This window comes from Staphylococcus auricularis (assembly GCF_051172115.1).
Taxonomy (GTDB): Bacteria; Bacillota; Bacilli; order Staphylococcales; family Staphylococcaceae; genus Staphylococcus; species Staphylococcus auricularis_A.
In genome coordinates, this window is record NZ_JBPIZN010000004.1 from 1 (window position 1) to 57,671 (window position 57,671).

49 protein-coding genes, 2 tRNA genes and 1 other annotated feature (1 of these 52 running past the window's edge) are annotated in these 57,671 nt (G+C 36.9%); of the genes, 15 read left to right on the plus strand and 36 right to left on the minus strand.

Going from position 1 to position 57,671, the window contains the following annotated elements; all coding sequences use genetic code 11:
• Positions 1-110 precede the first annotated feature (110 nt).
• Complete coding sequence (locus ACSBRB_RS07910; protein WP_107634469.1) at positions 111-365, plus strand: hypothetical protein; 255 nt, start codon at positions 111-113, stop codon at positions 363-365.
• 434 nt (positions 366-799) lie between these two features.
• Here ACSBRB_RS07910 and ACSBRB_RS07915 read toward each other — a convergent pair whose 3' ends face one another.
• Positions 800-1,000: a cold-shock protein gene (locus ACSBRB_RS07915; RefSeq protein ID WP_001059083.1), complete on the minus strand. Its 201-nt coding sequence runs from the start codon at positions 998-1,000 to the stop codon at positions 800-802.
• A gap of 392 nt (positions 1,001-1,392) precedes the next feature.
• Here ACSBRB_RS07915 and cadD point away from each other — a divergent pair, with 392 nt between their 5' ends.
• Positions 1,393-2,010, plus strand: coding sequence for a cadmium resistance transporter CadD (gene cadD, locus ACSBRB_RS07920; protein ID WP_050960617.1), 618 nt, complete (start codon positions 1,393-1,395; stop codon positions 2,008-2,010).
• 18 nt (positions 2,011-2,028) lie between these two features.
• A complete protein-coding gene (locus tag ACSBRB_RS07925; RefSeq protein ID WP_002508637.1) occupies positions 2,029-2,376 on the plus strand; it encodes an ArsR/SmtB family transcription factor in 348 nt (115 codons plus the stop codon).
• A 71-nt stretch (positions 2,377-2,447) separates the two neighbouring features.
• Here ACSBRB_RS07925 and ACSBRB_RS07930 read toward each other — a convergent pair whose 3' ends face one another.
• The 5 genes from ACSBRB_RS07930 to ACSBRB_RS07950 all read right to left on the minus strand — a co-directional run bounded on the left by ACSBRB_RS07930 (position 2,448) and on the right by ACSBRB_RS07950 (position 9,281).
• A complete protein-coding gene (locus ACSBRB_RS07930) occupies positions 2,448-2,999 on the minus strand; it encodes a recombinase family protein (RefSeq protein ID WP_092600172.1) in 552 nt (183 codons plus the stop codon).
• 216 nt (positions 3,000-3,215) lie between these two features.
• Positions 3,216-3,497: a hypothetical protein gene (locus ACSBRB_RS07935; RefSeq protein WP_435032357.1), complete on the minus strand. Its 282-nt coding sequence runs from the start codon at positions 3,495-3,497 to the stop codon at positions 3,216-3,218.
• 90 nt (positions 3,498-3,587) lie between these two features.
• Positions 3,588-4,826, minus strand: coding sequence for a restriction endonuclease subunit S (locus ACSBRB_RS07940; protein WP_435032358.1), 1,239 nt, complete (start codon positions 4,824-4,826; stop codon positions 3,588-3,590).
• A complete protein-coding gene (locus ACSBRB_RS07945; protein ID WP_435032359.1) occupies positions 4,819-6,375 on the minus strand; it encodes a type I restriction-modification system subunit M in 1,557 nt (518 codons plus the stop codon). The genes ACSBRB_RS07940 and ACSBRB_RS07945 overlap by 8 nt, the downstream gene beginning before the upstream one ends.
• Positions 6,376-6,488: 113 nt before the next feature.
• Positions 6,489-9,281, minus strand: coding sequence for a type I restriction endonuclease subunit R (locus ACSBRB_RS07950; RefSeq protein ID WP_002511775.1), 2,793 nt, complete (start codon positions 9,279-9,281; stop codon positions 6,489-6,491).
• Positions 9,282-9,537: 256 nt separating this feature from the next.
• Between ACSBRB_RS07950 and ACSBRB_RS07955 the strand changes: the two genes are divergently transcribed.
• Genes ACSBRB_RS07955 through ACSBRB_RS07965 form a run of 3 tightly spaced genes read left to right on the plus strand, consistent with a single transcriptional unit; the run spans position 9,538 to position 12,414 of the window.
• On the plus strand, positions 9,538-10,611 hold the full coding sequence (locus tag ACSBRB_RS07955) for a hypothetical protein (protein WP_435032360.1): 1,074 nt from the start codon (positions 9,538-9,540) through the stop codon (positions 10,609-10,611).
• A 34-nt stretch (positions 10,612-10,645) separates the two neighbouring features.
• Entirely contained in the window at positions 10,646-11,395 is a 750-nt protein-coding gene (locus tag ACSBRB_RS07960; RefSeq protein ID WP_268222720.1) for a hypothetical protein, read from the plus strand.
• Positions 11,396-11,436: 41 nt separating this feature from the next.
• Positions 11,437-12,414, plus strand: a complete 978-nt coding sequence (locus tag ACSBRB_RS07965; RefSeq protein ID WP_268222719.1) for a DUF1002 domain-containing protein — start codon at positions 11,437-11,439, stop codon at positions 12,412-12,414.
• Between the two features lie 83 nt (positions 12,415-12,497).
• Here ACSBRB_RS07965 and rlmH read toward each other — a convergent pair whose 3' ends face one another.
• From rlmH to hutH, 18 genes are all read right to left on the minus strand, one after another.
• Complete coding sequence (gene rlmH, locus ACSBRB_RS07970) at positions 12,498-12,977, minus strand: 23S rRNA (pseudouridine(1915)-N(3))-methyltransferase RlmH (protein WP_059107021.1); 480 nt, start codon at positions 12,975-12,977, stop codon at positions 12,498-12,500.
• Positions 12,978-13,490: 513 nt separating this feature from the next.
• Positions 13,491-14,273: an MBL fold metallo-hydrolase gene (locus tag ACSBRB_RS07975; protein WP_103170835.1), complete on the minus strand. Its 783-nt coding sequence runs from the start codon at positions 14,271-14,273 to the stop codon at positions 13,491-13,493.
• 190 nt (positions 14,274-14,463) lie between these two features.
• Entirely contained in the window at positions 14,464-15,246 is a 783-nt protein-coding gene (locus tag ACSBRB_RS07980) for a two-component system regulatory protein YycI (protein WP_435032361.1), read from the minus strand.
• A complete protein-coding gene (locus tag ACSBRB_RS07985; RefSeq protein ID WP_059107024.1) occupies positions 15,247-16,590 on the minus strand; it encodes a YycH family regulatory protein in 1,344 nt (447 codons plus the stop codon).
• On the minus strand, positions 16,580-18,412 hold the full coding sequence (walK, locus tag ACSBRB_RS07990) for a cell wall metabolism sensor histidine kinase WalK (protein WP_107398195.1): 1,833 nt from the start codon (positions 18,410-18,412) through the stop codon (positions 16,580-16,582). Before walK ends, ACSBRB_RS07985 begins: the two co-directional genes overlap by 11 nt.
• Positions 18,413-18,425: 13 nt before the next feature.
• A complete protein-coding gene (gene yycF, locus ACSBRB_RS07995; protein WP_435032362.1) occupies positions 18,426-19,127 on the minus strand; it encodes a response regulator YycF in 702 nt (233 codons plus the stop codon).
• 401 nt (positions 19,128-19,528) lie between these two features.
• A tRNA-Asp gene (locus ACSBRB_RS08000) sits at positions 19,529-19,601 on the minus strand.
• 9 nt (positions 19,602-19,610) lie between these two features.
• Positions 19,611-19,685: transfer RNA gene (locus tag ACSBRB_RS08005), tRNA-Glu, on the minus strand.
• A 638-nt stretch (positions 19,686-20,323) separates the two neighbouring features.
• Positions 20,324-21,607, minus strand: coding sequence for an adenylosuccinate synthase (locus tag ACSBRB_RS08010; RefSeq protein WP_059107028.1), 1,284 nt, complete (start codon positions 21,605-21,607; stop codon positions 20,324-20,326).
• 282 nt (positions 21,608-21,889) lie between these two features.
• Positions 21,890-23,293 (minus strand): replicative DNA helicase, encoded by a 1,404-nt coding sequence (dnaB, locus tag ACSBRB_RS08015; RefSeq protein WP_059107029.1) that lies wholly within the window; start codon positions 23,291-23,293, stop codon positions 21,890-21,892.
• A gap of 30 nt (positions 23,294-23,323) precedes the next feature.
• Positions 23,324-23,770: a 50S ribosomal protein L9 gene (rplI, locus tag ACSBRB_RS08020; RefSeq protein ID WP_059107030.1), complete on the minus strand. Its 447-nt coding sequence runs from the start codon at positions 23,768-23,770 to the stop codon at positions 23,324-23,326.
• Positions 23,770-25,734: a DHH family phosphoesterase gene (locus ACSBRB_RS08025; RefSeq protein WP_107392773.1), complete on the minus strand. Its 1,965-nt coding sequence runs from the start codon at positions 25,732-25,734 to the stop codon at positions 23,770-23,772. Before ACSBRB_RS08025 ends, rplI begins: the two co-directional genes overlap by 1 nt.
• A 14-nt stretch (positions 25,735-25,748) precedes the next feature.
• Positions 25,749-26,675, minus strand: coding sequence for a DUF2232 domain-containing protein (locus ACSBRB_RS08030; protein ID WP_180991918.1), 927 nt, complete (start codon positions 26,673-26,675; stop codon positions 25,749-25,751).
• Positions 26,676-26,794: 119 nt separating this feature from the next.
• The gene (metX, locus tag ACSBRB_RS08035; protein ID WP_203071448.1) at positions 26,795-27,760 is read right to left on the minus strand and encodes a homoserine O-acetyltransferase MetX; all 966 of its coding nucleotides are present in this window, start codon (positions 27,758-27,760) and stop codon (positions 26,795-26,797) included.
• Positions 27,761-28,020: 260 nt separating this feature from the next.
• Complete coding sequence (locus ACSBRB_RS08040) at positions 28,021-28,350, minus strand: AzlD domain-containing protein (protein WP_059107034.1); 330 nt, start codon at positions 28,348-28,350, stop codon at positions 28,021-28,023.
• Positions 28,347-29,039, minus strand: a complete 693-nt coding sequence (locus ACSBRB_RS08045) for an AzlC family ABC transporter permease (RefSeq protein ID WP_435032363.1) — start codon at positions 29,037-29,039, stop codon at positions 28,347-28,349. Before ACSBRB_RS08045 ends, ACSBRB_RS08040 begins: the two co-directional genes overlap by 4 nt.
• Positions 29,040-29,431: 392 nt before the next feature.
• On the minus strand, positions 29,432-30,718 hold the full coding sequence (gene serS / locus ACSBRB_RS08050) for a serine--tRNA ligase (protein ID WP_059107101.1): 1,287 nt from the start codon (positions 30,716-30,718) through the stop codon (positions 29,432-29,434).
• A gap of 68 nt (positions 30,719-30,786) precedes the next feature.
• Positions 30,787-30,992 (minus strand) — a binding site (T-box leader).
• 82 nt (positions 30,993-31,074) lie between these two features.
• Entirely contained in the window at positions 31,075-32,586 is a 1,512-nt protein-coding gene (gene hutH / locus ACSBRB_RS08055; RefSeq protein ID WP_150888363.1) for a histidine ammonia-lyase, read from the minus strand.
• A gap of 294 nt (positions 32,587-32,880) precedes the next feature.
• Here hutH and ACSBRB_RS08060 point away from each other — a divergent pair, with 294 nt between their 5' ends.
• A complete protein-coding gene (locus ACSBRB_RS08060) occupies positions 32,881-33,699 on the plus strand; it encodes an NAD(P)H-hydrate dehydratase (RefSeq protein ID WP_059107037.1) in 819 nt (272 codons plus the stop codon).
• Positions 33,700-33,789: 90 nt separating this feature from the next.
• Here the strand turns inward: ACSBRB_RS08060 and gyrA are convergent, their stop codons facing one another.
• From gyrA to ACSBRB_RS08085, 5 genes are all read right to left on the minus strand, one after another.
• Complete coding sequence (gyrA, locus tag ACSBRB_RS08065; protein WP_435032364.1) at positions 33,790-36,414, minus strand: DNA gyrase subunit A; 2,625 nt, start codon at positions 36,412-36,414, stop codon at positions 33,790-33,792.
• A gap of 39 nt (positions 36,415-36,453) precedes the next feature.
• Positions 36,454-38,412, minus strand: a complete 1,959-nt coding sequence (gene gyrB, locus ACSBRB_RS08070) for a DNA topoisomerase (ATP-hydrolyzing) subunit B (protein WP_435032455.1) — start codon at positions 38,410-38,412, stop codon at positions 36,454-36,456.
• Between the two features lie 12 nt (positions 38,413-38,424).
• Positions 38,425-39,543, minus strand: a complete 1,119-nt coding sequence (recF, locus tag ACSBRB_RS08075; protein WP_435032365.1) for a DNA replication/repair protein RecF — start codon at positions 39,541-39,543, stop codon at positions 38,425-38,427.
• Positions 39,540-39,764 carry a S4 domain-containing protein YaaA gene (yaaA, locus tag ACSBRB_RS08080; protein WP_059107041.1) on the minus strand — a complete coding sequence of 75 codons (225 nt, stop codon included), beginning with the start codon at positions 39,762-39,764 and terminating at the stop codon, positions 39,540-39,542. The genes recF and yaaA overlap by 4 nt, the downstream gene beginning before the upstream one ends.
• Positions 39,765-40,310: 546 nt before the next feature.
• Entirely contained in the window at positions 40,311-40,985 is a 675-nt protein-coding gene (locus ACSBRB_RS08085; RefSeq protein ID WP_435032366.1) for a hypothetical protein, read from the minus strand.
• Positions 40,986-41,085: 100 nt separating this feature from the next.
• Between ACSBRB_RS08085 and ACSBRB_RS08090 the strand changes: the two genes are divergently transcribed.
• Positions 41,086-41,457 carry a hypothetical protein gene (locus ACSBRB_RS08090; RefSeq protein WP_435032367.1) on the plus strand — a complete coding sequence of 124 codons (372 nt, stop codon included), beginning with the start codon at positions 41,086-41,088 and terminating at the stop codon, positions 41,455-41,457.
• Between the two features lie 106 nt (positions 41,458-41,563).
• Here ACSBRB_RS08090 and dnaN read toward each other — a convergent pair whose 3' ends face one another.
• Complete coding sequence (gene dnaN / locus ACSBRB_RS08095) at positions 41,564-42,694, minus strand: DNA polymerase III subunit beta (RefSeq protein WP_435032368.1); 1,131 nt, start codon at positions 42,692-42,694, stop codon at positions 41,564-41,566.
• A gap of 227 nt (positions 42,695-42,921) precedes the next feature.
• Complete coding sequence (dnaA, locus tag ACSBRB_RS08100; RefSeq protein ID WP_203071456.1) at positions 42,922-44,283, minus strand: chromosomal replication initiator protein DnaA; 1,362 nt, start codon at positions 44,281-44,283, stop codon at positions 42,922-42,924.
• Between the two features lie 797 nt (positions 44,284-45,080).
• Between dnaA and rpmH the strand changes: the two genes are divergently transcribed.
• From rpmH to ACSBRB_RS08130, 6 genes are all read left to right on the plus strand, one after another.
• Positions 45,081-45,218, plus strand: coding sequence for a 50S ribosomal protein L34 (gene rpmH / locus ACSBRB_RS08105; RefSeq protein WP_000240855.1), 138 nt, complete (start codon positions 45,081-45,083; stop codon positions 45,216-45,218).
• 195 nt (positions 45,219-45,413) lie between these two features.
• Entirely contained in the window at positions 45,414-45,758 is a 345-nt protein-coding gene (rnpA, locus tag ACSBRB_RS08110) for a ribonuclease P protein component (RefSeq protein WP_435032369.1), read from the plus strand.
• 147 nt (positions 45,759-45,905) lie between these two features.
• Entirely contained in the window at positions 45,906-47,285 is a 1,380-nt protein-coding gene (mnmE, locus tag ACSBRB_RS08115) for a tRNA uridine-5-carboxymethylaminomethyl(34) synthesis GTPase MnmE (RefSeq protein WP_435032370.1), read from the plus strand.
• 16 nt (positions 47,286-47,301) lie between these two features.
• Positions 47,302-49,179 carry a tRNA uridine-5-carboxymethylaminomethyl(34) synthesis enzyme MnmG gene (gene mnmG, locus ACSBRB_RS08120; protein ID WP_435032372.1) on the plus strand — a complete coding sequence of 626 codons (1,878 nt, stop codon included), beginning with the start codon at positions 47,302-47,304 and terminating at the stop codon, positions 49,177-49,179.
• Between the two features lies 1 nt (position 49,180).
• Entirely contained in the window at positions 49,181-49,906 is a 726-nt protein-coding gene (gene rsmG, locus ACSBRB_RS08125) for a 16S rRNA (guanine(527)-N(7))-methyltransferase RsmG (RefSeq protein ID WP_059107048.1), read from the plus strand.
• Positions 49,907-49,940: 34 nt separating this feature from the next.
• Positions 49,941-50,777: a ParB/RepB/Spo0J family partition protein gene (locus ACSBRB_RS08130; protein WP_203071457.1), complete on the plus strand. Its 837-nt coding sequence runs from the start codon at positions 49,941-49,943 to the stop codon at positions 50,775-50,777.
• A 59-nt stretch (positions 50,778-50,836) separates the two neighbouring features.
• Here the strand turns inward: ACSBRB_RS08130 and ACSBRB_RS08135 are convergent, their stop codons facing one another.
• A complete protein-coding gene (locus tag ACSBRB_RS08135) occupies positions 50,837-53,989 on the minus strand; it encodes an NEAT domain-containing protein (protein WP_435032373.1) in 3,153 nt (1,050 codons plus the stop codon).
• Positions 53,989-54,654 (minus strand): heme uptake protein IsdC, encoded by a 666-nt coding sequence (gene isdC / locus ACSBRB_RS08140; RefSeq protein ID WP_435032374.1) that lies wholly within the window; start codon positions 54,652-54,654, stop codon positions 53,989-53,991. The genes ACSBRB_RS08135 and isdC overlap by 1 nt, the downstream gene beginning before the upstream one ends.
• A 447-nt stretch (positions 54,655-55,101) precedes the next feature.
• Here isdC and ACSBRB_RS08145 point away from each other — a divergent pair, with 447 nt between their 5' ends.
• Positions 55,102-56,073 (plus strand): SMP-30/gluconolactonase/LRE family protein, encoded by a 972-nt coding sequence (locus ACSBRB_RS08145; RefSeq protein WP_150888374.1) that lies wholly within the window; start codon positions 55,102-55,104, stop codon positions 56,071-56,073.
• 67 nt (positions 56,074-56,140) lie between these two features.
• Here the strand turns inward: ACSBRB_RS08145 and ACSBRB_RS08150 are convergent, their stop codons facing one another.
• From ACSBRB_RS08150 to ACSBRB_RS08160, 3 genes are all read right to left on the minus strand, one after another.
• On the minus strand, positions 56,141-56,395 hold the full coding sequence (locus ACSBRB_RS08150) for a TM2 domain-containing protein (protein WP_278926663.1): 255 nt from the start codon (positions 56,393-56,395) through the stop codon (positions 56,141-56,143).
• 121 nt (positions 56,396-56,516) lie between these two features.
• The gene (locus ACSBRB_RS08155; protein ID WP_059107103.1) at positions 56,517-57,515 is read right to left on the minus strand and encodes a ThiF family adenylyltransferase; all 999 of its coding nucleotides are present in this window, start codon (positions 57,513-57,515) and stop codon (positions 56,517-56,519) included.
• A protein-coding gene (locus tag ACSBRB_RS08160) for a thiazole synthase (RefSeq protein WP_059107054.1) crosses the window boundary here: on the minus strand, positions 57,515-57,671 show its final stretch. The gene runs 611 nt beyond the window's last position; 157 of the gene's 768 nt are visible here — the last part of the coding sequence; its start codon lies off the right edge, out of view; its stop codon occupies positions 57,515-57,517. Before ACSBRB_RS08160 ends, ACSBRB_RS08155 begins: the two co-directional genes overlap by 1 nt.

The window sequence follows — 57,671 nt, forward strand, 5'->3', positions numbered from 1 at the left end:
CGACCATTCGACAAGTTTTGGGATTGTTAAGGGTTCCGAGGCTCAACGTCAATAAAGCAATTGGAATAAAGCAATATTTAGGTTAGAGAAAAATAAAAAAGGTGGTTTATATGGGTATAAGGGTCATGAATGGAATAAAAGAGGGTCTATCAGTATTTGTTCTATTAGTAATTGTTGCAATAACTTTAAATTTTTTAAAATTGGATATTGGATATAGCAGATTTTGGACTTATTTAGGTAACTTAGGAATCATTAATTTTTTTGATGAAAAACCATTAAATGGATTAGTTGTTTTAGGTTTTTTATTAGGTTTAATTGTTTTTGTTTTAGCTTTATTTTTTCCTGATAAAGAGAAAAATAAATAGTTATGATTTTAGGTTTTGAAACGAGTTGAAAACGAGTTTCTTCTTGTCTTGTTTTAAAATTGTTGAACGTGTCCGATTTCTACAAGCTAAGAGTAAATACAGAAAAGGGTACATTTAAGGTACAAAAAGCTTACAAGTGATTTACGATTTAAATGTAGTTAAGTTGTATCGTTTTGGTTAATAAAAATGTAGCGTTATAACATGCTTTTATTTGGCTCATATTTGCGTTTTAAGAGCTTATGTATGTTTTTAGGTATAAAACTATATGATTTACACTTAAATCTTTAAAATACCCCTTTAAAATGCAAAATAAGTATATTTGATTATCACATGTGTTTTTGAATTTAGCACGATACCATTTTGGTATGTAAGTGTGCCTTTGGATAAATAAAAAAGTCCTGGTCTATTATAGACCAGGACTTTTTTATTTATCGTTAGACCGCAACAACATTAGTTGCTTGTTCGCCACGTTGACCATCAACTATGTCGAAATCTACGCTTTGTCCATCTTCTAAAGATTTATAGCCTTCTCCAACAATGTTAGAAAAGTGAACGAATACGTCGTTACCATTTTCTCTTTCGATGAAACCAAAACCTTTTTCTGAATTAAACCATTTTACTGTACCGTTATTCATATAGAATACCTCCGAGTGCTTTTGCACATAATATTTGTAACAATTTCATTTATAAAAAAGAGGATATTCTAGAAAAATACACTACAATTAAATTCACGAGCTTTTATTACGTTAGATTAAGTATACGCTTATTTATTGGATAAGTACATCTTTATTTTTAAAAGCACGCATTTATGCCGAGAAAATTTGTTGATCGTTGAGAAGAACCCTTAACTAAACTTGAAGACGAATGTCGGCATAGCGTGAGCTATTAAGCCGACCATTCGACAAGTTTTGGGATTGTTAAGGGTTCCGAGGCTCAACGTCAATAAAGCAATTGGAATAAAGCATCTATGATTATTTAAAAATATAAGTTACAATACATTCAAAAATATTTTTGAATGAGGTGTATTATGATTCAAACGGTTATTACTGCTGCTATTCTTTATATTGCGACAGCAGTAGATTTATTAGTGATTTTATTAATATTTTTTGCTAGAGCAAAGACTAGAAAAGAATATAGAGATATTTATGTTGGTCAATATTTAGGGTCTATTATTTTAATATTAGTTAGTTTGTTTTTAGCTTTTGTATTAAATTATGTTCCAGAGAAGTGGATATTAGGTTTATTGGGTTTAATACCAATTTATCTTGGAATTAAAGTGGCTATTTATGATGATTGTGAAGGAGAAAAGAGAGCTAAAAAAGAATTGAATGAAAAAGGATTGTCTAAATTAGTTGGTACGGTTGCAATTGTTACGATAGCAAGTTGTGGTGCTGATAATATTGGTTTATTTGTTCCGTATTTTGTGACATTAAGTGTTACTAATTTATTAATTACTCTGTTTGTCTTTTTAATTTTAATTTTCTTCTTGGTATTTACTGCACAAAAATTAGCTAATATTCCAGGAGTTGGAGAAATTGTTGAGAAATTTAGTCGTTGGATTATGGCTGTTATTTATATAGCTTTAGGTTTATTTATTATTATTGAAAATGACACTATTCAAACAATTTTAGGATTTATATTTTAATTTAGGGTGTGATTTTATATGAGTTATGAAAATGCTTGTGATGTGATCTGTGTACATGAGGATAAAGTTAACAATGCTTTAAGTTTTTTAGAAGATGATAAATCTAAGAAATTACTTAACATTTTAGAAAAAATTTGTGATGAGAAGAAATTGAAAATCATATTATCTTTGATTAAAGAAGATGAGTTGTGTGTTTGTGATATTTCTTTGATATTGAAAATGAGTGTTGCTTCAACTTCACATCATTTAAGGCTTTTATATAAAAATGAGGTACTTGATTTTTATAAAGATGGAAAGATGGCATATTATTTTATTAAAGACGATGAAATAAGAGAGTTTTTCTCTAAAAATCAGGAGGGTTTTTGAAACGAGTGAAACGAGTTTCTTCTTGTCTTGATAAATCAATAATTTTAATGAATAAATTCTCCCTCTATATACTACTCCTCCTTAACAATCCTGTAGACTGTAGAACGACTTACACCTGTTTTTTCAGCAATCTCTTCGCCTGTGAGTTTTTGTTCATCATACAAGAACTTGATTTCTCTTTTTTTGTGGTCAGGTAATGAAGGACGACCGCCCTTTCTTCCTCTTGCTCTTGCAGCTTCTAAACCTTTTTTCGTACGTTCACTTAGTAAGTTAGCTTCTAATTCTGCAAATGCACTCATCATGGTAAAGAACATCTTGCCCATCGCGTCTTTCGTTGACACATTCATATCTATAATATGTAAATCAATGTTATTTTCTTCAAACCATTGAGATAACTCAATTAATTGTTTGGTTGTACGGCCTAATCTATCTAATTTGTAGATAACTAAAATATCGCCTTCTCGTAAATAATCTAAACACTTATCAAGTTCTGTTCTTTTGGTTTTACGACCACTTGCTTTCTCGCTAAAGATACGTTCACAACCATATTTCTCAAGTGTATCAATCTGTCCATCAAGACTTTGATCTTGTGTTGATACACGTGCATAACCAATTTTAGCCATTTTAATTTCTCCTTTTGAATGCTTTTATGACACCTTATCTATATAATATGCTTCTCGAGACAAATGAGAAGACTTATTTAAGTCTATAAACTCATATACTTTAATCTTTATGATACGTTGATTATAACACAAGTTTTGATACTTAAATATACAAGAAAAACCTCTTAAATTTGAATTAAGAGGTTTTGTATCAAAAACGATCGTTTTTAGATTATACTATTGTTTAGTTTTGTATAATCCATCTTGAATTAAGGACTCTAATGAAACACATAAGGGTTTAATACTTACATCATCTAATTTTAACCCTTGTCCATAATCTATATAACCGTCTGCTTTTAAAGTATTAATAATTTCTTTCGTTGTTTCTTCATCGACAAAGTTATCGTTTAATATTTTTATTATTTCTTCATTAGATTCGACATTTTTATTGAATATTAAATCTGTAACTATATTAACTTCTTCTCTTTTGAAACTTGTAATCTCTCTTCTGAAATTCATGTTTTAATCCCCCGTATATTTTTCTTCCTGATAATTCACAATATTATCCTCAATTATTCTAATGGTTTACATAATAGGCCGTTATCAGAACTACACAAACATCTTCTGTAAAAATCCTTGCTTACGTTCTTTCAATAACTCAATTTTACTCGATTGATTTTCAATTAATGAATCATATTCACTTAAAAAATTTACTATTTTAGTTTGTTCTTCTAGATTAGGTACATCAATTTTTAATTTCATAACTTCTTTTTTTGAAATATTAAATCTTGTTGATCCTTGTGAAAGTATAGTAATCTGCTTTCTCATTTTTTCGCTTCTTAAAAATCTCGTTAAGTAAATCGGTTCAATATCATCACAAGTTACGTGGAAACCAAAGCAGAAACTATTTAAATAAACATTATTTTCTTTATAAAGCCATATTGAACTCATTCCTGTTTCCTCAGGTACTTCAGAAGATGTTGTAAATAATATGTCTTTATAATTCACTTTGTTTTGCTTTTCATTTTCTTGAATATTTACTTTTTCGGTCATGTTTGCTTTGGCAATTGTATTTTTAAAGACATTCATATAAGTAATAAAATAAGAATCTCCATATCCAAAATCTTCTTTAGTTTTACTAGAAAGTCCAGAATATGTGTTACCTGTTTCTCCTAATACATATTCTTTCCAACCTGGATAATCATTCCCATTTTCATCTTTAAAACGAAGTTGTTGTGAAAATATTTGTTGCATATATCCCTTTTTCTGTTCTTCTAACAAGGATAACTTTTGTTCCTCTAATTCAATTTGACGGTCAAGTTTGTTAAAGAATCCTCCAATTTTAATGGCTTCCTCCGATGATGGTATATCAATTTTTAAATCTCTTATGCTTCTTAATGAAATAAATTTTTGAGTTCCTCCGACATTTAATTTGTAAAACTGTTTAGTAATAGAATTAGATTTAAGGAAATTTAATATGTACTCTCTTTCTTGTAGACTACTTGTTTTTAACAAGGCAACATTTTTTATAGCAAATCCATCTTTTTCCAATAAAATAGGATTCCCTATTGTTCCAATCATTCCAAACAATATATCGCCAATTTCAACTTTAGATCTTTTATTTATATCTTCATAATCTTCTTTAGAAATACTATAAGATTCGCTAAAGTCTAGTGTACTATTCTTTAAATTTTTTGAAGTTACTAACAAATAACCATCATCAGTAGGTTTAGGGCTTTCATGAGTACCATCTTTAACATCTACTATTTGATGAAGTTTCTTTGTCTCCCAAGTATTTTCAAACCCAGGAAACCTTAAATCAGGTACATTCTTCACTTCCTTAGTCATGTTTTAACACTCCTAATTCTTTTAGGTAATTATTAATTTCTTGTTCTACTTCGATAATTTCATCATCTATTTGATTTAAGTCTTTTTGAACTTGTTCTAAATCAATAGGTTTTTCTTCTTCAAATGTATCGACATATCTTGGGATATTAAGGTTATAATCATTTTCTGCAATTTCTTCTAAACTTGCCGCATAACTATATTTATCTACGGCTTCTCTATTCTTATATGTTGCTATGATTTTTTCTACTTGTTCGTCTGTTAAATGATTTTGGTTTTTACCTTTTTCAAATTCATTTGAAGCATCAATAAATAAGACATCTTGATCTGCTTCACGACATTTCTTAAATACGAGGACACATGTTGGAATGCTTGTGCCATAGAAGATATTAGCTGGCAAACCAATTGCCGCGTCTAAATAGTTTTTCTCTTCAATTAAATATTTACGTATTACTCCTTCAGCTGCACCACGGAATAAGACACCATGCGGTAAGACTACCGCCATCGTACCTTCATCATCTAAATAATGCACCATATGTTGGATAAAGGCAAAGTCTGCTTTAGATTTAGGTGCTAATTTCCCATAATTACTGAAACGCTCGTCATCATTAAATTTACTATCCGCAGACCATTTCGCACTGTATGGTGGGTTGGCTACAACAGCATCAAATTTTTCACCTTCGAATGCTGGATTTTCTAGCGTGTCATCATTTTGAATATCAAAGTTTTCATAACGCACATCATGTAACAACATATTCATTCGAGCCAAGTTATATGTTGTATTGTTACGCTCTTGACCGTTATAGCGATATACTGTTGTTTCTTTACCTACACGTAATAATAATGAACCTGAACCACATGTTGGGTCATAAACATTTCTTAATTTATCTTTACCTAATGTTACTATTTGAGCTAAGATTTTTGACACTTGTTGTGGTGTATAGAATTCTCCTGCTTTTTTACCGGCATTTGCCGCGAAACGCCCAATTAAGAACTCATAGGCATCACCTAACATATCTATTTCCATATCACTATGCACAAATGGTAAATCACCTAGGTTAACCATTACTTTACTGATGAGCGCTGTACGCTCTTTGACTGTGTTACCAAGACGTGTGGAACTTAAATCCATATCACTGAACAAACCGATAAAGTCTTCTTCACTGTTTTGCCCTAACGTAGATGTTTCAACTTTTCTAATCGCTTGCACTAAATGTTCGATGTCGAAACGTTGGTTTTCAATTTCTGTAACCATACTGCTGAATAAATCTTGTGGTTCTATATAGTAACCAACATTCTCAATTAATTCATCTTTCAAATCTTCACGATACTCTTCGTCTTCCCAAGCTTCTTCATATGTTAAATCTTCACCTGATAATGCTTCTGCAACTTCTGTTTCGGCTTTTTCTGATAAAAAGCGATAGAAGATAAGTCCTAAAATATAATTACGGAACTCACTCGCATCCATATTACCTCTTAAATCATTGGCGATGGACCATAAACGTTTATGTAATTCAGCTTGTTGTTGACGTTGTTTCTCTGTAATTGACATGTTATTTCCTCCAGTTATCAAAATGCTTTATGCTATATTTAATTAGCCTCTGTATTAGCAACGCATATCAAAACCTCTGCAATATACATTATCACAAAGGTTTGATATAGTTTCTAGCTACTGTATTTTTCTGACACTTCTTCGACAAATGATGTTACTGCTTTTTTCGTTTGACGTTTTTCTCGTAATTTTTTATCACCCACAAGCTCTTTAAGATGATCTTGGTTAACAATACCGCTATATTCATACTCACCTGTGATATCTTTAAGTACCTGTTCGTCAACCGCCTGTTGTTGCGCAAATTGATTGAATTCTGATTCACGTTTCGCATTTTCAAATAGGATATAAGCTTCATCAATATTGTCTTCTTCAGACAATTCAGGTATAACGTCATCGATAAACTCACGAAGCAAATCACGTTTCAAACGTAAAGTTGGATCATCCGCGTTGTCTAACATACGTCTAATTTGGTCACGATTACGTTGTTGCTCTGCCTTATCTTTTAAATCAATTTGTCTGACGAGATCCATGATATAGGAAACATTAATTCGATCATTACGTAAGATTTCTATTTCAAAATCAATATCGTTCAGAATAGAGACTTTTTCAACTTCACCACGTTTTGGTTTCACTTCGTCATATATTGCAAAGTATTTACTCTTATAGTCTTCAAATTCTTGTTCATTCATACCGATATTTGCTTTTGTAAAGTCAAACTCATCGAAAGCTTTCAATCTCAGCACGAGTTTTGAAACTAAACGGAAAGCCTCCACAAATGCTTTTTTCTCATTTTCATCTTGAACTTGATCCATATCTTGAGGCTTTAATGCGACAGCTTTCAATTCAGCTAAGGCGTCCACGAATTCTGCCTTATATTCATCATAATCTCTCATTAACACACGATCTGTGTCTTCAGTTTGAGAGAACAGTTTTAAGGCGTTATCTGTATTTTGTTTTAAATCACGATAATTCACGATTTTACCAAATGGTTTAGTTTCTTTTTCCACGCGGTTCGTACGTGAATAGGCTTGAATTAAGTCATGATATTTTAAGTTTTTATCGACATATAATGTGTTCAATACCTTACTATCAAAGCCCGTTAAGAACATGTTAACGACAATTAAAACATCAATTTTGTTGTCTTTGACACCTTTTTTGACATTTTTAGAGATATGATTAAAGTATTCTTGGAAGGTATCCGTTGAGAAGTTTGTACCAAAGTTCAAATTATAATCTTGTATAACCTCTTCCAATTTTCCTCTAGAATGTGCCTCATCAACTTCTCCTTCATTACGCTCTTCATTGGCGGCATAAGAGAACACGCCTGCGACTTTTAAAGGATGTTCATAGTCCTTACTGATCTTTTTAAAGGCATCATAATATTTCACAAGTGCTGGAATACTCTGAACAGTAAATATCGCTGAATATTGTCTATTTCTTGTATATTTATCGTGATTTTCTGTAATATGACGCGCAATAAGTTCAACGCGTTGATCAGATAACCAGACCTCATCAGTATTTATACCTTCAACCAATTCGTCTGTCTCTGTATCTATATTCTGAGCTTTAATTGTGTTGATATAGTCCACGGAAAAGCCCAATACATTGCCATCATGAATCGCGTCTTTAATTAAATAAGTGTGTAAACAGCGACCAAAGATGTCCGCAGTACTCCGACCATCCTGGCTTTGGTTTTCTTCAAAACGCGGTGTACCTGTAAAACCAAAATATTGTGCATTATTAAAATGTTGACGGACAATGCGATGCATATCTCCAAACTGACTACGATGACATTCATCAATAATGAATACCACTTTATCTGTCTTATATTGATCTAATGCTTCAGCATTATTCTGAATCGCTTTAGACATTTTTTGAATCGTGGTAACGATTAGTGGTAAGCTCTTATCCTTTAATTGCTTAACGAGCTGTGCCGTATTATTCGTCTTATCCACGGAACCTTTGGAGAATTTATTAAACTCCTCTTCGGTCTGGCTGTCTAAGTCCTTACGGTCGACAAGGAAAATGACTTTTTTAATGTCATCTTGTTCTGACAATACTTGACTCGCTTTAAAGGAAGTTAATGTTTTACCACTGCCTGTGGTATGCCAAATATAACCATTATTACTCGTTTCCGTTGCTTGATGTATCAAGGCTTCAACTGCATGGACTTGATATGGACGCATGGCCATAAGGATATTGTCTGTTTCATTTAAAATCATATAGCGTGAAATCATTTTAGCGATATGACACGGTCTTAAAAATGTCTCAGTAAATTCATTTAATGTATTAATACGATTATTTTCTTTATCACTCCAATAAAACATATGACTTTTATATATTTCACCATCATTATTAGAGATATAACGCGTATCGATACCATTACTAATAATAAATAATTGTATGTAGCGGAAAAGACCTGTGTAGTTTTGTTTACGATAGCGCATCACTTGATTAAATGCTTCATTGATATCAATGCCACGACGTTTAAGTTCAATTTGAACTAAAGGCAACCCGTTAATTAAAATTGTGACATCATATCTCGCTTTATATGTGTCATCTACAGATACTTGGTTGGTAATTTGAAATTTATTTTGACACCAATGTCTCGTATCCAAAAATGATAAATACACTTCAGATTCATCATCTCGTTTCAAAGGCATTTTATCACGTAATATACGCGCACTTTCAAAAATCCCTTTACCATTAATCATAGTTAACAAGCGTTGAAACTCTTTATCTGTTAAAGGGTCCCCATTTAATTTATCGGCGTGACGTTCATTTAAAATCGAACGGAAATTATCTAATAGTTGTTGTTCATTTCTAATCGTTACAGTTTCATAGCCATTAGATTTTAACTGTTCCATCATTTCAGTTTCTAACGCAAATTCACTTTGGTATACCATAACATCCCCCTAGACTTACTTATTCCTATGATAATTAATAATCATATCGTGTGATTTTATTTATATTTCAACAGTTGCCTCATAAACAATTATAACATTTAAATTGTTATGGAAATACAAACAGATGAATCATCTGTTATTGCAATGTTTTTATATTGATATTATTAAGTATAGTATATTTTTGTTTTATTGTATTTGATAACGCTTTATTTTTTGATAGCATGGAAAGTGAGTTTTATATAAGGGAGATGTATTAATGAAATTTAGAAAATTAGGGATGTTAGGTTTGTCTTCTTTTATTATTTTAAGTGCTTGTGGTCAAAATACAGACAATAATAATAAAAAAGACAATGATCAAACACAAGAAAGGGATAAGAAATCAGATGAAACTGAAAAGCAATCAAATGATGAAGTAGCAGAAAACAATCAAAATACAAAGAATCAATCTCAAGGTGAGTCTAATGCTGCAGAAGCAACAAATGAAGCAAATAGCCAAAATAGCAGAACTATAACAATTGATGAAGCAAAATCTATCGCTTTTAACTCCGAAGACATACTCAATTTCACTCAAAATAAAGATGAACTGATTTACAATAAAGATAAAAGTAATAATGATGAAATTTTTATTGAAACACCTTTTGGTGGGATAAACGAATCCGTCAAGCACCACGCAATTATAGATAAAAATACAGGGAAAATTATCAAAACGGGTGGTGCTATTACCTCTCCAGATGGACCTATAAAAGCTGAAAATGGTTATATAGACAAAGATATCTATAATTCAACTACTGATTTTTACAATACTTACGTATACAAAAAAGGAATGCCTGAGTTTGAAACTGCTACTTCTGATGTTCCAGAACAAAAATATAAAGAACTTTCAAACATCGTAGGTAATTATTGGCAAAAAGAACAAGGATATGACAATGAGTCAAATCAATCAACATCAAATAACAACCAGTCTCAAAATGAAAAAGAGAATAATCAAACAAGTGATGATAGTAAACAATCAACGAAAAAAGATGCAAAAGTTGACCAAAACCGAGAGAACATTGAAACAAATAATGATGAATCCAATCAAAAACAAAATAATGAAGAACAGCAAGAAAATAGTAACGAGGAAGCTTCGCAAAATGAGGAACGTGAGGATCCAAATCAACAAATAGAACAACCATCTAGCGAAGATAAGCAAAATCCAGATGCAGCACAAGAAAATGATAACCAAAACAATGATGAAAATACTGATGGTAACAACTATGAAAATGAACAATCTCAAGATGTAGAATCAAAAAGCACAGAAAATGACAAAGAAACTTCAAACGCTTCATAAATATAAAAATATTATTATCAAAAGGAGTCTTTAATTGGTTAGTGTTACACAAAGAATTTCACAAATTAAACAACCCCGTGGTGGGTATTTAAACAGAAAATCATTTGAAGTTAAGCAACTAGAACCAGAAACACTTATAGATACAAAATATGAAAATATAGCACCTCAAACAATTGGTTTAGTCGTAGACTACCTTACTCGTATGGTTATAAATCAAGACAAAGAAAAATCATTTGCCATATCGTTAACTGGCGCAAAATTAGCTGGGGAATTACAAACAGCCGAATCATTGTTAAAAGATATTAATGATAATGATGATCTATCTATTATTAAAGCATGTCAATTGGTAAATTACGATATGGTATATAGAGCAGGAAGCATGCCTAAAGAATTTAAAATTCCAGATCAAGACACAATTAATAATATAAAATCACTTATAAACAGAAGTCTTTCATTTTTTAATCAAATTGGTGAAGTTAAAATGGATGGTTTCACATTTGAGGGTGGTTATACAAGCATTATTGATACTGGAGATGGCGACTTTCTAACTGAAGATACTTTGTGGGATTTTAAAGTTTCAAAACAACTACCACAGAAAAACAGTACGCTTCAATTAGTGATATATTATTTAATGGGTAAGGCATCTCAAAAGCCTACCTTTGAGAATATACGTTACATTGGTATTTATAATCCAAGATTCAACCAAATTTATAAATATGATATGACACAGGCTGATTCAGAAATGATTGAAACAATCCAAAAATGTGTTATTGGATACGATTAATATAAATATATGAAACATTTTAAGGGATGGTGTATTTGAAAATGAAAAAAACAATAACTAGTTTAGCAGTAGCTACATTGTTGTTATCAGCTTCAGGTGTTGTTAAAGCAGCTGAAAATAAAGAAGATTGGGATGAACCTGTTTTTATTAAAGGCGCTGACTTAGAAGGGCAAGATTTACAACAAACTGAGAATGATCTAGGCGTTGATGATAACTATGAAACTTATAATGTTAACGTCAATGATGTGAGTAATTATATGCCAAACAGCAGTAATCTAAGTTATATTTATTCAAGTGCAACAATTGAACATAAAAAATGGGGTAAGGGTGTTGATGTGAAAATTGATACACCAGATAACATTACAAAAGTGACATCTGAACAATATCAAAATGCTGCAATTACGGCAGGAATTAAAAATGCAGAAATACATATAGCTTCTGTAGAACCAGTAACGGGTGAAGGTGCTTTAGCAGGTATTTATAAAACGTATAAAGAAAAAGGTAACGATCTAAATACTGAAGATATTCAAAATTCAAACCAAGAAATGAATGATTTAGGTACAATTTCGGAAGAAAATAAAGGTAAAGATGGGTATTCAGATGAAGCTTTAAATGCTTCTATAGCAGATATTAAAGAACAACTTGCAGATATTAAACAAAATCAAGATAAACAAATTACACAACAACAAGTTGAAGACACTGTTAATAAAGTCCTCGATGAACGTGGTTTATCAGAAATATTATCAAATAATCAAATTCAAATGATTAATAATAATATGGTGAATGTGGCAAACTCTAATGCCTTAACTTCCGATCCTAAAGCATTTAAACAAAATGCTAAAGATGTATTAAAAAATATTGAAAAAAACTCTGATGATTTATTGAATAAAGCGAAGGATAAAGCCAAAGATTTGAATACAGAAGAAAATAGAAATCTCCTTCAACGCATATGGGACGGTATTGTGGAAATTATTCAATCGATCATTCAATTTTTCTCTAATCTGTTAAATAAATTATAAAGTTGTTTAAAAAAGAGAAGACACAATGTGTCTTCTCTTTTTTAGCAATATCACTAATAAGGGGAACCTTATCAAAAACCGCATCATTTATGATATGCTTCTCCCTTCATAATCTTAAATGCACGATAGATTTGTTCTAGCAGAATCACGCGCATCATTTGATGTGGGAAGGTCATCTTACTAAATGAAAGGGCATAGTCACTGCGTGCTAAGACGTCTTGATGGATCCCATTTGAGCCGCCTATGACAAATACGAAATCGCTTTGGCCCTGAGTCATGCGTTGGTCTAAGTTTTGAGCAAGCTTTTCGGATGTCAGCATGTTTCCTTCAATCTCAAGTGTGATCACGGTTTGTTGTGGTTTTATCTTACCGAGTAGACGGTCCCCCTCTTTAGCTTTCACTTGTTCGATTTCTTTGTCACTCATATTTTCTGGCGCTTTTTCATCCGGAACTTCTATCAATTCCACTTTGGTGTATGCACTCAATCTTTTTTCATATTCTGCGATTGCTTGTTTCCAATATTTCTCTTTTAATTTACCTACAGAAAGTATCGTTATCTTCACTTTTGTGCCTCCAATTATGTAAAACAAGTAAGTTATTATAGTTATCCACAAGTTGTACACTTGTTAACAGCTTTCCCTCTTATTATAGCAATAATGTATACAGATTATTAACTTATTTGGGGATTTTTAGGGATAAATAAGCTTTTTTGTTGTTTATTTGTGGATAACTCTGTGTATAATGTGGGTATTTTGCTGTGAATTGTGCACAACACTGAATAACTTTGTGCATAACTTACATGTTTTTGCGGTCTGTCTTACATAGTTATTCACAGGATTTACGTTTTCTATACATTTTTTACAGAAAAACAGCATTGTCTTCACGTTTTTTACTTAGTATGTTTATTCATTACTTATTATTTCAAATTTTCTCACCACCATTTTCGATAAATCACCTCTATACTGCGGTCACAATGACCTCCTTTTGTCCCGAAAAAAAGAGCCAAAAGTTAATTCTTCTGACTCGTCAAAAATGCGATTAGCACTCAATTTTAATAACTGAGTCTACCCGCTGTCTCATAATGTATAAATTGGAGTAGCCTCTGCTTTATCAGTATCACAAAGCAAGACTTCTTTATTTGTATCAATATCATGCTCATTGAGCACTTGACCGACACTCATGCGCGCTAAATCTTTCATATTGTTATCTTGAGATAAATGAGAGAGGTAAATACGTTTCGTATTTCCTGTGATAACATCCGTCATCGCTAGTCCTGCATCTTCATTAGACACATGCCCTGTGTCACTGAGTATACGTTGTTTCGTATTCCAAGGATAACGACACATGCGCAACATATCCACATCATGGTTGCTTTCAAACATAAAGCAATCACTACCCTGAATCATACCTTTCATACGGTCTGAGACATATCCTGTATCCGTTAAGATCGTAAATTTCTTATAGTTATTATGGAAAATATAAAACTGTGGATCTATCGCATCATGAGACACATTAAATGATTCAATATCAAATCCGGCGATATTTTGTGTTTCATATGGGTTAAAGATAAATTTTTGCTCCATAGGAATCTTATTATCTTTTTTCTCAATCGCTGACCATGTCTTTTCATTCGCATAGACAGGTAGGTGATATTTTCGAGCGAGAACGCCTAAACCTTTAATATGATCCACATGCTCGTGTGTCACTAGAATCCCGCTTAAATCTTCTATTTTTTTATCAATTTGCGCAAAGAGGCCTTCCATTTTCTTGCCGGTTAAGCCTGCATCCACAAGCAAGCTTCCTTTTTCACTTTCTACATAAGTGGCATTGCCTGTACTACCACTCGCTAACACACTCATTCGTATCAAGTAATTTCACCCTTTCTAGCCTTAAACAACGACATATATTTGACTTTTATACTACCGGCATACTTCCGGTTCACTTACTTGATTCTTTAACTATTCTATTATACCAGTATGTGTGTGCTATTTCTAAAATCTGCTACGGCGTCTTGTACTATTTTCGAAAAACCCTCACTACTCTTTCTCGTTAATTTTCCTTCACAACGTGGGGATCATTACCCACCGCTTCAACATAATAAGTGGTTGTCTTACCTTTATGTTTCACATCAATCGCCCAATTGGATTGAAGGACTTGTACATTAGGTTCTTTAACGAAGGTGTAATAACCTAAATGGATATTGGATACTTCATCGTGACGTTCTAAATAACGATTAAAGTATAGTGTTTCAATTGCAGAACGTGCAGAGTTCACTTGTTCTGGTTCATTATTTTCACCATTTGAAGGCTTGATATGACTCATCAATGTTTGTTCAAAACGGGTTGCCTTACCATTTTCAATCTTGAACGTTAGACGTGCTTTACTATTATCCATCACTGGAAAGCCTTTGTGCACTTGTTCAAATACAGCTTCATCATCATTGATGCTTCTTAATTCATATGCCTTACCGTCATATATTTTATCGCGCACATACGCTTTAAGGTCATCTGTTTGGTCTTCGCTGACTTCAATCGTGCGATCGATATCGCCTTTGAGTGTAGTTCCGTCATTTTCTGTCGCCACTTTACTATGGCTCTTCGCATATTCTGAAAAATCGTTACTGCGAGCAGTGAGTAATTGGGTTTTTAGATTTTTCGTTGTAGGTAAATCACCCGGAATACTGATTTGTTCTTGTTTAAAATTGACTTTATTTTCTTGTTCACTGTCTTGAATATGAGACTGATTGACTTTATTCGCATAAATCACGATCAACATGATGTTGACTAAAATAAATACAAAGATAAATGCTGTCTTCGCGCGTTTCCAGTTCATTTATTTTAGCCCCCCATTTCCATCGTATTCGTGCCAGTCACCTTTATACTCGATAAACCAGCGTGGGATGAGTTCACTGTTACGTTGAATTTCAATATCGTTTTTATCAGGGTTATCGTTGATCGCATAACCAATCGTCATATTAGATACCGCTTCGAAATTAATATTTGGGTTATTTGCGAGTGATGCACGTACTTTTTCTACCCCATCGAGTGTTTTCTCTTCGTCACCGCTATCGATGGTGATGTTCGTTTTCAACAGGGCACGGCTATAGCTAAAGATACCGTGGTCGCCCCAAGACACACGTAATGATTCTAAATCGTCTTCGTTAAATGTTGGACGGCCATTAAAGAACATTTGATACATCAGCTCACCGCTTTTGTCATCTTTATCAAAGAGACGGAAATCATCGGTAAAGCCGCCGTGATGGTTGATATAATCAAACGTACTTGGAATAACCTCTTTCATATTTTTCGAGCTGTTTCTGTCCTCAGATAAGTTTTTATATTGATATTTTTCACTTCGGTCGTTGTAGTTTGCGACGCCTGTATTATTATTGTACGTCGTCGTACCACTTTTCGCACTGCGCACCACCACAGAATCATTAAAGAGGATAGCGTTCATCGTATCCACACTAAAATGACTGTAAATCGTACGATATGATTTTAATTTTTGTTCTTCACTTGGCGCAAAAATGTGCGTCGCTTTATCTACAGTATCTTTATTCGTAATTATTTCCGCATACGGTTTCATTTTCTTGTCTAGGTTGTCGAGTGTATCGGAAAATTGAGTTGCTGATGCTGAGGATTTCATTTTCACCACATCATGACGGTCCTTACTAATCGCATACATTTGTAGTTTGCCGTTCTGATCCTCATTAATCAACAGACGGTTAAAGTTGAAGTCATTTGGCACTCTCGCCTCGATGTTCATCACTTGTCCGAGATACGTGGAGAGTGGCATGTCATAAGAAAAATCAAACACGACAAAGTCATCGCTCAAATCAGGAATAATCAAGTTATGCTCACTGTGCATATGTTGGGTATGCGTCACTTTCTGATCTTGAATGACTTTATTGATTTTTTTAACACTGTCACGATGTGCTTCCATCCCTTTAACGTCACCTTCATTAGAATGAATCAGTTGGTAAGGGGTGATGACTTCATCCATCGACACATTATTCGGTTTCCCAATCGTTTGAGACTGGTTCTCTGTTTTATCGTCTTCGGTCCGATCTACATCGGAGACATCTGGCGAGAAATTCCATGTCATATAGGTGAGGACGATGCTGAGAAGGACAAGTGCAATAAGTACGGCTGATTTAGCTATCTCTTTACTCGACATCCCAATCACCGTCTTCTATGACTTCACAAGGAAGTGTAATAAAGATTGACGTACCTTGTCCTTCGACACTATTCGCCCAAATACGTCCGTTATGTGCTTCGACAATTTCTTTAGAGATGGCAAGTCCAAGACCTGTACCACCCATTTTACGTGTACGTGCTTTATCTACACGGTAGAAACGATCAAAGATCTTGTTCACTTTGTTGAGTGGTATACCGATACCATTATCTTTGATGCGGATCGTCATACGGTTGTATAACGCATTTTGTTTCACGTGAAACTCAACGCGTTTGTCGCCGCGAGAGTATTTCATCGCGTTGGTGATAACATTATCAAACACTTGGGTCATCTTATCTGGATCGATTTCAGTGAAGATCGTATCATTTGGAATTTCACGTACAAATGTTGTATCTTTCGCTGACATTTCGTGGCGGTTAATAATTTTATTAATGAACATGTTGAAGTCGACAATTTCTTTAGTAATTTGATCTGATTCGTTATCCATTTTAGATAACTGTAAGAGATCGTTAACTAGTCGAATCATACGTTCAGTTTCTTCTCGTGTGACAGATAAGAATTGTGGTGCAATCTCTTCATCTTTCCAAGCACCTTCTTCAAGCGCTTCGATGTAACTATTCATGGATGTTAGTGGCGTACGCAATTCGTGTGAAACGTTCGCAACGAATTCACGACGTTCACGTTCGACTTGTTGTTGTTCGGTTACATCGTGTAACACGGCAATATAACCTGTAACAAAGCCAGTATCTTGCACGATGGTACTGAAGTTAACACGTGCGATAATATTTTCTTCTTCGTTGATATCGAGCAAGAAGCTATCGCTATTTTCTTGGATTTCATCTAGTGAATAATCCGCTTCTAAATCTAAGACTTTCAACAAGTAATCGCCAATGACTTCATCTTTCGTCGTGCCAAGCATTTTCAGTGCCATATCGTTAATAATGCGCACACGGCCGCGGCGATCGGTTGCTAAAATACCATCACTCATATGTCTGATGACAGAGTCGAGTCGCCGTTTTTCACTTTCTGTATTAGCTTGTGCTTCTTGTACACGTTTGGATAGATTGTTGAAGGCGAGTGCGAGTTCACCAATTTCGTCATTACCGTAGATTTTTACACGTTGGGTATAGTTCCCTTTCGCCATTTCTACGGTTTGGTTACGCATATCTGTGATTGGTTTCGTAATCGTACGGGCAATGAAGAACCCGAGAATGATGGTGATAATAAGCGAAATCGCCGTACCTACGATAAAGATTTGGTTAATATTGCTGAGTTGGTTATATACATTGTTGATGTCGGCTTCGATATAAATGACACCCAATGTACCTTCTGCAGTCTTCACTGGTAAGTTATAGACCCACACACGTTGTTTCCCATTACCGTAATCTTTTAGAATCGTTTGGTTATTCGGTTCTCCGAGTGATAGGGTTTTCTGGATGGAGCTGTCGTTTGTTTTTTTGTATAAATAACGACTGCGGTTAGACTGCTTGGAGGTTGCCAGGATGGTTTGTTCTTTATCAATGTAGCGAATTTCTATAATTTCTTGACGGTTGGCATACTCATTAAGTAAGTTTTGGACTTCTTTCGAGACATTGACCTGACTGTCATTTTCATAAATTTTTTCTACGTTAATTTCAATTTGTTTCGCATATTGAGAGATATTATTTTTAAACGTTTGTGTCAGTTCTTTCTCTAAACTATTTGTGAAATACAATCCGATGATTTGCATCCCAATAATAATGAGCAAGACATAAACGATAACGAGTTTGGTGTGTAGAGATTGAAAGTGTTTAAGCCATTTCATTTAACGCAGCCTCTTAATCGTGCTGTTGTAAGAAGTATCCTACACCACGACGCGTTACAATATACTCTGGATGAGAAGGATCATCTTCTATTTTTTCACGTAAACGACGAATCGTTACGTCTACTGTTCGTACATCACCGAAATAATCATATCCCCACACCGTTTGTAATAGATGTTCACGTGTCATTACTTGTCCCATATGTTTAGATAAGTAATGGAATAATTCGAATTCACGATGCGTTAATTCAATGTCTTCACCGCGTTTTTTAATTGAATACGCATCTGGGAAAATTACGATATCTTTGATTGTTATTTCGTTAGATGTATCTTCTGTATCTGTCGCAGGTTGTGAATAATGACGACGTAAGTTTGCTTTCACACGTGCGATGAGTTCACGTGTACTGAATGGTTTTGTTACGTAATCATCTGCACCGAGTTCTAAGCCTAACACTTTATCAATTTCTGAGTCTTTCGCTGTAAGCATAATAATAGGCATTTCATATTTTTTACGAACCTCACGGCAGACTTCCATGCCGTCACGACCTGGAAGCATGATATCTAATAATACGATGTCAGGTTCTACCTCATATATTAAATCAATCGCATCGTTTCCGTCATAAGCACAATGCACTGCATAACCTTCTTTATTCAGATTAAATTCTAAAATATCAGCAATTGGTTTTTCATCATCGACTACAACAATTTTTCTAGCCATTTTTATAAACCTCATTTCTCGATTATGATGACAGTTAATGTTCTTTTTGTATTTTCTTCTACACTGTATAATTTACCATTTATAGTGGGTTAATTCTATGAAACTAAATAAAACATTATATTGCTATATTGTACCATATCATGACTATTTTTTAATTCCCTTAAAACTATGGTGACTACGGTAGGCCCTTCTTAGTTAACGAATATGAATCTATTAAGTGAACCTAGTTTCAAAATGAATGGTTATAGATGTATGCGTTGTTTGGAAAATGTACACAATGTCGCATATCTTGAGTAACACGCATCATTCAAAAATTTGCATACAAAAAGAGGATGACACGCGTCACCCTCGGATGAAAAATGAATGCATAAAAAAATGCCCATCCTATTGGAAGGGCAAGACGGTCCCGATGGGATTCGAACCCACGCTCTCCTGCGTGACAGGCAGGCGTGTTAACCGCTACACTACGGGACCTAAATTGAATGGTGACTCCTACGGGACTCGAACCCGTGTTACCGCCGTGAAAGGGCGGTGTCTTAACCGCTTGACCAAGGAGCCTGTCTCAAGCACAGAATTTATTATAGCAACAGTTCAGTAGGAACACAACCTTTTTTCGCAACTTTTTAAGTGGACTTTTATACATTAGTTGTATATTGAGTTAAATGTTAACGAAGTATCGTATTTGTTTTTATCGGTTTATTAATAAGTGGTTAAGCGCTTACGCTTTTTATTTCATTTTTCATTCATTTTATAAAAATGTATATTCATAAATGTTGATGATGTGAGGAAGTTGAGATATTTAAATTTGTTGTTAGACGGGTATATGTTGTTGTAAACTTATCAACTTTTTGTTTATTTGATAAACTAATACTAAAAGAGAGAGAACAGTTGTCCCTCCTGTATCTTGTAAATCAGAAGCTAATAGAGGTGTATTTACTATGCTAATCACTATTCTCATTATTTTAATATTAACTATACTTATTCCGACTATTTATTTTGGAATACAATACATTAAATTAAAAAAAGCCCATGCCTCAGATCAAAAATTCGAACATTTAACGGCTAATATGATGCGAGCAGACAGCATAATTATTCCTATCATGTTACTCCTCGTTGTATTGCTCTATATTTTCCATTAATATAAAAACCCGCTCCATTCGATCAACAATGAAGCGGGTTTTCTCTATTTATTTCAATTACCAAAGTTCTGTTAAAAGATTGGTTTGATTACGATCTGGACCAACTGAGAAGATTGAAATGTTTACGTCACAAAGTTCTGCAATGCGTTCTAAGTAGTGACGTGCATTGTCAGGTAATTCTTCTAAGCTGCGGCAACCTGTAATATCTTCGTTCCAACCTGGAAGTTCTTCAAAGATTGGTTTGCAGCGTTTTAGATCGTTTAAGTTTGCTGGGTACTCTGTAATTTCTTCCCCATCTAATTCGTATGCGGTACAAATTTTAACTGTATCTAAACCAGTTAACACATCAATAGAGTTAATAGAAAGGTCTGTAATACCGCTCACACGGCGAGAGTGACGTAATACCACAGAGTCGAACCAACCGACACGTCTTGGGCGTCCTGTTGTTGTACCGTATTCATGTCCGACTTCACGGATGTGGTGACCATCATCATCAAATAATTCAGTTGGGAATGGACCATCACCGACACGTGATGTATAGGCTTTACATACACCAATCACTTTAGAGACAAACGTTGGACCTACACCTGCCCCCACTGTCACGTTACCAGCAACAGGGTTACTAGATGTAACAAATGGGTACGTACCATGGTCGATATCTAACATCACACCTTGTGCACCTTCGAAGAGTACTTTTTCATCTGCTTGGTGTGCATCATCTAACACTTTTGCAGTATCTGTAACAAACGGTGCGAGACGTTGACCTGCCGCATAATATTCCTCAAAAATGTCATCGAATGTTGGACAAGATTTACCAAACATACCTTGGAAATAGTCTTCTTTATATGCGAGGTTCGCTTTCAATTGTTCGCTAAATGCATCTTTATCTAGTAAATCTGCCATGCGAATACCCATACGTTGTGCTTTATCTACATAAGCTGGACCAATTCCTTTTTTCGTCGTACCAATTTTATTATCTCCGCGACGTTCTTCTTCATATTCATCTTGTTTTAAGTGATAAGGTAGAATCACTTGTGCGCGGTTTGAAATACGTAGATTATCAGTAGAGATGCCACGTTCGTTTAAACCATCTAATTCTTTTAATAATGCGACTGGATCAACGACCACGCCGTTACCAATCACTGCTAATTTATCTTTATAAAAAATACCTGATGGTACTAAGTGTAATTTATATGTTTCTCCGTCAAATTTAATGGTATGTCCTGCGTTATTACCTCCTGAAAAGCGTGTAATAACATCTGCCTGCTCTGCTAAGAAGTCCGTGATTTTTCCTTTTCCTTCGTCTCCCCATTGTGTCCCAACTACTACGATTGATGACATGTGAGCACCTCCAAGTTTTTGTCAATTTACCATTAAGTATTCTATCAATATCACCTTGATAATGCAAATAAAAATCGAACATTATTTATCGTGTGATTTCTTAATGATTTGTGAAATCTCAAAACCATCAAATTCATAATAAACGCCTTTATATAAAGGGTTTAGCCGTTTAAAGTTTATTTTCAATACACATACTTCTTCAAAAAATTGTACTTAGAATCAAAACGAAACCCACACATTAAATATATTTTAAATAAAAATGTACGGGTTTTAACCTATTGATTAAGATCCCATATCGGCATGCGCATAATCAATATCAGTAAATTTATTATATTGTTTCATGAAGTGTAATTTCACGGTACCAGTAGGGCCGTTACGTTGTTTAGCGATAATGATTTCTATCTCCCCGTTATCGTCATTCGTCTGTGGTTCAAAGCCGCCACCATCATCGTCATCTTCATCATCACCGCGGTTATAATAATCTTCACGGTATAAGAATGCGACGATATCGGCGTCTTGCTCGATCGAACCAGACTCACGAATGTCACTCATCATCGGGCGTTTATCTTGTCGTTGTTCTACGCCACGTGAGAGCTGACTGAGGGCAATGACCGGGCATTCTAATTCACGCGCAATCGCTTTTAATGTTCGAGAGATTTCAGATACTTCTTGTTGTCGGTTATCACTATAACGTGAGCCACTACCTTGGATGAGTTGTAGATAGTCAATGACAATCATATCTAAGCCGTGTTCTTGCTTTAAGCGACGGCATTTCGATCTGATGTCTGTTACACGGATACCCGGAGTGTCATCGATGAAAATTTTCGTCCGGGACAGCTTACCTACTGCGATGGTGAATCGGTTCCAGTCTTCTTCTGTCATTTCACCAGTACGCAAGCGGTTAGAGTCCACATTACCGGAACTACAAATCATCCGCGTTGCCAATTGGTCTGCACCCATTTCAAGTGAGAAAATACCGACCGTGTACTGTGCTTCGTTCGTCGCTACCTTTTGTGCGATATTCAGTGCGAAGGCAGTCTTACCTACTGATGGACGTGCTGCCAAAATAATTAAATCATTGCGATTAAAACCAGCTGTCATTTGATCCAAATCACGGTAGCCTGTCGGTATACCTGGTGTCTGTCCGCTATTTTGATCGAGTAATTCCGCATTTTCATAAACATCACCGAGAATGTCACGAATTTCTTTAAATCCTTCGCTCTGTCTCGTATTCGATAAGTCTAAGATACGTCTTTCTGCGTCACTCAATACAGAGTCTAAATCAAGTTCGTCATTGTAGCCATCTTTCGCGATACTGTCAGCAACTTGAATCAGTCTTCGTTTGGCTGCATGTTTATATACGATATCGATGTAATAATCTATGTTTCGCGTCGTTGGTACAACGGTAGAAAGTTCACCTAAGTATTCAGCGCCACCCGCTTCATTTAAACGTCCTTCTTGGATGAGTTTATCCATCAATGTCACCGCATCAATCTCACGTTCATCCTGGTTCAGTTCCATCATTGCTCTAAAGATATGTTGATGGGCTCCACGATAAAATGACTCAGGAAGCAGCACTTCCTGAGTTGAATTGATGAGTTTTGGATCTATGATAATGGCGCCTAAAACAGACTGCTCTGCCTCATTACTATGTGGCATTTGGTTTTGCTGGTTCATTTCATCCATTTTGATTACACCTCATATCTCCATTTCGTATTATTGTTCTACAGTGTGAACACGGATTGTACCTTCCACTTCTTTATCGAGTTTCACTGGTACGTTTGTATAACCTAATGCATGGATACCATTAGGTAAGTCCATTTTACGTTTATCGATTTTAATATCGTGTTGTTTTTGTAACGCTTGAGCGATTTGTTTAGTGCTCACTGAACCGAATAATTTACCGCCTTCACCTGATTTTGCAGTGACTTCAACTTCGATTTCAGCTAAGCGTTCTTTAAGAGCTTTCGCATCTTCAATTTCTTTTTCACGTTCTTGTTCTGCACGTTTGTTTTGTTGTTCAAGTTGTTTCAAGTTACCTTGGTTCGCTTCGATAGCTAAATTATTTTTGAATAAATAGTTGTTTGCGTAACCTACAGGTACATCTTTGATTTCGCCTTTTTTACCTTTATTTTTAACATCTTGTGTGAAAATTACTTTCATCATTCTTCACTCCTACTCATTTGTTCTGTAATTGCTTGTTGTAATTGTTCAATCGCTTCATCTACAGTTACATCTTTCAACTGGGTAGCTGCATTGGTGAGATGGCCACCGCCGCCTAATGCTTCCATTGTTAGTTGGACGTTCACTGAACCAAGTGAACGTGCTGACATACCTACGAGATTATCCTCTCGACGTGCGATGACATATGAAGCTTCAACACCATCTAAACTTAATAATTCATCGGCTGCTTGTGCGACAGTCACAGGATGGAAGATCTTATCATCTGGACCGTGCGCAATCGCCACACCGTGATCTTGTAATTTAACAGTACGGATTAATTCTGTACGGTTGATGTACGTATCGATATCATCTTTTAAGAAGTGTTGGGTCAAGATGGTATCGGCACCATGTGCACGTAAGTAACTTGCGGCATCAAACGTCCGTGAGCCTGTCCGCAAGGTGAAGTTACGCGTATCGACGATGATACCTGCGAACATCACTGTAGATTCTAAGCGAGTGAGTCGTTGCTCTGTCGCTTGATATTCTAACAGTTCTGTCACTAACTCGGCTGTAGAACTTGCATAAGGTTCCATGTATACGAGCAATGGACTTGAGATAAAGCTTTCGCCACGACGGTGGTGGTCGATAACCACTTTACGGTTTGCTTTATTCAAGATGTTTTCATCCAACACCATTTCAGGCTTATGCGTATCGACAATGACGACCGTTGTTTTAGACGTCATCATATCCCATGCTTCATCGGACGTTACAAATCGTTCTTTTAGTTCTGGTTTTTCATCAACGGCATCCATGACACGACGTAATGTCGGATCAATATCCGAATCATTTAATACGATATAAGCGTCTAAGTGATTCATCATCGCAAAGCGAGAAACACCGATCGCTGCCCCAATCGCATCTAAGTCAGGTCGTGTATGTCCCATCACGATGACTTTGTCACCTTCCATTAAGATGTCTTTCAATGCGTGAGAAATAACACGTGCTCTTACACGCGTACGTTTTTCCATAGGGTCTGTTTTACCACCATAGAAGCGCACATTACCATTGATGTGTTTGATCGCGACTTGGTCACCGCCACGTCCTAAGGCGAGATCAAGACCAGATTGTGATAAGTCCCCGAGATCGATGAGATTTTCTGAGCCTTCACCGACACCGATACTAAGCGTGAGTTGTGCACGATAGCCCACACTTTTTTCACGTAATTGTTGTAAAATGTCGAAATTATTTTCTTCTACTTCATTTAAAATGCGTTGATTTAAATAAGCGACGAATTGGTCTGAACTGTAGCGTTTGAAGAAAATATTATATTCTTGCGCCCAGCGACTAATAATACGCGTCACCATAGAGTTGATTTCAGAACGTTGTGTATCGTTCATATTTTGTGTGATTTCATCGTAGTTATCTAGGAACAACGTCGCAATAATCGGTTTAGAATCTTCATATAAATCTCTTGTTTCGACTTCTTCAGTGATATCGAAGAAATATAAAATGTGATCCGCTTCATCATAACGAACACGATAATGGTATTCGTTGTCCTCAGTTTCGATTTCTTGAGTTTTTTCTAATTGTTTTAAAATATTGGGATACACTTCATTGACCGGATCGGAAATCACATTGCGAGTTAAACGTTCAGACATGAACTGATTCACCCACTCGATATTGTCATTTTCATCTAATACGATCATCCCTATCGGTAAATGTTTGATCGCAGATTGACTTCCTGCCGATATGTGTCCACTTAAATCGTCAACATAATTATCCATTTTGAGCAAAGCTTGTCTTCCCATGATGATCGTTATAATAATCATCACGATCAGTGCGATTGCGGCAATCGTCGCGACAACTGGATTGAATACAAACCATACTGCAACGAGCGCAATACCTGTCAGTACCATTAATATAAATGGCAACATTAAAGCTTTCTTAGTGGATTGACGGTTCATTGTCCCACCTCAAATCATTTTTTAATACTTGATTTTAAATTTAACGCTAAGTCTATGACTCCCAATAATGCGACGAGATGCGTTACTGGATTGATGATAATACCTACTACGAGTATAGCTACTGTCACCGCGAATGGCAGTGATTTTGCCTTTCCAAAATAATGGATTAAACTCAATCCTTGAAGGAACATACAAAGTGATAAAATGTTTTCAAAGTTTAATAGAATACTTTGGAATGTACTTGGTTCTACCGCGAATAATACAAGTAATAATACAATGACATAAAGCACTAATAACACGCGCGGCATACGCCATAAGTACAATGGTTTAAATAATGGCGTTGCGACTTTAAATTTTCTTACGATTGGGAATGTGACAATCAAACTGATTAACACGAATAAGAAAATGCCTATAATGACAAGGCTCGGTAATTGAACTGACATTTGTCGAAAGCTTTCTTCAAGCATGTTCTGGTAATTGTCACCCATACCTGTCACTGTCACAGCTTCTTGCATGCGGTTTTTTAATGGCCGTATGATTGATTCTGAACTTGGCATCATTTTTGCTGCTTGTAAGACCATCATGACAATCACTGCGGCGATACCTGCAATTGTCGTACTGATGTATAAAATACGTTCTTTAGATGTACGTTCAAGTAATAATTGACCAATCACCAAGCTAAGTAGTAACAAAATGATCATGGTACTCAACACGAAAATGTTGCCGAGTAACACGGTTACTACTACAGAAATTACGGCTGCTAACCCAAATGAAGCTTTAGATTTATGCCATAATACTATACCCGGAATGGTTGCAAATAAGCTTAATATAATTCCAACTGGTGGAACGATATGTAAGACTAAAGCCACAACGAGGAGAGAAAGTGTACCTAAGATTGTCGCTTTAGCGTTTATTTTTGAAAACAAATTCGCCACTCCTATACTAATTTTGTCTATAAGGACTATTTTAACCTCTTTAAACGTTTTATACAATTATAGTTATTGCGTTTGGCCCTTGAGACATATGTGAATGCATCTCATGCTGTTGTCGCTATTCTAGATCATCGTTTTGCTTTCGTTACTTTTAGAAAATGATACAAGTTAGGTGCCCAATTATTGAAGTTTAACAAGAAACCGTCGTGACCGACATTGTCCGGCACAAAGAAATGGCGGTGGTATTTAAAGCGTGCGCCTGTCCGGTAAACTTGGTCATCTGGATACAATAAGTCATCGATAAATCCGATTGTTAACACTTTGGTGTCTAGAGAACGAAATACCTGATCGACATCTGTACGACCTCGATCGATGTGATGACTATCTAAGACGTCGAGCAGTGTTAAATAACATGCTAAATCAAAGTTTTCTTTGAATTTATCGCCTTGGTATTTTTGATAGGAAACGACTTCATCTGGTGAAAATCGCTCATCGTAACTTTTAGACGAACGATAGGTTAAGAAACCTAATTGACGTGCGATACTGAGACCCTCTTTACCTCCGAGATAAATCGCCTGTCTCGCAATTTCATTAAACGCGCGACTATAAGAAGATGTATGATCAGTAGCTGCCAGAATCACTGCTTTATCTACAGTAAAACTTCGATTGTATAACAGTTCAAGTGCCTGCATACCGCCGAGAGAACCCCCGATCAAAATATTAATATGTGTAAAACCTAACGCTTCAATACCGAGTTCTATCGCACGTACAATATCCCTGATTGTTAAGTGATCTGGAAAATGGTCGTCAGTCAATTTAGAGCTCGAGCCAAAAGGACTGCCTATCACATTAAAGGTGAGAAACTGATAATCGTTAATCGGTAAGTAACCCCCATCAATGATCTCGCGCCACCATCCCGGTTCCTCGTCTGTCCCATACGTTAAATGGTTACCTGTGAGCGCATGACATATCACGACTAAAGGTTGCCCAGGATAACCGACGTGTTCATAGCGCAGCTGTAAAGGGTCTATGATTTCACCAGATTCCGTTTCAAATCGTCCTAAATTTAATGTACTTACTGTATAGTGCGTCAACGTGATAACCTCCTTATAAAATCATCCACTAAGATTCCAGTTGTTTTGTAACAATTTTCAGTTTAATTCAATTTCATTGTGTCAATGATGTGCTGATGTCGGAGGGTTGAGATAGCCAATATTGCGTCACCGCTTCTCCCGTTTCATTAAGGCTGAGGCTGTCCCAAGATTGCGACGGTTCTCCATGTTCCATCGTTTTCAGTAGTTACCGAGGGGACTTCAAGATTGCAATTTCGCTCTTTTTCATTGCATTAGGTCATCTAGATGAAAAAGCGTAAAATCGCAACAATGCCTAAGCCTCCGAGCACAGTGATGGTCATACTTTTAGTAAAAATGGCTAATAAGATGGTAGGAACAAGTGCAATCAAATACTGCACATCTAGCGTAAAACCAAAGCCATAATCACGCTGTTGAATGACCCCGTCCATAATCAATGCTGTAAACAAAGTAATAGGAATAAACGAGAGCCACTTTACAATAATCTCCGGCAACGAAATATGAGAAATGAGCACAAACGGTATGATGCGTGTGAGCCAGGTCACCAAACCACACACTAAGATCAAACTCACCATGTAAAGATCTGTCGTCATCGATCCATCACCACCCCTAATGCTGCCGTTATCGTAGAAGATAAAATGATTGCGACATAGGATGGCATGATGAGACTTAACAGCAACATCATGACGACGACACAACTCATCAGCACGAGATATTTCATAATTTTCGTCCGTTTCACAGTTTCAAATTGCGCAATCGTTAAAAAGACAAACATTGCCGTAATCGCAAAATCTAATCCGAGTGCTTCAGGATGTTGAATATAATCGCCAAACACTGCCCCTATTATAGTAGAAAAGGTCCAAAATAAATAAGCTGTGATATTAATACCATGCATCCATCGATCTGTGATCAACTCTCCTCTGATGCGTGGTGTAATGGCAACGCCAAACGTTTCATCGGTCACAAGAAAGCCGAGCCCCACCCTATTTAAGAATCCATATGATTTAAATGTAGGGGCGAGCGTCATACTTAATAGGAACATTCTTGAATTCACAATGAAGGTTGTTAACACTATCGCTGAGAACGGCGTACCAGCGAAGAGTAATGTACAGATAATAAATTGTGCTGCACCTGCATAAACCAATAAACTGAGCAGTGTAATTTCTAAAATACTAAAATTAGCAGCTGCTGCGACAATACCAAACGATAAACCAATACCCGCATAACCTAATAAGGTTGGAATACATTCTTTAACCCCTTGCCGAAATGTGCTGTGCTCCATCCCATCGTCCTCCGTCTCAATTAAGCAGCATATGCTTTATACTCTGAAAATATCCGATAAGGTAAGACTTCGGGTTGTCTGTCGTTAGACTAACCGGTGTATTATTTTTCGCTACATTTTCGAATATTGAAACAATTTTAACACACTTCTGAGTTTTCTGATATAGCTATTGAGAGATTCAATTGATAATCTTATGATGTGAAAAGATAACGGTTCCCCTCCCCTATCTTTAATTTCTGAGATGGCGCCCCGTCGGTTGAGAGTCTATAAGTGGGACTTCTTCTGTCATTTTGAATCACCTCATCTCTCCCTTTAAATATAAAAAGTTATTGGAAACTTAGGATAACTTGCTTCCAATAACTCTGATTTAAGTGTATATGAAGTGCTAGTGATTATTTCGTAGCTCTTTCAATTTTAGTTTTACCACCCATGAATGGTACGAGTGCTTCAGGGATTGTCACTGAACCATCTTCGTTTTGATAGTTTTCAACGATAGCTGCAAATGTACGACCTACTGCTAAACCACTACCATTTAATGTGTGGACAAGTTCAGGTTTAGAGTTTTTATCGCGTTTGAATCTCATGTTAGAACGACGTGCTTGGAAGTCTGTAATGTTTGAGCAAGAGCTGATTTCTTTATAATCATCATAACTTGGTAACCAAACTTCTAAGTCATATGTTTTGCTTGAACCAAAGCCGATGTCACCAGTACAGAGGATCACACGACGGTATGGTAAGCCAAGTTCTTCTAAGATTGATTCAGCGTGTTGTGTCATTTCTTCTAAAGCATCCCAAGAATCTTCTGGTTTTTCAATGCGAACCATTTCAACTTTGTCGAATTGGTGTAAGCGAATTAAACCTCTTGTGTCACGACCAGCTGAACCTGCTTCACTTCTGAAACATGCAGATTGCGCTGTGAATTTCGCTGGTAATACGCCAGGTTCGATGACTTCATCTCTATAGTAGTTTGTTAATGGGACTTCAGCAGTTGGAATTGTGTAAAGTCCTTCTTTTTCAACTTTGAAAAGGTCTTCTTCAAATTTAGGTAATTGGCCTGTACCGTACATTGAAGCACTATTTACGAGTTGTGGTACCATCATTTCTTTATAACCGTGTTGTGTTGTATGTTTAGTTAACATGTAGTTCATTAATGCACGTTCTAATTGAGCCCCTTCATTTGTTAAGAATACAAAGCGTGCACCTGATACTTTCGCAGCACGTTCAAAGTTAGCCATTTCTAATTCTTCAACTAAATCCCAGTGTGGTTTTGCTTCAAAATCGAATTGACGTGGTTCTCCCCAACGTTTTAACTCAACGTTTTCTTCGTCAGATTCACCTTCTGGCACATCATCATGGATTAAGTTTGGAATGCGTGATAATTTATCATTTAATTCATTTTCAACTTGTTTAAGTGAATTATCAGTGTCTTTGATTTTATCTCCAAGTTCACGCATTTCTTTAATGACGTCATCTGCATCTTCTTTATTACGTTTTTTCTCTGCAATTTCATCGCTCACTCTGTTGCGATCTGATTTCATTTCTTCAGTTTGTTTGATGAGGTCACGGCGTTGTTCGTCTAATTTTAAAACTTCATCTACTACTGAGCTATCCATCCCACGTTTTTCAACTTTTTCTTTTACGCGATCTGTTTCTGTACGAAATAATTTAATGTCTAGCATTGCTTCATTCTTCCCTTCTAAAATAATAATCATTTAGGATAAACAACGAAAAAAAGACCACATCCCAACCAAGGGACGTGGTCTACGCGTTGCCACCCTATTTAACAAACTTAATTTAAAAAATTAAGATGCACTCATTACTTAAAATAACGGTTAATACCGATTGTTCACATGAGTAGGTAGATTCATATTACGTTTGATTACTTGTTCACACCCTACACAAGCTCTCTGAAATCAAAGCTGTAATACTACTTAGCCTACGAACAATAATTTATTCATTTAATTAATTTTAATATAGCAAATTATATGACAATTTGCAAATAACTTTCGTAAAAAGTTTTTATTTTTATGTCAGATTAAACGGCTGAGTCGCTGTAAGCTTGGTCACGAAGGTATTGGCTCACCGCTTCAATATCTTTATGGAACTGACGGTCTTCTTTGATTGTTGAAACGATTTGACGCATTTCGTCATATTTTTTATGTGTTTTAGGAGATAATTTATCAACATCTTGATATTCCACAGCTTGTAACGCAATGATACATTCGATTGCTAGGACGCGTCTTGCGTTTTCAACCATTTGGTAGCCATGACGAGAAGCAATCGTACCCATAGAGACATGGTCTTCTTGGTTCGCTGATGACGGAATAGAGTCTACGCTCGCTGGATGTGCAAGTGTTTTATTTTCAGAAACAAGACTTGCTGCAGCATATTGCATAATCATCGCACCACTTTGTAGACCTGGCTCTGGACTCAAGAACGCTGGTAAACCATTGTTTAACTGTGGATTAACGAGACGTTCTAAACGACGTTCTGACACATTCGCAAGTTCACTGACGCCTAATTTTAAGAAGTCGAGTGCAAATGCGACAGGTTGGCCATGGAAGTTACCACCTGAGATGACAAACGTTTCATCGCCTTCGTCAAAGATCAGTGGGTTATCATTCGCAGCATTCATTTCAAATTCTAATTTTTCCTTCACGTAATTAAACACTTGGAAACTTGCGCCATGAATTTGTGGAATACAACGCAATGTGTACGCATCTTGAACACGCACTTCACCTTGGCGTGTCGTTAATTGTGAGTCTGCTAACCAGTCTCTCATACGTGCGGCAACATCGATTTGTTCTTGGAAATTACGCACGCGATGAACTTGATCACGGTAAGCATCTGTAATACCGTTTAAGGCTTGGTGTGTGAGTGAAGCAATCCACTCTGCTTGATAGCCTAACGCTTCAGCTTCTATGTAACTGATCACACCTTGTGCAGTCATCGCTTGTGTACCATTAATTAAAGCGAGACCTTCTTTCGCTTGTAATTGAAGCGGTTCGCGGTCGAGTTGTTTTAACACGTAGCGGCTGTCTACTTCTTCCCCTTTATAGTAAACATGACCTTCACCAATAAGGGCTAACGCTAAGTGTGCAAGCGGTGCTAAATCCCCTGAAGCACCTAATGAACCTTGTTGTGGAATCACTGGAATGATTCGATGATTGATAAAGTAGATGAGCTGATCAATCAGTTCAACGGTTGCACCTGAATGTCCTTTTAATAAAGTATTCAAGCGTAAAATCATCATCACGAGGGCTACCTCTTCAGAAAATGGTTTGCCGACACCACATGCATGAGAACGAATTAAATTCACTTGTAATTGGTTATATTGATCTTGATCGATCAATACATCACTAAATAAACCAAAACCCGTTGTAATACCGTAGACCGTTTCTTTATGATTGATAATCCGTTCCACGATCGCACGACTTTGTTTGACGTTTTGTAGTGCTTCATCACTGATTTCAACTTGATCTTCGTTATAAAGAAAGTGTCTAATATCTTGAATTGTAAGCTGGTTTCCATCTAATTGTAATACCATGATTTCAACTCCTCCTATACTCCCTATGTTGCTTAAAGTATACACTTACCTTCTTTTATAAACAATAACAATCCAGATATCCGTAACTCGCTAGCGTAGTAACATATTAACAAGCTAAAGTGTTTTACGTAGATTTTGTGAAACGGATGAAGCGTATATTAAGTTTTATAAATAGTTATTGACGAAAATAAAGGGCGGGTATATCATGCTATTATATTTGTAGCAAAAAGATTTAAAAACAATCATCATAAAATCAATCCCATTAAAAATGAAACAGAAAGTGAGGTCTTAGTCATGGAAACACTATCCTCTGTCAGTATCCCACCACGTAAGGATGAAACTCATAAAGGGGATTACGGCAGAATATTACTTATTGGAGGAAACGCGAGTATGGGAGGTGCCATCATGCTGGCGGCTCGTGCTTGTGTCTTTAGCGGTAGTGGTTTGATCACAGTAGCAACGCATCAAAATAACCACTCTGCACTACATTCACGATGCCCTGAAGCGATGGTCATCGATATTAATGATACGAAAATGCTTACCAAAATGATTGAAAGTTCGGATTGTCTCTTAATCGGTCCGGGCTTAGGTTGTGACTTCAAAGGTAATAATGCGATCACTTTCTTATTACAAAACATTCAAGAACACCAAACATTAATTATTGATGGAGATGCCATCACCATCTTTAGTAAATTGAAATTACAAATGCCAAATTGTCGCGTCATCATTACGCCTCACCAAAAAGAATGGGAACGTATCAGCGGCATTCCAATTTCTGAACAAACTTACGAGCGTAATCGTAAAGCTGTGGATGAACTCGGTGTCACTGTCGTGCTCAAACAACATGGGACTGAAATTTATTTTAAAGATAAAGAATACAAACTACCGATTGGTACACCAGCGATGGCGACTGGTGGTATGGGAGATACACTTGCAGGTATGGTGACAAGCTTTGTAGGTCAATTTGATGATACAAATGAAGCGGTTGCGACAGCGACTTACTTGCATAGCTACATTGGTGAACAACTTTCAGAAAAAATGTACGTTGTACCACCTTCTAAATTAATCGATGAAATCCCATATGCGATGAAATCCATCGAATCAGACTCATAAAAAAGAAGCTGATGCCTCTCACTTTGAAGAGCCATCAGCTTTTTTATGTGTTTATTTATCTTTTTGAGTGATTGAATTCAGGCTGCTGTTTTATTCGTCTGAATCATCATCTTGTTCTTGAATATCTTCATTCACACGATCCATGAAGTCTTGTCTTAACTCTGTTTGACGTTCATCGTCTGTATCCTCATCTGTGGTTTCATCTTCAGTGGATTGGGTCGCTTCCACACCTTCAGCTTCGATCGCTTCAGTATCCTCTGTTTGATCTTCAGTTTCTTCTTCAACGACTTTTGCGACAGTAGAAACGAATTGATTATCGCCGAGGCGAATTAATTTCACACCTTGTGCAGCACGGCCATTAACTGAAATATCTTGAACGTCGATTCGGATAATGACACCTTGGTTTGTCACAATCATTAAGTCTTCTTCACCTGTAACGGTAGTGATACATACGATTTTACCATTACGTTCTGTCACTCTCGCTGTCATCAATCCTTTACCGCCACGGTTCGTTACACGATACTCACTGAGTGCTGTACGTTTACCGAAACCATTTTCAGTCACCACAAGCATTTCTTGTTCGCTATCTTCATCCGCTACGTCTAAACCAATGACTTGGTCATCTTCACGTAGTGTAATACCTTTCACACCCGCAGCAATACGACTTAATGGACGTAAGCTTGTTTCTTTGAAGCGGATAAGTGATGCGTTTGCAGTACCGATTAAGACATCTTGATTACCCTCTGTTAAACGAACGGCAATAAGTGCATCGCCTTCTTTAAAGTTGATCGCAATCTTACCATTTCGGTTGATGTGAGAGAAGTTGCTTAATGCGGAACGTTTTACAGTACCGTATTTTGTCGCAAAGATGAGATAATGTGATTCGCTCGTTAAGTCTTTCACGGCAATCATCGTACTGATGCTTTCATCATTATCGAGCTCAATCGCGTTCACGATTGGGATACCTTTAGACTGACGGGAGAGTTCCGGCACCTCATAACCTTTCAGTTTGTAGACGCGACCTTTGTTAGTGAAGAACAAGATGTTGTCATGTGTGCTCAATGTTACGAGCTGACTCACGAAGTCTTCTTCTAACGTGTTCATACCTTGGACACCACGACCGCCGCGATTTTGTGCACGGTAGGTAGAGACAGGTAAACGTTTGATGTAGTTATTATGACTTAATGTGATGACGATTTGTTCTTCAGGGATTAAGTCTTCATCCTCGATGTTGTCTACACCACCGAGTTGAATTTCTGTTTTACGTTCATCACCATAACGATCACGGACATCGATGAGTTCTTCACGAACCAATTCAACAAGTTTTTCTTCGTCCGCTAAAATTTCTTTCAATTCTTCAATGTAAGAAATAAGTTCATCATATTCAGATTCGATTTTATCGCGTTCTAAACCTGTTAAACGTCTTAAACGCATATCGAGAATCGCTTGTGCTTGGCGTTCACTTAAATCAAAGCGTTCTTGTAAGCGTGACATCGCGAGTTTATCGTTATCTGATTCACGGATGATCGTAATAATTTCATCAATGTGATCAAGCGCAACTTTCAACCCTTCTAAAATGTGGGCACGGTCTTGCGCTTTTTTCAAATTATATTCAGTACGACGACGAACAACGACTTTTTGGTGATCTAAATAATGTACTAATGTTTCTTTCAGTGAGAGTAATTTAGGTCGACCATCCACTAACGCGATCATATTCACACCAAATGATGTTTGAAGTGGCGTTAATTTATAAAGATTATTTAAGATAACGCTAGAGTTCGCATCTTTACGAATATCGATGACTACACGCACACCCGTACGTAAACTTGTTTCATCGCGTAAGTCTGTAATGCCATCAATTTTCTTATCGCGTACCAGTTCAGCAATTTTTTCAATTAAACGTGCTTTATTCACTTGGTACGGCACTTCGGTTACGACGATGCGTTGACGGCCGCCGCCACGTTCTTCGATTTCAGCACGAGCACGCATTTGAACAGAACCTCGTCCTGTTTCGTAAGCACGACGGATACCACTTTTACCCATGATCAAGCCAGCTGTTGGGAAGTCAGGTCCTTGAATATCTTCCATGAGTTCAGCATTCGTGATGTCTTCGTTGTGACTTAGACTGAGTACACCGTTAATCACTTCAGTTAAATTGTGAGGCGGGATGTTTGTCGCCATCCCAACCGCAATCCCAGATGCACCGTTGACTAACAGGTTCGGGAAGCGTGCCGGTAAGACTGACGGCTCTCTTTCAGTTCCATCATAGTTCTCGATGAAATCGATGGTATCTTTGTTTAAATCTCTTAACAATTCAAGCGTAATTTTCGTCATGCGGGCTTCGGTATAACGCATGGCCGCAGCACCGTCACCATCCATAGATCCGAAGTTACCTTGTCCATCAACTAAAGGATAACGATAGCTGAAATCCTGAGCCATTCTTACCATTGCTTCATAGATAGATGAGTCCCCGTGTGGGTGATATTTACCCATGACATCACCGACGATACGTGCTGATTTTTTATAAGGTTTGTCTGGTGTCATACCTTGTTCATTTAAGCCGTATAAGATACGACGGTGAACCGGTTTAAGTCCATCTCTTACATCGGGTAAAGCACGTGATACGATGACACTCATCGCATAATCTAGGAACGACTCACGCATCTCACTCGTTATATTTCGTTCATTAATTCTTGCTTCAGGTAATTCAGCCATCAAGCTAGTCCTCCTTCTAAATTCAGTTCATAACGTGCGTTAGAAATCCAACGTTGCATAAACTGCGTTATCTTCAATAAACTGTCTACGATCCTCTACAACGTCACCCATCAACATTTCAAATGTTTGGTCGGCATCAATCGCATCTTCTAACGTTACTTGCATCATGGAACGATTTTCTGGATTCATGGTTGTTTCCCATAATTGGTCCGCGTTCATTTCACCCAAACCTTTGTAACGAGAAATAGCTAATTTCGTTGTGTCGCCTAATTCTTCTTTAAGTTTATCGAGTTCACGATCATTAAAGACGTAATATTTTTGTTTACCTTGTGTCACTTTATAGAGTGGCGGTTGTGCAATGTAAACGTATCCCGCTTCAATTAACGGACTCATAAAGCGATAGAAGAATGTTAATAACAAGGTTCTAATATGTGCACCGTCAACATCGGCATCTGTCATGATAATGATTTTATGATAACGTGCTTTTTCAAGATTAAATTCGCCACCGATACCTGTACCGAAAGCAGTGATCATGGAACGAATTTCATTATTGTTTAAAATGCGATCTAAACGTGCTTTTTCGACGTTTAAAATTTTACCTCGTAGTGGCAAAATCGCTTGTGTTTCGGAATCACGTCCTGATTTCGTTGAACCACCTGCTGAGTCACCCTCAACTAAGAAGATTTCACTTTGGCTTGGGTCTTTACTAGAACAATCAGCAAGCTTACCAGGTAGATTTGTCACATCAAGACCTGATTTACGACGTGTCACTTCACGTGCTTTTTTAGCTGCGACACGTGCACGAGATGCCATAATTCCTTTTTCAACGATCAAACGAGCTTGTTGTGGGTTCTCATACAAGAAACGTTCAAAGAGTTCAGAGAATAATTTATCAACAACTTGTCGCACTTCTGAGTTACCTAATTTCGTTTTCGTTTGTCCTTCGAATTGTGGATCACCGTGTTTGATTGACACGATTGCTGTTAATCCTTCACGTGTATCTTCACCAGATAAACGATCTTTGTCGTCTTTGATGATGTTCGTACGTGTACCGTAATTATTTAATACACGAGATAAAGCACGTTTGAAGCCTTCTTCGTGCGTACCGCCTTCATACGTGTGAATGTTATTCGCATAAGTTAATAAGTTCGTCGCAAAGCCACTGTTATATTGAATTGCGATTTCTACTTCGATGTCATCTTTAGATTCGTGTAAATAAATCGGCTCTGGATATAACGGTTGTTTATTTTCATTAAGCATTTCGACGTAAGATTTAATACCGCCTTCATAGTGGTAAGTATCTTCACGAGGTTCCGCTTCTTCATCCTCGTTTGCTTCATCTTCACGTTCGTCTCTTAACGTAATTGAAATGCCTTTATTTAAGAAGGCAAGCTCTCTGATACGTTGTTGAAGTGTGGCGTAGTCATACGTCGTTGTTTCTGTGAAAATTTCAGGGTCAGCTTTAAAACGAATCTCTGTACCTGTGTTATCATCGCTTGTTTCTCCAACAACTTTTAAATCGAATTGTGGGACACCACGTTTATAAGCTTGGTGGTAGATTTTATTATCACGATGAACATAGACCTCTAATGTTTCAGAAAGCGCGTTAACCACTGAGGAACCTACCCCGTGGAGCCCGCCTGAAACTTTATAACCGCCACCGCCGAATTTACCGCCAGCGTGAAGCACAGTTAAAATAACTTCTACTGCGGGACGGCCCATTTTTTCTTGTATGTCTACTGGGATGCCTCGCCCGTTATCTGTGACTTTTATCCAATTGTCTTTTTCGATGATAACTTCAATCTTGTCTGCATAACCAGCTAGTGCTTCGTCGATACTGTTATCCACGATTTCCCACACTAAGTGGTGCAAACCTTTTTCTGAAGTTGATCCAATATACATACCTGGTCTTTTTCGAACTGCTTCAAGACCTTCTAATACTTGAATTTGTCCGGCACCATAATTTTCCGTGTTGTTCACATCTGACAATGCTTCCACCTTCACTTTCCGTTACCTTTTAATTTCGCCTTGCTCAATGCGATAAAGTTTTGCGCTTTTCATTATGTCGTGGTCTATACCATCTACAGAAGTCGTTGTTACAAATGTTTGGACTTTATGTTGAATTGTGCTTAATAAATGAGACTGCCGTGAGTCATCTAACTCACTTAATACATCATCAAGTAATAAGATAGGATACTCTCCCACTTCAATATTCATCAATTCAATTTCTGCTAACTTGATGGATAATGCGGTTGTTCGCTGTTGTCCCTGAGAGCCATACGTCTGGGCATCCATCTCATTGACGTTGAATCCCAAATCATCTCGATGCGGACCATGCAAACAAACGCCTCGCTCAATCTCACGGTCTTGCTGTTCAGTGAGAAAATCAAGCACCGCTTCCAATTGATCTGCTTCATCATCAGAAGGCGGTGTTTCAAATTTAAGACTCGGTCTGTAGCACAACCCGAGGGCCTCACTCTCATCCGTGATTCCCGCATGAATAGGTTTAGCTAGGGATTCTAACTCTTCGATAAAGTGCGCACGACGCTGAGTGATTTTTAATGCGTATTCAGCAAACTGCTGATTTAAAATTTCTAGCATTGTTTTATCTGTTTTTTGACCATACTGCAGTTGTTTTAAATAATTGTTTTTCTGCTTTAGAATGCGTTGATATTGTGCTAAGTCGTTAAGGTAGACAGCCGATATTTGACCGAGTTCCATATCGATAAAACGCCGTCTAACCTGCGGGGAACCTTTCACAATATTTAAGTCTTCCGGTGCGAATAACACAACGTTGAGATGGCCGACGTATTGTGTTAAACGATTCTGTTCTAAGTGATTGACTTTAACTTGCTTGCCTTTTTTGGTTATAAACATGGTAAGCGGCATCTTGCCAAATCTATAACTCAACTCACCTTCTATTTTAGCATATTCACTCCCAAATCGTATAAGCTCCTTATCGTTTGAGGTTCTATGACTCTTGGCGAGCGCGAGTGTATAGATAGATTCAAGCAAATTCGTTTTACCTTGGGCATTTTCACCAATCAGAATATTGACTTCTGGATGACAATCTAAATGAATTGACTCATAATTACGATAATCTTCTAATTGGAGGGACGTTAGCTTCATTCTTCACCTTGATGAAGTATTAGGAATGAGCCAACTTCTTCAACGTCAATTTGATCATGGTGATGTAACTTTTTACCACGTCTTACTTCTCTTTCTCCGTTGAGTAAGACTTCAAAGTCTTGTAAAAACCATTTAGCTTGGCCACCTGATTCAATGATGCCTTCATTTTTCAAGAATTGTCCTAAAGTGATTTCCCCTTCAACACTTATTTCTTCGACCACATCAATCACTCCATTTCCTTAGGATCACTATACTATTATACCGTTTTTTGCCAAAAATTTCATGTGTAAAGGGCGTAAGTTAAGCGTTTTTATTTGTGTAATGACTTAAAAAATTGTTATTCTTATCGATTACGCTTGCAACAATGCACTTTTTACTTCGCGTTGTCGTATTTTAATTTAACACGGAGTGTAAGTTGTAAATACCGTTCAGTGCCTCATAAATACCCCATATTTGCTTGTTTTTATATTTCCTATACTTTTTACTTATCTTTACTTTTTATGCTACTACGTGCTTATTTAAGACGATATATTGCGAATTAACTACAAATTCGACACTCATGACTACTTTGGATGACCCAGCCCAAAGTAATGGTTTAATCTTTCTCTCAATCTTATACACGTTCCAACTTCGAAAATGACTCTAAAAAATTCACACGATAGTTTAAGATTGCTATACCAAAATTTAAAATGTTTAAAGAATATGAAAAGACTAGGATTTAATATCCTAGTCTCATTAATACTATTAAAATGATTGTATTGTTTAATTTAATTTCTGTACCAAGCTGTTTTAGGCCAATTTTTATGTTTAGGTTTTCCTTTCCACGATGAACAATCTTTAACTCCTTTTTTCTTGACATTCAACCCGTCACATTTCGTCATTTTTCCTAAAGATGAACATTTATATGCTTTTGCATGATACCAGCAGTCACTTTTATAAAAATCTACGTAAGCCTTTGGATGTTTTTTTGACCAATATCTATGATCAGACTTTGTCCCATTAAAGCGATTACAATGTACATGAGTTCCCTTTTTTACTTTTTGTCCGTCTTTCTGTCCCTTGTATGCTCTGTTTGAATCTGAATTTTGAGATGTTACTTCACCATCCATATTTCCAATAAATTCAGAAAAATTAACAACCTCGGTGTTGTTTTCTCTATTTCCATTAGAATTTTGCCCTTTAGGATTGGGTAATATATCTTCAATCACTACTGTATTACCATTTTGAATAACATGAAATTCACTATCTTCTTTTTCAATACTTTTCAATTGTGTCATAGTATTAGAATCAACTTGAGACTTACTATATGTTCCTACTAGTTTAATATTCTGAGGTGGGGTACTTTCATTTTCCGAGGCATAAGCGCTATTTAACTGAAAGCCATTTATTCCGATACTTAAAACTAAAATTTCAACAACGACTAATTTCGCAATTTTTTTCATTTTAACACTCCTAATAAAATTACTTATAAATTTACAAAATCTATCTATCTTTATGTTACCATTAATTTATAAAAATAATAATCAAATTAAAGGTGTGTTTATGAAAAAGTCTGCTTATATCATTAGTTTAATCATTATCTTAGTTATTTGTTATATTTTTGTGAACTTTTTCTTCTTTGATAAATGGGTTGGTTATTCTTCCGAGAAAAAAATTAATAATTATATAGCTAAGCATGATACAAAAAGTTTAAACAAAATATCTGCAAATCATAAAACTTCTCATTTTTTGAAAAATACTCAAAAAATTTCGATTACACTACTTTCTGATAATCAAGGTAGTGATGACAAGGGGTATTATAATATCAAAATCAATAATAAACCTGCGCATATGGTGATAAAAATAGATCATCCATTTTTACCTGAAACGCCTGAACTAGAATCAATTAAGTTGGAAGACCCTAACAACTCATAACTATTTGCAACAAAAAACTCAGCCATCTCATAAAAGTGGCTGAGTTTTTTTATGTTATTTAATTTTATTAATAAAGCGGTTGTGGACAAACCATAAATTTTATCGATTAATAAGTTCTGATTGGCAAGATTAATTGTGTCACTGAGTCGTCTTCTTTTGGTTTTAAGATAAATGGTTTCATCGTACCGAAGAATTCGACATCGACTTCATCACTGTCAATGGCTTTTAACGCATCCATCATGTATTTAGAGTTGAATGAAATTTTCAAGTTGCCACTCTCAACATCAGTAGCACTCACTTCTTCTTTAACCGTACCAATTTCAGGAGAAGTAGAAGAAAGTTCAACTAAATCATTGCCTGTGCTTAGTTTGATGACGTTGTTACCACCTTCACGTGCAAGCAATGACGCACGATCAATGGCATGATAGAATTCAGTATTTTCAATGCCTAATTTGATTTCGTAGTTTTCAGGGAACAAGCGAGACGTATCTGGATAGTGACCTTCGAGTAAACGAGAAATAAAGTTTACGTGCCCTACTCTAAACAATACTTGGTTTGAAGCGAAGAAAATATCAATATCTTCGTCGCTATCGCTCATAATTTTATTTAATTCTGAGAGTGCTTTACCTGGAATGATGACATTTTTATCTTCTGATTCATCTGCAAGCGCAAGTTTTCTTACGGCTAAGCGGTGTGAGTCTGTAGCTGTGCATATTAATTCATTGTCTTGTATAAGCCAGTTGACCCCAGTGAGTACTGGGCGTGTTTCTGAGGTGGACACCGCGAAATTCGTTTGTGCGATGATATTTTTCAATACTTTGACTGAAAGCTGAATCGCGTCATCGCGGGAAACTTCAGGTAGTAATGGGTATTGATCTGGATCTAACCCACTAAGGTTGAATTCAGAATGACCTGAAGTGATCAGTGTTTGGAATTGTGCGTTTGTAGATAATTTAACGTCGTCACCTGGTAATTTTTTAATAATATCTACGAAGAAACGACCAGGAAGTACGACTGAACCAGATTCACTGATTTCAACAATATCTTCTCCGTCAACTTGTGTTGGAATTGTGATCTCAATTGAGATTTCAGAATCTGAACCAGTAAGAATCACTTCGCTATCTTTAGCGTCGATCTTAATACCAGTTAGGATGGGTAATGTTGTACGGGGTGAAATTGCTTTTAGTGTGTCATTAAGTTGATTGATAAAATAATCTCTTTTGATTGTAAATTCCATTAAGTATAACTCCTTCCAGTCGTTATATATAAAATTATATAGGTTTTAAAGTCGTAGTAGTAGTAGTAGAGCTTGTGAATTAGTGGATAACTTGATTCATCGCAACGTGATCATAGTTTAAGTCGTGTGGATAACCTGTGCATGGTGTGTACAACTTTTACACATTATCCACAGTTTATAATAAACGAAATGCGAACATTTTGTACGTAAACTGTTATAGTACAGTGTTATTGTTTGCGAATTTCTTTTTCTAAATTCTCCACTTCTTCTTTGAATGTTGGATCTTCTTGCATGTCTTTCACAATTTTATCGTAGGCGTGAATGACTGTGGTATGATCACGGCCGCCGAATTCTTCACCAATTTTAGGTAAAGAAAAATCAGTAAGCTCGCGTGAAAGATACATTGCAATTTGGCGCGGATAAGCGATGGATTTCGTTCTTTTTTTCGCACTGAAATCTTCTATTCTTACGCTATAGTAATCTCCTACCACTTTTTGGATATCTTGAACGGTAATTTTCTTAGATTTTGGCGCTTGAATAATATCTTTAAGTGCTGCTGCAGTAAGTTCAGTTGTGATTGGTTCGTTTTGCAGTTTTGAAAATGCGATGACACGTGTAAGTGCGCCTTCTAATTCACGCACGTTGGATTCGATTTGGTTTGCGATGTAAGTCAACGCTTCAGTCGGAATTTCGAGATCTTCTTCAGCTACTTTTTTCTGTAGAATCGCCATTCGTGTTTCATAATCGGGTGGCGTAATATCTACGAGTAAGCCCCATTCAAAGCGAGAACGTAAACGATCTTCTAATTTCGCAATTTCTTTTGGCGGGCGATCGCTTGAGATAACGATTTGTTTATGTGCTTGGTGCAACTCGTTGAAGGTATGGAAAAATTCTTCTTGGGTTTGAATTTTATCCTGAATAAACTGGATGTCGTCGATTAACAGAATATCGATATTACGGTATTTATCTCTGAATTGTTGTGCTTCATTTTCACGAATAGATTTAATGAATTCGTTCATAAATTTTTCGCTTGAAGTATAGAGTACTTTCGTATCAGGATGTTCGTCTAAAATAAATTGACCGATCGCATGCATTAAATGCGTTTTACCTAAACCTACGCCGCCATAGATAAAGAGCGGATTGTAAGCTTTCGCAGGTTGTTCAGCGACAGCTAAACTTGCTGCGTGTGAAAATTGGTTACCTGGTCCGATGACGAAGGTTTCGAAGGTATTATGCTCGTTGAATTGAGCACGGCCAATTTCGGCTTCATCTACATTTTTGAATTGTGATGTTTCTGGTTCAGGTTGGGGCTGAGTTTTTGATTCTTCATTGAGACTTTGAAGTTGATCTTTAGAATAGAATTTCGGCTCAACTTCGTGGCCAATGACATCATAAATAAATCCTTTAATCACGTCGGTGTAGGATTTTTCAAGCCAACCTGCAGTAAAGTCTTCGTCCGTGACGATGACTGCTTGTTCATCTGTTAAAGAATAAAGTTCTGTTCCCTTGATAAAAGTATTGTAGCTTGGTGCGGCAATTTCTTTTTCAGCAGTTTCTAGTACTTTATCCCAAATTTCTTGTTCTGACATATTAATAACTCCAATATTAATTAATTTTAAAAGTTATACACAGAAATCACAGCAATGATTAAAAGATAATCACACCTGTGAGTAATTATCCACAAGTTAATCACAAACAGTGGATAACTTTAAGTGATTTATAGTTTATACACAGTGATTTTGGTTATAATATTAAAAAATAAATCCTAGATACATCAATCATTAGAGGACTTATCCACATAATTATACTTTTTAACATCTGATAATGTCAACTTGCTGTGAATATGTGGTTAAGTATGAGGAAATAATGTGTATTTTAAAATAGTTATCCACAGTAAAAGATGTTTCTATTGTGTATAAATTGTGGGAGGGACTAGGGACGAAAAATCATAAAAATGGGCTTGGGAAATAATTTATGAAGCTGTATAAAATATGTATATAGCGAGAAAAGAATGTTGAATAGAGCCATTCACAAAGCGATGCTAAAGCTGAACATGAAGCGGTTTATACAAAGGGATAAAGATACCAAAAACTATTAAATTGCTACTTGCTTTATAAAAAGTATTTTGTTATATTGTAGTAGTTGCTTGAATTATGACTAGATATTTATTGAGTTAAATCAAGATGTGTAGCAAAAACGAAAATAGATCTATTAATTTAGATAAAAGTTTTTCGACGATGTGTTTGAAACATGTTGTTTCAGCTATTGAGTTAGCATATTGATTTGATATCAGTGTTTGATTCAAATCATAACGAAACGTGACAAACGCCACATGAAAAACATATGAAATGATAGATAGTTGAATTAAAGATGGAGGTGTTTTTGCATGGTAAAACGTACTTATCAACCAAATAAACGTAAACACAGTAAAGTGCATGGTTTCAGAAAACGTATGAGCACTAAAAACGGTCGCAAAGTGTTGGCGCGTCGTCGTCGTAAAGGCCGCAAAGTTTTATCTGCATAAGATCACTGACTCATCAGTGGTCTTTTTTTTGCATTTAACTATTAAAATACAAATGACCCACGTTTAAAATCTGGCTGTGTGTGTAGAAATAAGAGATACAATTCAAGGACACATTCTATGTCCCTACCTTATTTGTGCACATGCTTGAGATGGAACGTTTGCGGAAAAATGTGAGAAGTAAGCAGGTGAAACAGAATGGAAAAAGCATATCGAATTAAGAAGAATAGTGATTTTCAAAATATCTATAAAAATGGCAAGTCAGTCGCCAACAGACAATTTGTTATATATTCTAAGGAAAATAATGAATCACATTTTCGTCTCGGAATTAGTGTTTCTAAAAAACTAGGTAATGCAGTGATACGTAATCGTATTAAACGTGGCATTAGAGAAAACTTTAAAGTACATAAAGCAGATATCCATGCGAAAGATATTATCGTGATTGCAAGACAACCTGCGAAAAATATGAGTACTTTAGAAATCCAAAGTAGTTTGGAACATGTGATGAAGATTGCGAAGCTCTTTAACAAGCGGATAGGGTAGGGGATAAGACACCATTCAGTATTACCTCACACAACCCGAAGTCTAACCGATTAGATGCATGCTTTAACTGTACAAGATGTTCGCAATTTAGCTCAATAGAAGATACAATATTGTAATGATTAAACGACCTATTAAGGAGGGGAGTATATGGATTTAGATACAATAACGAGTATATCCACACCTATGGGTGAAGGTGCCATCGGTATTGTGCGTATGTCTGGTGAAGATGCGATAGACATTGCAGACAAGTTATATAAAGGAAAGCAAATGTTAAAAGATGTCGCATCTCATACGATTAATTATGGCCATATCATCGATCCTGAAACAAATGAAACGGTGGAAGAAGTCATGGTTTCCGTATTACGTGCACCTAAGACGTTTACGCGTGAAAACATCGTTGAAATCAATTGTCACGGTGGTATTTTAACGATCAATCGTGTGCTTGAATTAACGATGACATATGGAGCACGCATGGCTGACCCAGGTGAATATACAAAACGGGCGTTCTTAAATGGACGTATTGATTTATCTCAAGCCGAAGCAGTTATGGACTTTATCCGTTCTAAGACTGACCGGGCGTCTAAAGTAGCGATGAATCAGCTCGAAGGCCGATTAAGTGATATGATTAAACGACAGCGACAATCCATCCTCGAAATTCTCGCACAGGTCGAAGTTAACGTCGATTATCCTGAATATGATGATGTCGAAGATGCGACGTCAGACTTTTTACTCGAACAATCTCAACAGATTAAGAAAGAGATTAATCAACTGTTAGAAACGAGTACCCAAGGGAAAATCATGAGAGAAGGACTATCTACTGTTATCGTAGGTAAACCAAACGTAGGTAAGTCTTCGATGTTAAATAATCTCTTGCAAGATAATAAAGCGATTGTCACTGAAGTTGCTGGTACAACACGTGATACATTAGAAGAATATGTCAATGTACGCGGTGTTCCGTTACGTCTTGTGGACACAGCAGGTATCCGTGACACAGAAGATATCGTTGAACGTATCGGGGTTGAACGTTCTAGAAAAGCACTCAGTGAGGCAGACCTCGTGCTCTTCGTATTAAATTATAACGAACCGTTAACTGAAGAGGATCGTCAATTATATGAAGCAGTTAAAAATGAGGATGCCATCGTTATTATTAATAAGATGGACTTAGAACAACGTTTAGATATAGATGAAGTTAAATCGTTAATTGGTGATATGCCGCTTATTCAAACTTCAATGTTAAAACAAGAAGGGATAGATGAATTAGAATTACAAATTCGTGATTTATTCTTTGGCGGTGAAGTTCAAAATCAAGATATGACCTATGTTTCTAACTCTCGTCATATTTCATTATTGAAACAAGCACGCAATACGATACAAGATGCAATAGATGCTGCAGAAGCAGGTGTACCAATGGATATGGTACAAATCGACTTAACACGCACATGGGAAATTTTAGGCGAAATCATTGGCGAATCAGCTAGCGATGAACTCATCGATCAACTCTTTAGCCAATTCTGTCTAGGTAAATAATTAAGGAGGCTAAAACATGGCTCAAACATATGATGTCATCGTCATAGGTGCAGGACATGCTGGTATCGAAGCTGGCTTGGCATCTGCACGACGTGGTGCTAAAACGTTAATGCTGACAATCAATTTAGATAATATCGCGTTTATGCCTTGTAATCCATCAGTAGGTGGACCCGCAAAAGGTATCGTGGTACGTGAAATCGATGTACTCGGCGGACAAATGGCAAAAGCGATTGATAAAACACATATTCAAATGCGTATGTTAAACACAGGTAAAGGACCTGCCGTACGTGCGTTACGTGCCCAAGCAGATAAAGTGCTTTACCAACAAGAAATGAAACGCGTCTTAGAAGAAGAAGACAATTTAGACGTCATGCAAGGTATGGTAGATGAACTCATCGTAGAAGATGATGAAGTGAAAGGTGTGCGTACAAATATAGGTACAGAATACTGGGCTTCAGCGGTAGTTGTGACTACCGGTACCTTCTTACGTGGTGAAATCATTTTAGGAACACTCAAATATTCAAGTGGTCCGAACCACCAACTTCCATCTATTCCATTATCTGATAACCTCAGATCACTCGGCTTTGAAGTTGTGAGATTCAAAACAGGTACACCACCACGTGTGAACAGCAAAACAATCGATTATTCTAAAACTGAAATTCAACCCGGTGATGATGTAGGTCGTGCATTTAGTTTTGAAACAACAGAGTACATTTTAGACCAACTTCCTTGTTGGTTGACTTACACAAATGGGGATACACACCAAGTCATCGATGATAATTTACATCTCTCAGCGATGTATTCAGGCATGGTTAAAGGTACAGGTCCTAGATATTGCCCTTCTATTGAAGATAAATTCGTGCGTTTTAATGACAAACCACGTCATCAACTCTTCTTAGAACCTGAAGGCCGTCATACAAACGAAGTGTACGTTCAAGGTTTATCTACGAGTCTTCCTGAACATGTACAACGTCAAATGCTAGAAACCATCCCAGGTTTAGAAAAAGCAGACATGATGCGCGCAGGCTACGCGATTGAATACGACGCACTTGTACCTACACAATTGTGGCCAACGCTAGAAACGAAAAAAATTAAAAACCTTTATACAGCAGGTCAAATCAACGGTACGTCTGGTTATGAAGAAGCGGCTGGACAAGGCATTATGGCTGGTATTAACGCTGCGGGTAGAGTGCTCGGTACTGGAGAAAAAATACTTAGCCGTTCAGATGGCTATATCGGCGTATTAATCGATGACCTTGTTACAAAAGGTACGAACGAACCATATCGTCTACTTACTTCAAGAGCTGAATATCGTTTATTATTACGTCATGATAATGCAGATTTACGTTTAACAGATTTAGGTTATGAACTCGGTATGATTTCTGAAGAACGTTATGCACGTTTTAACGAAAAACGCGATATGATTAATGAAGAAAAAGAACGTCTAGGAAAAATTCGTGTGAAACCACATGACCATGTTCAAGAAATTATTGAACGTGAAGGCGGTTCACGCTTGAAAGATGGTATTTTAGCCATTGACTTATTAAGACGTCCAGAAATGACTTATGATGTCATTCTAGAAATTTTAGAAGAAGAACATCGTTTACCAGAAGCGGTAGAAGAACAAGTCGAAATTCAAACAAAATACGAAGGTTATATCAATAAATCACTTCAACAAGTTGAAAAAGTAAAACGCATGGAAGAAAAACGTATTCCAGAAGACTTGGATTACAGTGTGATTGATAGCTTAGCATCAGAAGCACGTGAAAAACTCGCACAAGTTAAACCGTTAAACATCGCACAAGCTTCACGTATTTCAGGTGTAAATCCTGCAGATATTTCAATATTACTGGTATATTTAGAACAAGGAAAACTTCAAAGGGTGAAAAGCTAAAATGAGTGTTGAATGGCTAACTGAGAAATTAAGTGAACATGGAATAACATTGTCACAAGAGCAACAAGACCAATTTAATACGTATTATCAATTACTTGTTGAGTGGAATGAAAAGATGAATTTAACAAGTATTACAGACGAACATGAGGTTTATCTCAAACATTTTTATGATTCTATTACTGCAGCCTTTTACTATGACTTTGATCGTCCGCTCAGCATCTGTGATGTCGGTGCTGGGGCTGGCTTTCCTAGCATTCCGCTTAAGATTGTTTACCCAGAGTTGAAAGTGACCATCGTGGATTCATTGAATAAACGCATTCAATTTTTAAATCATCTTGCGGATGACCTGCAGTTAACAGGTGTTAGTTTTGTGCATGACCGAGCTGAAACATTTGGTAAGGGAGACTACCGGGAGTCTTATGATGTCGTGACTGCACGAGCTGTCGCACGCCTTTCAGTGTTAAGCGAATTATGCTTACCGCTTGTGAAAAAAGGTGGTCACTTCATCGCTCTGAAATCTTCGAAAGGTAAAGAAGAGTTAGAAGAAGCTGATTTTGCTATGAGCGTGTTGGGTGGTAAACTCAAAGAATCATTTATGTTTGAACTGCCAGAAGATGCTGGAGAACGACAAATGTTTGTCATTGATAAACGTTGGAAAACACCGAAGAAATATCCACGTAAGCCAGGGACACCGAATAAATCTCCTCTGTTAAACGAATCGAAATGAGATAAAACAATTAATTTAGAGGGAGCGCATAGATATGAAAAAACCTTTTTCTAAATTATTTGGTTTGAAAAATAAGGAAGATATCGTTGGTTATCAGGAAGATGATCATAAAAATGTAGAAACGATACAAACCGAACGCATCGTCCCCAATCGTTATCAACCGAGACAGGTCTTTGAACCAAATAAGATAAAAGAACTTGCAGACTCTATCGAAGAACACGGCTTATTACAACCGATCGTCGTTCGACCAATCGAAGAAAATATGTTTGAAATCATCGCTGGGGAACGCCGATTCAGAGCGTTACAGCAGTTGCAAAAACCCTTTGCAGAGGTGCTTATTCGTCACCTTAATGATGAAGAGACGGCAGTGGTCTCATTGATTGAAAACATCCAACGTGAAAATTTATCTGTGGTAGAAGAAGCGGAAGCTTATAAAAAATTATTAGAAATTGGTGAAACAACGCAGAGTGAACTCGCAAAAAGTGTAGGTAAAAGCCAAAGCTTTATTGCGAATAAACTTCGCCTTCTTAAACTCGCACCGAAAGTACTTGAAAAGTTAAGAGAAAATAAAATTACTGAACGCCATGCCAGAGCGTTATTAAGTTTATCTGACGAAAAACAAGAAGAACTCGTTGATACGATTATTCAACAGAAATTGAATGTGAAACAAACAGAAGCCCGTGTAAAACAACTTGTAGGCCCGGAAAAAGTAAAAGCGCAAACATTTGATTTTGCGAAAGATTTAACGCAAGCGCGCGAAGAAGTTGGAAAAAGTATCGAAAACATTCAACGTAGTGGTGTACGGGTCGAACAAAAAATGAAAGATCACGAGTCTTACTACGAAATTAAAATTAAACTGTATAAACATTAAGATATTAAGAAAAGGTCAGGACCAGTTAGAGTCCTGACCTTTTTTAGTTATGGTGTGTCTTATTTGTTCGCTTCGTTTTTACGTTGACGTCTGTTAAAGAAGAATGAGCCAACTAAACTGATGAGTGCGAGACCAAATGCTGCGGCAAAGACAACATAGTTTGATTCAGTATCACCACTTGTTTGTGGGTTCGTAGCTTGTTGACTATTAGATCCACTTTGAGCTGAATTATTCGAAGCATCAGATGTTGTTGATGCTGCTGGTGATGTACTGTTGTTAGATGTAGCATTGTTTGTCATCGTACCGTCTTGACCTGAAGCAGTGTCGCTAGGTGTTGTTGCAGCGTCAGATGAAGTACCAGAACCACCATTCATATCGTTTGATGCGTTGCTAAGTACTGTATCTTGTTCTGCATTACCATTACCTTCAGTTTGATCAAATGCGTCATTTGAATCAGAAGCCATTTGACCCATTTCTGGAACTGCTTTTTCTAAAAGAATTTGCGTTGTGTAATGGTTGTCATAGTTAATACCTGGAACAACGATGTGTACTTTCGCATCGAACTGTTCCATACCTGGTTGAACTTCAACGTGTACAGTACGCGTATCGTTTTGTTCTTTCACAGTTGTCATCGGTAATTTTTGACCGTTGTGATAGATATCAAATGCTTTCCACCATGAGGCATGGTCGATCGTAAATTCAAGGTATTGTTTACCATCTTTAGTTACGAGATGTGCTGGATGCTGCATATAGCCATCCATCACAGAAATTTGATTTGTACCATTCTTAACGACTTTGAAGTTAATTGCTTGTTGATTAACGTCTTGTTGTTTTTGATCTGGTTTTTTATTGTTTGTTGCATCGTTATGTTGGTGATGATTGTTTTGATTTGTACCATTCATGTTAGTTGCATCTGTATCATGTGAATGATGATGTTTCGAAGGTTTATCACCTTTTTGATGCTCATGATTTGATGACGGTTTATCTGGTTTTTGTTCTGAAGTAGACCCTTCATCTGATGATGGTTTGTCGCCTTGTTGATCGTTTGATGAAGGTGCTTCGTTGTTAGAAGGTTTGTCGCCTTCATCTTGTTGTTCGTCTTTAGCTGGAGCGTCTTTTTCAACTTCAGGAATCGCTTGGTCAAATTCGAGTTGAGTTGTGTAATGGTTATCGTAATGTAAACCAGGTACACCTGTTACAACGATATGCACTTTAGAATTTAATACTTTTGTGCCTGGTTGCACTTCGAATTCGATGAGACGTTGATCATTTGCTTCTGAAACTGTACGGATATCTAATTTTTTACCGTCTTCATACAATTCAAATGCTCTCCACCATGAAGCATTGTTTAAGTTCACTTGGACATATTGTTTACCATTTTTAGTGATTAATTTAGCTGGGTGCGTCATGTACGTATCCATTACAGACTGTTCTTTCGTACCATCTTTATGCACTTGGTAACCAATGTTTTGTACTTTTTGAGCTGCTTCGTTTGCTGAATCTTCTTTTTTAGGCGGATTTGTCGATGGTGCAGTTGGTTGTGTTGCTTGGTTGTCTTCCGCCGGTTTATCTACTTCGTTGTCAGCAGGTTTATTGCTGTCTTCTGACGGTTTGTCCGCATCGTTGTCTGATGGTTTGTTGCTGTCATCTGATGGTTTGTCTGCATCATTGTCCGCCGGTTTATCTCCCGGATTGTCTGAAGGCTGTTCTGCGCCGTTATCTACAGGTTTATTGCCGTCTTCAGATGGTTTTTCAGCTTCGTTGTCCGCCGGTTTGTTACCGTCTTCTGAAGGCTTGTCTCCTTCGTTGTCAGCAGGTTTGTCGCTGTCTTCCGAAGGTTTATCTGCGTCATTGTCTGCCGGTTTGTTGCCGTCTTCCGAAGGTTTATCCGCATCGTTGTCAGCAGGTTTGTCTGTTTCTTCTGAAGGTTTGTCTGCGTCATTGTCGGCAGGCTTGTTGCCATCTTCCGAAGGTTTATCCGCTTCATTATCTGCAGGTTTATCTCCCGCATTATCAGAAGGCTGTTCAGCGCCGTTATCTACAGGTGGTGTTGTTTCGTTGTCTGTAGGTGGTTGTGTATTTTCTTCTGGTTTTTCTTCTTCATTCACAACTGGTGCAGGTACTGGAGATTTGAAATGAATTTGTGTCGTATATTTATGGTTATAGTTCAGGTTCGGAATACCAGTCACGATGATGTGGACTTTAGAATTTAAGTCAGTCGTACCTGGTGTGATTTCAGCACGGACCACACGTTTATCATTTTCTTTATCTTCCACAACCACTTGTGTCGGTAATTGACGGTCACCTTCGTATAATTCAAATGATTTCCACCAGTCTGCATATTGGAGTGTGAAGTCTACGTATGTTTTACCATTCTCGTGAACGAGTTTGGCAGGTTTTTCCATGTAGCCATCCATGACAGATGTTTGTGTTGTACCATCTTTATACACTTCGTAGTCAATTGTTTCTTGACCTACTGCTGGATTTGCTTGTGACGTATCAGATGGTGCAGTCGGTGTTGCTTCGTTTGCGCCGTGGTTACCTTCTGCAGGTGTAGTACCTTGATCAGCAGGTGCTTCTGGTGTTGCATTGTTCGTATTGTCAGGTGCTGGTGTTGTTTCACTAGGTGCGTTCCCTGCGTTGTCATTTGTATTTGGTGCAGTAGTCTCTTCAGGTTGAGTTGGTGTTTCCTGATCGGCAGGTGCATCTACTTTAATATAAGTTGTGTGTTGCATTAAGCCCATAGGACCTGCATTAATGCCTACTGTTGCTTGGTATAAGGCTTGATCTTTATTGTATGGGAACATTACGGTTTTCGTATCATTTGCTTCGTCTAAAGCAATCGCGTTTACCGATTGTAAGCCTTGGCCACTATCTACCTTGAAATCTTGCCAAAGTTTTTGTCTTGTAATGGTTAACACGACCATTTTTTGACCATTCACTTCTACGATCTTACCAGAAGTTGTGTCCATTGAACGTTGCATAGAAGAGACATCTTGTTGATTCTCTTTCAGCACGGTAAATGATACGGGTTGTGTTTTACTTTCATCAAAGTTTTGGGGTGTAATTTGATGGAAAGCAGGATCACCTGCATTATTTTCTGCTGGTAGTACATGGCCATTAAGCCCAAATGATGTACCGATGGCTGGATGTTGGGTAAGAGTTGTAGCGACTAAAGTTGTGGCTACTAACGTTTTCCAGGATTTACTCATTAATTGTCACCTCTGTTGTATTTTCTGTTGACGAATAGGGTCATGATGAATAGGATGAGCGCGACTGCTGGTACTGCGTAGAAATACATAGGGAGGCCTGCTGATGTTTGTGGGTTTTCTACGGCTTTTTCACTGCTTCCAGATTGTGGTGTTGCAGATGAAGAGGAAGCGGTCGTTGTATCGCTAGATCCTTTATCAGTAGTTTGATCTGATGTTGTAGCTGTAGCTGCTGCTGAGTTGTCATCTCCTTTGAATAGATATGTAATGTTGTAATGATGGTCGTATTTGAATGGTTTGCCATTAACTTCTTCATCGATATAGACATCTATCGTGCCTTGAACTTTTCCTGATGTTTTACTAATTTCATAAGCTGTTGTACGTTCATCTTTGGCTTTATCTTCGTTAATGACAGTCCCTTTCTTTCCTTCAATGGTCATGCCAGTAATCCAGTGGGCATGATTAACGGTAATGAGGGCTTTGCCATCGTCAGTGATTTTAGCGGGTTTGTTAAAATAATCATTGGCGATCGAGGTATCCTCAGTATTGTATTTCAATACTTCGTAGTTCAAATCTTTCTCTGCTGCTGAGACATTTGGGTTCAGTCCTATGAAGGCGAGAACTGTAAAAATGATACTCATGACTAACAAGCGTTTTGCTCTACTCATACACATGCTCCTTCCTGATGCTTAAGAAAAAATTACACCTCTGCTTTAATATTATTGAAAACGATTCTCAAAGCCAACAAAATTTTTAATAGTTTGAAAACGATTTAGGCATTGTCATGACGGGTATTTAACTACTTCATGAGATCCATTAAGGATTAAGGTGCTTTTTATATATAAAAATAAATAGTCTACAACATAGAATTAACCACTTTAACCTCTTGTTTTAATAAGAATTGGGAAACCTGTTAAAATGTTTCACGTTAAACATTTTGAGGGAAGGTTTCATTTTCTAAAAATGTGTGACTGCGGGCATGTTTAAAAGTGAAAAATAAAACGGAGGTCTCTCTGAGGGAATACTTCAACACGCCATCGTGATAGAGTTATTTTAAGTTGATATTTAAATACGATATAATTAAGCAAATGATGACGTGAAATGGAGGAGAAAATATGACTGAAGAAGCTAAACCAGCTTTAAGCTATGACAAAGTGAAAAGTGTGGTCCCTTTTGCGAATGGAGAAGATCAAATTCAAACTGTAACAGCTGAACCGTGGCTTAAAATTGCAGATGAAGGTGTACAGTTAGAAGGATTGTGCTTCGATAGAGAAGAAAACTTGTATTTATGTGAAGTATTCGGTGGTAAAATCTACCGCGTTGATCTACCTGAAAAAACAGTTTCAAATGTCTTTACCTCAACAAAAGAAAAACCCGCTTCAGTAAAAATTCATAAAGATGGTCGTCTATTTATCAGTTATTTAGGTGACTTCAAAAGTTCAGGTGGCATCTATGCCGTAAAACCAGATGGTTCCGCATTTGACGATATCATTTCTGATATCAATACAGAATATTGTGTGGATGATTTAGTATTTGATAGTAAAGGTGGTTTCTACTTTACTGACTTTAGAGGCTATTCAACTAATCCAATCGGTGGTGTTTATTACGTTGATCCAGACTATCAATCTGTGACACCTGTGATTCAAAATATCGCAGTCGCAAATGGTGTCGCGTTAAGTAAAGATGAACGTGTGCTCTGGGTAACAGAAACGAATGCGAATCGACTACATCGTATTGAGTTAGAAGATGACGGCGTGACTGTTGCCCCATTTGGTGCCTCTATACCATATCGTTTCACAGGGCATGATGGTCCAGACTCTTGTTGTATCGATGATGACGATAATTTATACGTTGCAATGTATCAACAAGGTCGTGTAATGGTGTTTAACGATCGTGGTAACCCTATCGGACAAATCTTAATTCCAGGGCGTGACGAAGGTCATATGTTACGTTCAACGCATCCAGCGTTTATTCCTGGCACAAACCAATTAATTATCTGTTCTAACGATATGGATAATGACGGCGATTCATGGCTGTTTACTGCCCAAGGTTTTGGTAAAGCGCACAACAGTTATCAATTTCATTAATGACAAATGATTATATTAAAACTTAAAAAAGAGGCAAGGATTATGACGTCCTTGCCTCTTTTTATAGTTAATTTGGATGGTTACACATACCAGGAATAAGGAATATGTCTACGATTAACCATAGCCATAGTATAGGTAGAATGATGTAACCTATGAGAATCACTGTGGTTGCGTATCCGATCAGTGCGAGTAATAGCTGAATCACTGCTGTACCGTTTTTACCGCAGTAGAAGCGGTGGACACCTAATTGTCCTAGAAAGAACCATAATACATAAGCGATCACCTTGTTACGTGGTTCGGGTTGAGCATTTTGTTGTGCCATGATTGATCCCTCACTATAATGATTATTTTTATTTATATTCTCTATTAAATTGTGAATTAAACATCAGTATTGTATTATTGATGTATTCAAAAATTAATCATAACAAATTTTAACAAAACTATCATTTTAATGCTTTACTAAACGTATGGTACAAGGCTTTAGCTTCATTGGCATCATCTGTACCATAAATATTCATCCGACCATCACGGAATAATGTCAGCTGATAATCATCGTAACGCATTAATTTCACATAGTCGTTTTGTTTAGTAATTTTTCCTGGGAAATAATCGGCATAATCAAATACGGTAGAATCAAAACGGCACAAGAATGTACGTCCACATAATTTTTGTAGATGCTGTTGCTGTGGTTGATTTAACAATTCATAATTTCCTTGTTCACAAACAGGACAATCCGCTTGTTTTAACACATCGATATTCATCGTTTGATAGCGCAACTGAAAAGCATCTAACATGATTAATTTTTTAGAGAAACCGTGACCACTCACAAAGCGCATGAGTTCACTTACTTCGGTACTCGCAACTTGGTAAATCGCAGGTGGAATGACCCCATTAATCGCACAGCTTTCGCCTGTTTCAGGCATCGTACCGAGTACACATTTTAAACAAGGGCCTGTAAAGTCAATCGCATACACGGTGCCTTTACTTCCTACAGCAGCACCATAAATCCACGGAATGTGGTGTTTATGGCATGCTTCGTTGATTAAATAGCGGATTTCAAAATGATCCATGCCATCTAATACAATGTCGGGTTGGTGCTCAGTTAATAGTGCTTCGATGTTGGTTGGAGTTAACTCTTGATAGAGTGGGGTCACTGTGACCTCCTCATTAATACGTTGTAATTTCTCTGTTAACGCAGTCACTTTTGGTCGCAATTGTTCTGCATCATCTTCATCATATAACGCTTGGCGATGTAGATTAGAGCGTTCCACAATATCCATATCAATGATCGTGAGTTGACCGATGCCCATTCGTACTAAGAGTTCAGCAATATGGCTGCCTAACGCACCTGCACCCATGACCATGACATGTGTTTGCATCAATTGTTGTTGACCCGCTTCACCAAACGGCGCATAACGCACCTGGCGATTATACCGATCAATCATAAGAACCCGATACCTTCTGTCGGACTAGATGCTTCTGCCGTATATTTCACTGGGATACGTCCAGCTTCGTAGCTCAAACGGCCCGCTTGAATACCGAGTTTCATCGCTTCAGCCATTTTAACAGGATCTTCTGCTTTAGAGATTGCAGAATTA

Coding starts and splice junctions, on each gene's coding strand:
- ACSBRB_RS07955 (WP_435032360.1), top strand. CDS start 9,538: ATGAAATTTAGAAAATTAGGGATGTTAGGTTTGTCTTCTTTTATTATT.
- ACSBRB_RS07910 (WP_107634469.1), top strand. CDS start 111: ATGGGTATAAGGGTCATGAATGGAATAAAAGAGGGTCTATCAGTATTT.
- ACSBRB_RS07940 (WP_435032358.1), bottom strand. CDS start 4,826: ATGACTAAGGAAGTGAAGAATGTACCTGATTTAAGGTTTCCTGGGTTT.
- ACSBRB_RS07975 (WP_103170835.1), bottom strand. CDS start 14,273: ATGAGTGTGTTAGCGAGTGGTAGTACAGGCAATGCCACTTATGTAGAA.
- cadD (WP_050960617.1), top strand. CDS start 1,393: ATGATTCAAACGGTTATTACTGCTGCTATTCTTTATATTGCGACAGCA.
- ACSBRB_RS08010 (WP_059107028.1), bottom strand. CDS start 21,607: ATGTCATCAATCGTAGTAGTTGGGACACAATGGGGAGACGAAGGAAAA.
- ACSBRB_RS07915 (WP_001059083.1), bottom strand. CDS start 1,000: ATGAATAACGGTACAGTAAAATGGTTTAATTCAGAAAAAGGTTTTGGT.
- ACSBRB_RS07935 (WP_435032357.1), bottom strand. CDS start 3,497: ATGAATTTCAGAAGAGAGATTACAAGTTTCAAAAGAGAAGAAGTTAAT.
- ACSBRB_RS08150 (WP_278926663.1), bottom strand. CDS start 56,395: ATGGCACAACAAAATGCTCAACCCGAACCACGTAACAAGGTGATCGCT.
- ACSBRB_RS08025 (WP_107392773.1), bottom strand. CDS start 25,734: ATGAACCGTCAATCCACTAAGAAAGCTTTAATGTTGCCATTTATATTA.
- ACSBRB_RS07965 (WP_268222719.1), top strand. CDS start 11,437: ATGAAAAAAACAATAACTAGTTTAGCAGTAGCTACATTGTTGTTATCA.
- serS (WP_059107101.1), bottom strand. CDS start 30,718: ATGCTAGACATTAAATTATTTCGTACAGAAACAGATCGCGTAAAAGAA.
- ACSBRB_RS07945 (WP_435032359.1), bottom strand. CDS start 6,375: ATGTCAATTACAGAGAAACAACGTCAACAACAAGCTGAATTACATAAA.
- ACSBRB_RS08045 (WP_435032363.1), bottom strand. CDS start 29,039: ATGGAGCACAGCACATTTCGGCAAGGGGTTAAAGAATGTATTCCAACC.
- ACSBRB_RS07925 (WP_002508637.1), top strand. CDS start 2,029: ATGAGTTATGAAAATGCTTGTGATGTGATCTGTGTACATGAGGATAAA.
- mnmE (WP_435032370.1), top strand. CDS start 45,906: ATGGATTTAGATACAATAACGAGTATATCCACACCTATGGGTGAAGGT.
- ACSBRB_RS07980 (WP_435032361.1), bottom strand. CDS start 15,246: ATGAACTGGAAACGCGCGAAGACAGCATTTATCTTTGTATTTATTTTA.
- recF (WP_435032365.1), bottom strand. CDS start 39,543: ATGAAGCTAACGTCCCTCCAATTAGAAGATTATCGTAATTATGAGTCA.
- ACSBRB_RS07930 (WP_092600172.1), bottom strand. CDS start 2,999: ATGGCTAAAATTGGTTATGCACGTGTATCAACACAAGATCAAAGTCTT.
- ACSBRB_RS08135 (WP_435032373.1), bottom strand. CDS start 53,989: ATGAGTAAATCCTGGAAAACGTTAGTAGCCACAACTTTAGTCGCTACA.
- rnpA (WP_435032369.1), top strand. CDS start 45,414: ATGGAAAAAGCATATCGAATTAAGAAGAATAGTGATTTTCAAAATATC.
- ACSBRB_RS07985 (WP_059107024.1), bottom strand. CDS start 16,590: ATGTCGAGTAAAGAGATAGCTAAATCAGCCGTACTTATTGCACTTGTC.
- rplI (WP_059107030.1), bottom strand. CDS start 23,770: ATGAAAGTAATTTTCACACAAGATGTTAAAAATAAAGGTAAAAAAGGC.
- isdC (WP_435032374.1), bottom strand. CDS start 54,654: ATGAGTAGAGCAAAACGCTTGTTAGTCATGAGTATCATTTTTACAGTT.
- mnmG (WP_435032372.1), top strand. CDS start 47,302: ATGGCTCAAACATATGATGTCATCGTCATAGGTGCAGGACATGCTGGT.
- dnaA (WP_203071456.1), bottom strand. CDS start 44,283: ATGTCAGAACAAGAAATTTGGGATAAAGTACTAGAAACTGCTGAAAAA.
- yycF (WP_435032362.1), bottom strand. CDS start 19,127: ATGGCTAGAAAAATTGTTGTAGTCGATGATGAAAAACCAATTGCTGAT.
- dnaB (WP_059107029.1), bottom strand. CDS start 23,293: ATGGATGAAATGAACCAGCAAAACCAAATGCCACATAGTAATGAGGCA.
- ACSBRB_RS08090 (WP_435032367.1), top strand. CDS start 41,086: ATGAAAAAGTCTGCTTATATCATTAGTTTAATCATTATCTTAGTTATT.
- ACSBRB_RS07950 (WP_002511775.1), bottom strand. CDS start 9,281: ATGGTATACCAAAGTGAATTTGCGTTAGAAACTGAAATGATGGAACAG.
- walK (WP_107398195.1), bottom strand. CDS start 18,412: ATGAAATGGCTTAAACACTTTCAATCTCTACACACCAAACTCGTTATC.
- hutH (WP_150888363.1), bottom strand. CDS start 32,586: ATGGTATTACAATTAGATGGAAACCAGCTTACAATTCAAGATATTAGA.
- ACSBRB_RS08085 (WP_435032366.1), bottom strand. CDS start 40,985: ATGAAAAAAATTGCGAAATTAGTCGTTGTTGAAATTTTAGTTTTAAGT.
- gyrA (WP_435032364.1), bottom strand. CDS start 36,414: ATGGCTGAATTACCTGAAGCAAGAATTAATGAACGAAATATAACGAGT.
- rsmG (WP_059107048.1), top strand. CDS start 49,181: ATGAGTGTTGAATGGCTAACTGAGAAATTAAGTGAACATGGAATAACA.
- rpmH (WP_000240855.1), top strand. CDS start 45,081: ATGGTAAAACGTACTTATCAACCAAATAAACGTAAACACAGTAAAGTG.
- ACSBRB_RS08040 (WP_059107034.1), bottom strand. CDS start 28,350: ATGACGACAGATCTTTACATGGTGAGTTTGATCTTAGTGTGTGGTTTG.
- ACSBRB_RS08060 (WP_059107037.1), top strand. CDS start 32,881: ATGGAAACACTATCCTCTGTCAGTATCCCACCACGTAAGGATGAAACT.
- ACSBRB_RS08130 (WP_203071457.1), top strand. CDS start 49,941: ATGAAAAAACCTTTTTCTAAATTATTTGGTTTGAAAAATAAGGAAGAT.
- ACSBRB_RS08145 (WP_150888374.1), top strand. CDS start 55,102: ATGACTGAAGAAGCTAAACCAGCTTTAAGCTATGACAAAGTGAAAAGT.
- dnaN (WP_435032368.1), bottom strand. CDS start 42,694: ATGGAATTTACAATCAAAAGAGATTATTTTATCAATCAACTTAATGAC.